This window comes from Pseudomonas sp. LBUM1679 (assembly GCF_059695565.1).
On record NZ_CP166774.1, the window covers coordinates 6,944,115 to 7,000,837 of the forward strand.

Annotated in this window: 54 protein-coding genes, 1 other RNA gene and 2 pseudogenes (2 of these 57 cut by a window edge); 20 read left to right on the forward strand and 37 right to left on the reverse strand. The window is 60.3% G+C overall.

Annotated features, from left to right (window positions below):
* On the forward strand, positions 1-96 hold the 3' portion of the coding sequence (gene serA, locus ACA062_RS31785; protein WP_497454492.1) for a phosphoglycerate dehydrogenase. Its footprint begins 1,134 nt before the window's first position; 96 of the gene's 1,230 nt are visible here — the last part of the coding sequence; its start codon lies off the left edge, out of view; the stop codon is at positions 94-96.
* A gap of 111 nt (positions 97-207) precedes the next feature.
* Here the strand turns inward: serA and ACA062_RS31790 are convergent, their stop codons facing one another.
* Positions 208-633 carry a DUF4399 domain-containing protein gene (locus ACA062_RS31790; protein ID WP_497457521.1) on the reverse strand — a complete coding sequence of 142 codons (426 nt, stop codon included), beginning with the start codon at positions 631-633 and terminating at the stop codon, positions 208-210.
* A gap of 135 nt (positions 634-768) precedes the next feature.
* Between ACA062_RS31790 and ACA062_RS31795 the strand changes: the two genes are divergently transcribed.
* Positions 769-1,356 (forward strand): transporter substrate-binding domain-containing protein, encoded by a 588-nt coding sequence (locus tag ACA062_RS31795; RefSeq protein WP_497454493.1) that lies wholly within the window; start codon positions 769-771, stop codon positions 1,354-1,356.
* A 126-nt stretch (positions 1,357-1,482) separates the two neighbouring features.
* Here ACA062_RS31795 and ACA062_RS31800 read toward each other — a convergent pair whose 3' ends face one another.
* Together ACA062_RS31800 and ACA062_RS31805 are read right to left on the reverse strand one after the other, a co-directional pair.
* A complete protein-coding gene (locus ACA062_RS31800; RefSeq protein ID WP_497454494.1) occupies positions 1,483-1,965 on the reverse strand; it encodes a 2-thiouracil desulfurase family protein in 483 nt (160 codons plus the stop codon).
* Between the two features lie 2 nt (positions 1,966-1,967).
* Positions 1,968-2,600 (reverse strand): 2OG-Fe(II) oxygenase, encoded by a 633-nt coding sequence (locus ACA062_RS31805; protein ID WP_497454495.1) that lies wholly within the window; start codon positions 2,598-2,600, stop codon positions 1,968-1,970.
* A 108-nt stretch (positions 2,601-2,708) separates the two neighbouring features.
* Here ACA062_RS31805 and ACA062_RS31810 point away from each other — a divergent pair, with 108 nt between their 5' ends.
* Positions 2,709-3,461 carry a DUF2059 domain-containing protein gene (locus tag ACA062_RS31810; RefSeq protein ID WP_497454496.1) on the forward strand — a complete coding sequence of 251 codons (753 nt, stop codon included), beginning with the start codon at positions 2,709-2,711 and terminating at the stop codon, positions 3,459-3,461.
* A 130-nt stretch (positions 3,462-3,591) separates the two neighbouring features.
* On the opposite strand, the gene bipL is transcribed toward ACA062_RS31810, so the two are convergent.
* Positions 3,592-4,539: a phospholipase BipL gene (gene bipL, locus ACA062_RS31815; RefSeq protein ID WP_497454497.1), complete on the reverse strand. Its 948-nt coding sequence runs from the start codon at positions 4,537-4,539 to the stop codon at positions 3,592-3,594.
* Between the two features lie 97 nt (positions 4,540-4,636).
* Between bipL and ACA062_RS31820 the strand changes: the two genes are divergently transcribed.
* Both ACA062_RS31820 and ACA062_RS31825 read left to right on the forward strand, forming a co-directional pair.
* Positions 4,637-5,218 (forward strand): DUF6436 domain-containing protein, encoded by a 582-nt coding sequence (locus ACA062_RS31820; protein WP_497454498.1) that lies wholly within the window; start codon positions 4,637-4,639, stop codon positions 5,216-5,218.
* Positions 5,219-5,326: 108 nt separating this feature from the next.
* Entirely contained in the window at positions 5,327-7,738 is a 2,412-nt protein-coding gene (locus ACA062_RS31825; RefSeq protein ID WP_497454499.1) for a penicillin acylase family protein, read from the forward strand.
* 143 nt (positions 7,739-7,881) lie between these two features.
* Here ACA062_RS31825 and ACA062_RS31830 read toward each other — a convergent pair whose 3' ends face one another.
* Positions 7,882-8,847 (reverse strand): GlxA family transcriptional regulator, encoded by a 966-nt coding sequence (locus ACA062_RS31830; RefSeq protein ID WP_497454500.1) that lies wholly within the window; start codon positions 8,845-8,847, stop codon positions 7,882-7,884.
* 326 nt (positions 8,848-9,173) lie between these two features.
* Here ACA062_RS31830 and ACA062_RS31835 point away from each other — a divergent pair, with 326 nt between their 5' ends.
* On the forward strand, positions 9,174-9,815 hold the full coding sequence (locus ACA062_RS31835) for an HD domain-containing protein (protein ID WP_497454501.1): 642 nt from the start codon (positions 9,174-9,176) through the stop codon (positions 9,813-9,815).
* Positions 9,816-9,967: 152 nt separating this feature from the next.
* Here the strand turns inward: ACA062_RS31835 and ACA062_RS31840 are convergent, their stop codons facing one another.
* From ACA062_RS31840 to ACA062_RS31875, 8 genes and pseudogenes are all read right to left on the reverse strand, one after another.
* Positions 9,968-10,861 (reverse strand): ABC transporter permease subunit, encoded by an 894-nt coding sequence (locus ACA062_RS31840; protein WP_128870578.1) that lies wholly within the window; start codon positions 10,859-10,861, stop codon positions 9,968-9,970.
* Positions 10,858-11,739 (reverse strand): ABC transporter permease subunit, encoded by an 882-nt coding sequence (locus ACA062_RS31845; protein WP_497457522.1) that lies wholly within the window; start codon positions 11,737-11,739, stop codon positions 10,858-10,860. The genes ACA062_RS31840 and ACA062_RS31845 overlap by 4 nt, the downstream gene beginning before the upstream one ends.
* A gap of 35 nt (positions 11,740-11,774) precedes the next feature.
* Complete coding sequence (locus tag ACA062_RS31850; protein WP_128870576.1) at positions 11,775-12,917, reverse strand: ABC transporter ATP-binding protein; 1,143 nt, start codon at positions 12,915-12,917, stop codon at positions 11,775-11,777.
* A 73-nt stretch (positions 12,918-12,990) separates the two neighbouring features.
* Positions 12,991-14,088, reverse strand: a complete 1,098-nt coding sequence (locus tag ACA062_RS31855) for a polyamine ABC transporter substrate-binding protein (RefSeq protein ID WP_497454502.1) — start codon at positions 14,086-14,088, stop codon at positions 12,991-12,993.
* A gap of 245 nt (positions 14,089-14,333) precedes the next feature.
* A complete protein-coding gene (locus ACA062_RS31860; protein ID WP_497457523.1) occupies positions 14,334-15,431 on the reverse strand; it encodes a polyamine ABC transporter substrate-binding protein in 1,098 nt (365 codons plus the stop codon).
* Positions 15,432-15,626: 195 nt separating this feature from the next.
* Positions 15,627-16,991: an aspartate aminotransferase family protein gene (locus ACA062_RS31865; protein WP_497454503.1), complete on the reverse strand. Its 1,365-nt coding sequence runs from the start codon at positions 16,989-16,991 to the stop codon at positions 15,627-15,629.
* A gap of 59 nt (positions 16,992-17,050) precedes the next feature.
* Positions 17,051-18,409: a glutamine synthetase family protein gene (locus tag ACA062_RS31870; RefSeq protein ID WP_497454504.1), complete on the reverse strand. Its 1,359-nt coding sequence runs from the start codon at positions 18,407-18,409 to the stop codon at positions 17,051-17,053.
* A 100-nt stretch (positions 18,410-18,509) separates the two neighbouring features.
* A pseudogene (locus ACA062_RS31875) lies at positions 18,510-18,827 on the reverse strand (gamma-glutamyl-gamma-aminobutyrate hydrolase family protein); the annotation flags it as partial.
* Between the two features lie 278 nt (positions 18,828-19,105).
* On the opposite strand from ACA062_RS31875, the gene ACA062_RS31880 reads away from it, so the two are divergent.
* Together ACA062_RS31880 and ACA062_RS31885 are read left to right on the forward strand one after the other, a co-directional pair.
* Positions 19,106-20,482: a glutamine synthetase family protein gene (locus ACA062_RS31880; protein ID WP_054616983.1), complete on the forward strand. Its 1,377-nt coding sequence runs from the start codon at positions 19,106-19,108 to the stop codon at positions 20,480-20,482.
* A 228-nt stretch (positions 20,483-20,710) separates the two neighbouring features.
* The gene (locus tag ACA062_RS31885) at positions 20,711-21,349 is read left to right on the forward strand and encodes a TetR/AcrR family transcriptional regulator (protein WP_497454505.1); all 639 of its coding nucleotides are present in this window, start codon (positions 20,711-20,713) and stop codon (positions 21,347-21,349) included.
* Between the two features lie 200 nt (positions 21,350-21,549).
* Here ACA062_RS31885 and ACA062_RS31890 read toward each other — a convergent pair whose 3' ends face one another.
* From ACA062_RS31890 to argE, 11 genes are all read right to left on the reverse strand, one after another.
* Entirely contained in the window at positions 21,550-21,765 is a 216-nt protein-coding gene (locus ACA062_RS31890; protein ID WP_003229256.1) for a TOBE domain-containing protein, read from the reverse strand.
* Between the two features lie 107 nt (positions 21,766-21,872).
* Positions 21,873-22,679 carry an aliphatic sulfonates ABC transporter ATP-binding protein gene (gene ssuB / locus ACA062_RS31895; protein WP_497454506.1) on the reverse strand — a complete coding sequence of 269 codons (807 nt, stop codon included), beginning with the start codon at positions 22,677-22,679 and terminating at the stop codon, positions 21,873-21,875.
* Positions 22,676-23,458, reverse strand: coding sequence for an aliphatic sulfonate ABC transporter permease SsuC (gene ssuC / locus ACA062_RS31900; RefSeq protein WP_497454507.1), 783 nt, complete (start codon positions 23,456-23,458; stop codon positions 22,676-22,678). The genes ssuB and ssuC overlap by 4 nt, the downstream gene beginning before the upstream one ends.
* An 8-nt stretch (positions 23,459-23,466) precedes the next feature.
* Entirely contained in the window at positions 23,467-24,615 is a 1,149-nt protein-coding gene (ssuD, locus tag ACA062_RS31905; RefSeq protein WP_497454508.1) for an FMNH2-dependent alkanesulfonate monooxygenase, read from the reverse strand.
* Between the two features lie 25 nt (positions 24,616-24,640).
* Positions 24,641-25,618: a sulfonate ABC transporter substrate-binding protein gene (locus ACA062_RS31910; protein WP_497454509.1), complete on the reverse strand. Its 978-nt coding sequence runs from the start codon at positions 25,616-25,618 to the stop codon at positions 24,641-24,643.
* Positions 25,619-25,719: 101 nt separating this feature from the next.
* Entirely contained in the window at positions 25,720-26,313 is a 594-nt protein-coding gene (gene ssuE, locus ACA062_RS31915) for an NADPH-dependent FMN reductase (RefSeq protein WP_128870565.1), read from the reverse strand.
* 340 nt (positions 26,314-26,653) lie between these two features.
* Entirely contained in the window at positions 26,654-27,292 is a 639-nt protein-coding gene (locus ACA062_RS31920) for a peroxiredoxin (RefSeq protein ID WP_497454510.1), read from the reverse strand.
* A 293-nt stretch (positions 27,293-27,585) separates the two neighbouring features.
* The gene (locus ACA062_RS31925) at positions 27,586-28,923 is read right to left on the reverse strand and encodes an OprD family porin (protein WP_497454511.1); all 1,338 of its coding nucleotides are present in this window, start codon (positions 28,921-28,923) and stop codon (positions 27,586-27,588) included.
* Positions 28,924-29,337: 414 nt separating this feature from the next.
* On the reverse strand, positions 29,338-30,666 hold the full coding sequence (locus tag ACA062_RS31930; RefSeq protein ID WP_497454512.1) for an OprD family porin: 1,329 nt from the start codon (positions 30,664-30,666) through the stop codon (positions 29,338-29,340).
* A gap of 590 nt (positions 30,667-31,256) precedes the next feature.
* Positions 31,257-32,555 (reverse strand): amino-acid N-acetyltransferase, encoded by a 1,299-nt coding sequence (gene argA / locus ACA062_RS31935; protein ID WP_497454513.1) that lies wholly within the window; start codon positions 32,553-32,555, stop codon positions 31,257-31,259.
* Between the two features lie 268 nt (positions 32,556-32,823).
* Positions 32,824-33,993 carry an acetylornithine deacetylase gene (gene argE, locus ACA062_RS31940; RefSeq protein ID WP_497454514.1) on the reverse strand — a complete coding sequence of 390 codons (1,170 nt, stop codon included), beginning with the start codon at positions 33,991-33,993 and terminating at the stop codon, positions 32,824-32,826.
* Positions 33,994-34,169: 176 nt separating this feature from the next.
* Between argE and ACA062_RS31945 the strand changes: the two genes are divergently transcribed.
* The gene (locus ACA062_RS31945) at positions 34,170-35,537 is read left to right on the forward strand and encodes a CYTH domain-containing protein (protein ID WP_497454515.1); all 1,368 of its coding nucleotides are present in this window, start codon (positions 34,170-34,172) and stop codon (positions 35,535-35,537) included.
* A gap of 122 nt (positions 35,538-35,659) precedes the next feature.
* Here ACA062_RS31945 and ACA062_RS31950 read toward each other — a convergent pair whose 3' ends face one another.
* Complete coding sequence (locus tag ACA062_RS31950; protein ID WP_064680346.1) at positions 35,660-36,124, reverse strand: Lrp/AsnC family transcriptional regulator; 465 nt, start codon at positions 36,122-36,124, stop codon at positions 35,660-35,662.
* 126 nt (positions 36,125-36,250) lie between these two features.
* Here ACA062_RS31950 and ACA062_RS31955 point away from each other — a divergent pair, with 126 nt between their 5' ends.
* From ACA062_RS31955 to ACA062_RS31975, 5 genes are all read left to right on the forward strand, one after another.
* Positions 36,251-36,589 carry an ACT-like domain-containing protein gene (locus tag ACA062_RS31955; protein WP_497454516.1) on the forward strand — a complete coding sequence of 113 codons (339 nt, stop codon included), beginning with the start codon at positions 36,251-36,253 and terminating at the stop codon, positions 36,587-36,589.
* Positions 36,590-36,679: 90 nt separating this feature from the next.
* Positions 36,680-38,464 (forward strand): type IV pilus assembly ATPase TfpB, encoded by a 1,785-nt coding sequence (tfpB, locus tag ACA062_RS31960; protein ID WP_497454517.1) that lies wholly within the window; start codon positions 36,680-36,682, stop codon positions 38,462-38,464.
* 108 nt (positions 38,465-38,572) lie between these two features.
* Positions 38,573-39,493, forward strand: a complete 921-nt coding sequence (locus ACA062_RS31965) for an SPFH domain-containing protein (protein ID WP_497454518.1) — start codon at positions 38,573-38,575, stop codon at positions 39,491-39,493.
* An 8-nt stretch (positions 39,494-39,501) separates the two neighbouring features.
* Entirely contained in the window at positions 39,502-39,951 is a 450-nt protein-coding gene (locus tag ACA062_RS31970; protein WP_497454519.1) for an NfeD family protein, read from the forward strand.
* Between the two features lie 68 nt (positions 39,952-40,019).
* On the forward strand, positions 40,020-40,337 hold the full coding sequence (locus tag ACA062_RS31975) for a DUF2388 domain-containing protein (protein ID WP_497454520.1): 318 nt from the start codon (positions 40,020-40,022) through the stop codon (positions 40,335-40,337).
* A 178-nt stretch (positions 40,338-40,515) separates the two neighbouring features.
* On the opposite strand, the gene gcvP is transcribed toward ACA062_RS31975, so the two are convergent.
* The 10 genes and pseudogenes from gcvP to ACA062_RS32025 form a co-directional block, all read right to left on the reverse strand.
* Complete coding sequence (gene gcvP / locus ACA062_RS31980) at positions 40,516-43,389, reverse strand: aminomethyl-transferring glycine dehydrogenase (RefSeq protein WP_497454521.1); 2,874 nt, start codon at positions 43,387-43,389, stop codon at positions 40,516-40,518.
* A 249-nt stretch (positions 43,390-43,638) separates the two neighbouring features.
* The gene (gcvH, locus tag ACA062_RS31985; RefSeq protein WP_497454522.1) at positions 43,639-44,022 is read right to left on the reverse strand and encodes a glycine cleavage system protein GcvH; all 384 of its coding nucleotides are present in this window, start codon (positions 44,020-44,022) and stop codon (positions 43,639-43,641) included.
* 50 nt (positions 44,023-44,072) lie between these two features.
* A complete protein-coding gene (gcvT, locus tag ACA062_RS31990) occupies positions 44,073-45,155 on the reverse strand; it encodes a glycine cleavage system aminomethyltransferase GcvT (protein ID WP_497454523.1) in 1,083 nt (360 codons plus the stop codon).
* Between the two features lie 148 nt (positions 45,156-45,303).
* Positions 45,304-46,920 carry an ABC transporter permease gene (locus ACA062_RS31995; RefSeq protein WP_497454524.1) on the reverse strand — a complete coding sequence of 539 codons (1,617 nt, stop codon included), beginning with the start codon at positions 46,918-46,920 and terminating at the stop codon, positions 45,304-45,306.
* Positions 46,921-47,075: 155 nt separating this feature from the next.
* Complete coding sequence (locus tag ACA062_RS32000) at positions 47,076-48,080, reverse strand: extracellular solute-binding protein (RefSeq protein WP_150765623.1); 1,005 nt, start codon at positions 48,078-48,080, stop codon at positions 47,076-47,078.
* 262 nt (positions 48,081-48,342) lie between these two features.
* Positions 48,343-49,560, reverse strand: a complete 1,218-nt coding sequence (locus tag ACA062_RS32005) for a 2-octaprenyl-3-methyl-6-methoxy-1,4-benzoquinol hydroxylase (protein ID WP_497457524.1) — start codon at positions 49,558-49,560, stop codon at positions 48,343-48,345.
* 9 nt (positions 49,561-49,569) lie between these two features.
* Positions 49,570-49,668 (reverse strand): annotated as a pseudogene (locus ACA062_RS32010) (tetrameric acyl-CoA thioesterase); the annotation flags it as partial.
* A gap of 1 nt (position 49,669) precedes the next feature.
* Positions 49,670-50,857 (reverse strand): 2-octaprenyl-6-methoxyphenyl hydroxylase, encoded by a 1,188-nt coding sequence (gene ubiH / locus ACA062_RS32015; RefSeq protein WP_497454525.1) that lies wholly within the window; start codon positions 50,855-50,857, stop codon positions 49,670-49,672.
* Positions 50,854-52,188: a Xaa-Pro aminopeptidase gene (gene pepP / locus ACA062_RS32020; protein ID WP_497454526.1), complete on the reverse strand. Its 1,335-nt coding sequence runs from the start codon at positions 52,186-52,188 to the stop codon at positions 50,854-50,856. Before pepP ends, ubiH begins: the two co-directional genes overlap by 4 nt.
* A gap of 27 nt (positions 52,189-52,215) precedes the next feature.
* On the reverse strand, positions 52,216-52,776 hold the full coding sequence (locus ACA062_RS32025) for a YecA/YgfB family protein (RefSeq protein ID WP_497454527.1): 561 nt from the start codon (positions 52,774-52,776) through the stop codon (positions 52,216-52,218).
* Between the two features lie 208 nt (positions 52,777-52,984).
* Here ACA062_RS32025 and ACA062_RS32030 point away from each other — a divergent pair, with 208 nt between their 5' ends.
* The 4 genes from ACA062_RS32030 (at position 52,985) to ACA062_RS32045 (ending at position 54,409) form a co-directional block, all read left to right on the forward strand.
* Positions 52,985-53,194, forward strand: coding sequence for a TIGR02449 family protein (locus ACA062_RS32030; protein ID WP_007942437.1), 210 nt, complete (start codon positions 52,985-52,987; stop codon positions 53,192-53,194).
* On the forward strand, positions 53,191-53,508 hold the full coding sequence (locus ACA062_RS32035; RefSeq protein WP_201190290.1) for a cell division protein ZapA: 318 nt from the start codon (positions 53,191-53,193) through the stop codon (positions 53,506-53,508). The genes ACA062_RS32030 and ACA062_RS32035 overlap by 4 nt, the downstream gene beginning before the upstream one ends.
* A gap of 30 nt (positions 53,509-53,538) precedes the next feature.
* Positions 53,539-53,717: non-coding RNA, 6S RNA (ssrS, locus tag ACA062_RS32040), on the forward strand.
* A gap of 86 nt (positions 53,718-53,803) precedes the next feature.
* Positions 53,804-54,409, forward strand: a complete 606-nt coding sequence (locus tag ACA062_RS32045) for a 5-formyltetrahydrofolate cyclo-ligase (protein WP_497454528.1) — start codon at positions 53,804-53,806, stop codon at positions 54,407-54,409.
* A 35-nt stretch (positions 54,410-54,444) separates the two neighbouring features.
* Here the strand turns inward: ACA062_RS32045 and ACA062_RS32050 are convergent, their stop codons facing one another.
* Complete coding sequence (locus ACA062_RS32050; protein WP_497454529.1) at positions 54,445-54,609, reverse strand: hypothetical protein; 165 nt, start codon at positions 54,607-54,609, stop codon at positions 54,445-54,447.
* A 194-nt stretch (positions 54,610-54,803) separates the two neighbouring features.
* Between ACA062_RS32050 and ACA062_RS32055 the strand changes: the two genes are divergently transcribed.
* Positions 54,804-55,256, forward strand: coding sequence for an EVE domain-containing protein (locus ACA062_RS32055; protein ID WP_497454530.1), 453 nt, complete (start codon positions 54,804-54,806; stop codon positions 55,254-55,256).
* A 156-nt stretch (positions 55,257-55,412) separates the two neighbouring features.
* Here the strand turns inward: ACA062_RS32055 and ACA062_RS32060 are convergent, their stop codons facing one another.
* Positions 55,413-55,820: a flagellar basal body-associated protein FliL gene (locus tag ACA062_RS32060; protein WP_497454531.1), complete on the reverse strand. Its 408-nt coding sequence runs from the start codon at positions 55,818-55,820 to the stop codon at positions 55,413-55,415.
* A gap of 150 nt (positions 55,821-55,970) precedes the next feature.
* On the opposite strand from ACA062_RS32060, the gene ACA062_RS32065 reads away from it, so the two are divergent.
* Positions 55,971-56,723, forward strand: the 5' portion of a protein-coding gene (locus ACA062_RS32065) for an NADPH:quinone oxidoreductase family protein (protein ID WP_497454532.1). 225 nt of this gene lie beyond the right edge of the window; only the first 753 of its 978 coding nucleotides appear in the window; it begins with the start codon at positions 55,971-55,973; the stop codon falls past the right edge of the window.

A 56,723-nucleotide genomic window follows, 5' to 3' on the forward strand; every position in this document is an offset into this window, starting at 1 on the left:
TACGTCGTGATCGACGTCGATGCCGACTACTCGGAAATGGCCCAAGAGAAGCTGCAGCACATCAACGGCACCATTCGTTGCCGTGTATTGTTCTGAGAGCAGCTACAAGCGGCAAGGTTCAAGCGGCAAGTGCGCTTGCCTTGACTTGGCACTTATAGCTTGAAGCTTACAGCTGAAAAAAAGGGAGCCCCTCGGGGCTCCCTTTTTTTATTTGACGTTGACGGTGATCTTCTTCGAAACAATCGGCGGGTCGAATGGCATGTGTCCCGCATCCCCCAACTCAAGTTGCAAGGTATGTTTGCCCGGGGCCAGTTTGACTTCAGCCTGGGTCTGCGCCTTACCGAAGTGCATATGGTTGGCATCCGTCGGAATTGGCGCACCAGCAGCAGGCAATTTATCGACATCGATCAGCAGGTGGTGGTGGCCGGTGTTCTTGGTGACATCACCCGCTGGCGCCAGCGCCACGTTCTCGACGGCGAACTTGACGGTGAAGGTTTCAGGAACCGTGGCACCGTCCGCCGGAGAAACGATGGACACTTCTGCCCCCTTGGGCGCCGGTGTGGCGGCAGTTGCCAGCATCGAAATCCCCATCAGCAGGCTCGCCAATGCTGCACGTGACATAAAGGTTTTCATTCTCTTCTCCAGTTTTTCCATAAAATCGGCGCGGCCATGACAACTTCACGGCCATTCGTTGTCGAAGGCTCTCGACAACCATAGCAAAGCGAGCCTGACCCAGAGCATCGCGATAATGAATTCAAAGGAGTGACCATGCGTTTTTTGCCTGGCCTGATCTGCCTGCTACCCCTTTTGAGCCCCTTGGCTCATGCCGAACTGATTGATGATGTAAACGACCGCGGCGAATTGCGCATTGCCCTTGAGGCTAATACACCGCCCTTCAATTTCAAGGACGACGGCAAACTGACGGGCTTCGAAGTCGAATTGGGTCAGTTGTTGGCCCAGGAACTGGATGTGCGGTCCGACTTCGTCATTACCGATTCCGGCGACATGCTGGCCGGTGTCGAAAGCGGCAAGTACGACGTCGCCATCAACCACATAGCAATGACCCCGGATCTCAAGGATCGTTTCGACTTCAGTGCACCTTACATTCACACAGATGCGCAATTGATCGCGCAGAAAGACGAGCCACCGCGTTCAATGCTGTTGGTGCAGTCGCTGACGGAAGCAAAGCCGAAAGCGGCCCCGGCTGTGGACCTGGCGATTCCATTCCAGAAGGGCAACCCGGCGTTTCACGCCAGCCTGGAGAATGCGCTGCAGCGGATCAAGGCGGATGGGCGATTGGAGGCGTTGTCGCAGAAGTGGTTTGGGGCGGATACGAGCGTGGCGCCCAAGCCCTGAAGCCACTGACGGCCCCCCTGTAGGAGCTGGCTTGCCAGCGAAGGCGGCGTAACAGTCAACATAGATGTTGGATGTGATGGCCTCTTCGCTGGCAAGCCAGCTCCTACAGGGGGTTTGTGTGAGGCGTTAGATCTTCAGGGCGGCCGCAGCAGCTTCAGCCAACTCCAGCTCACTGAAGACTTGAACGCCATGGCGCCTGAGCAACGCCGCAGTCACTCCCTCGCCACTCACCTTCACCCCACTGAACGTCCCGTCATACGTCAGCAAATTCCCGCAAGACGGGCTATTGGCCTTGAGCACGGCAATGCGGATGCCGTGCCGTTGCACCAGCTCCAGCGCCTGATAAGCCCCCGCGAGAAACTCGGCACTGACATCCGCGCCCTCGGTGGTGATCACCGACGCCTGCCCATCCAGCACCTCACCACCCTGCCCGCCCGGAATTTCCGCCGCCGCCCTGGGCGTCGGCAACCCGCCGGCCACCTCCGGGCACAACGGCACGACCCGACCTTCGTCGATCCATTGCTGGAGCTGATCGAACGGCCCACTGGCCCCGCCGTCGTAACGTACGCGGTGCCCCAGCAGGCAACGGCTTACCAGAATTTTCTGCATGATCAGAACGGCTCATTGCCGCGACGCCGGAACCAGCCGGTCAATGACAGGCGCTCTCGCATCGCGGGCAGGACTTCGTGTGGCACCTCGCCCGACAGGAACACCACCAGGCATCCGCCGACAGGCACCACATCGTATTCGACCCCCTCATCCAGGTACATGCGCAACTGACCGCCGTGCTCGGGCAGCCAGGCATCATTGAGATAAACCACCGCCGAGACCATGCGCCGGTCGTCGTCGCGGAAGCGGTCGAGGTGCTTGAGGTAGAAAGCACCGGGCGGGTACAGGGCGAAATGACTTTCGAAATCTTCCAGGCCCAGGTACAAACCGCGATTCATCGCCTCGCGCAGGCTGTCCATCAGCATCAGATAACTGTCGCAAGCCAGCGCCTGCCCTGGCTCGATCCACTGGATATGGTCGCCGCGAATGCCCTCGCGAACTTCCGATGTCGGCCCGCGCCCCACGGCGGCCGGGGCCAGTTCACCCTCGGCAGCACGTTTATGGCACTCGGCCGCCAGTTCCCGGGTCAGACCCAGAGGCAGGAAAATATTCTGCTGCGACCAGCCGTGTTCAGCCAGGTCGTCGACGATACGTAACAGCAGCGGGTGATCAGAGGGTATTTGCATGGCGCGCATAGTATTCCTGTGCCTGAAAATCCGACAGAGCCGCGCAGCGGGTTGATACGAATTCTCGACAAGTACCCATGCCCCACGGAGAATAGTCGCCTGCCGACAGGAGCCCCTATGCGTCGTTTGTTTTTCTCACTGCTGATGTTCTGCGTTATGCCCGCCTGGGCAGACGGCCACGACCAGTTGTACAAGGTCGCCGGCTGGCCAGAACAACGCGCGCATTTCAACGACGCTCTTTCGGCCGCACAACAGCGCTACCAGAACAGCCTGCCGCCGGCGGTGTTCCAGGCGCTGGTCAACAACAGCAATCAACGCTTTGCCCCCAAGGCCGTGGACCAGCGCGCCGAAGCACAACTGCGCAAGACCCTCGCCGATCCGAAACCGGCGCTGACGTTTTTCCAGTCACCCCTGGGCAAAAAAATCGTCGCCGCCGAACTGCTGGCGACCCGGCGCGACCAACTGGCAAAAAACGCCAAGGGTTTACCGAAGATTCAGGCCAGTGACAGCCGCCTGCTGATCATCGGTCACCTGGCCCAGGCCCTGCCCGCTCGCGAGGCCGGCGCCGAAGTCAGCCTGGCGATTGCCGGTGTCGCGGCCGACAGCCTGAGCTCGATGATCCCCGGCCTGCTCGGCGGTGGCCAGGCGCAAGGCATGTTGAATGGCCAGCGCCAGCGCTTGATGGACCAGATCGGCAGCGATCTGAACAATACGCTGTTGTATGTCTATCGCGATCTGTCGGACAACGAGCTGGAGGAGTTCGCCACCTTTGCCGAGTCGGCGGAAGGCCAGGCTTATTACCAGGCGGCGCTGGCGGCGATTCGGGCGGGGTTGGCGGTGGGGCAGGATACTTCCACGCTTCGCCAGTAATCTCTGGTGCCTGAAAGGGCCCCATCGCGGGCAAGCCCGCTCCCACAGGTTTTTGTGTCGATCACATAATGGTGGGCTAACACCAAGCACTGTGGGAGCGGGCTTGCCCGCGATGGGGCCGCCATGGCCGCTACAGATTCCGACCCTTGACCCGCTTGGTCAAAAACCCGAAATACTCCCCCCGCAACGCCAGCGTCTCATTCGCCAGATGATGCCGCGCCTCCGGCAGCATCAACACCTGCGGCCGATCGAACTTGGCCTTCAACACGGCAAGGTTATGCTGCCAATCCACCGTCATATCCGCCTGCCCCTGCACAATCAGCGGCCGCCGCGTGCTGCCCGGTGCAGCTTCGATGCGCTTGATCCATCGCGCCAGCGCACCGACCCAGGCAGTCGGCAAACGTAGCGGCTGTAACGGATCAGCCTGCAAAAACGGCAAGAAATCCGGGTCGTTGGAATTTTCGCTGAAGCGCCGGGCGATGGCTTTGACGAAAGGTCTGAGCAGGTAATAGCTCAGTTGCGACCAGCCCCAGGCCCGGGGCCGCACCAACGGCGACAGCAGGATCACCTGCCCCTGTGCCGGACTGCTCGCCCCCGCGTTGAGCACATGATCGATCACGATCGCACCGCCAGTGCTTTGCCCGCACAGGTGCCACGGCTGCGGCAGATCGAGGGAGCGCGCCTCGGCGAACAACCCTTGCAGCGTGTCCTGATACTCGGCGAAATCCTTGATGCTGGCGCGTTCACCGCTGGACAGGCCATGCCCTGGCAAGTCGCAGGCAATCACGGCAAACCCCTGGTCCAGCGCCCACTCGATCACATGCCGGTAGAGCCCGGTGTGATCATAAAAGCCATGGAACAAAAACAGCGTCGCCCTGGCCTGCTGCGGCCACCAGAACTGGCAGACCACGTCATAACCATCCACCGCGAAACGACCCAGGCCGCTGCGCAGATGTCGCCCCGCAAAATCGAGCCCATAGAAACACTGGTAGGCCAACGCCTCCGCCGACAGCGGCTGCGCCTCAGCCAGTGGCTGCAGACTGGCACGCAGATGATCGGGGTCGAAAGTGGCAGACATGGACGATTCCAGAGCATGAAACGGACTTTATAGGCCTGCGATATTCATCTGTCGCGGCAAGCATGGCAAGCTGGTCGACCTTCGAGGATTGAAACCCATGCGTTCACCCTACCGCACCCCACTGCTTGCCTGCCTGCTCGCCCTGATCTGTGCCGGTGTGCTTTGGGCCGCTTATGACTGGTTTCAAGGACGTTACCTGCGCGCGTTCAGTTCGCACACCGCCGTGTTTTCCGGCGACCCGCTGCGCCTGCCCGACAACCTCGCTGGCCCCGGCGCCATCCGCCTGGTGCACTTCTGGGACCCGGCCTGCCCGTGCAACGTCGGCAATCAACAACACCTGGGCGAACTGGTCGAGCAGTTTGGACCGCAGGGCGTGGAATTTTACGCGGTACAAAAGCCCGGCAGCCACGGCCAGTTGCCGAGCACCTTGAGCAGCCTGAAAGCCATCAGCATCCTGCCAGGCTCCGAACAGATCCCCGCCAGCCCGGCCGTGGCGATCTGGGATCGTAGCGGCAAGCTGGCGTATTTCGGCCCGTACAGCGAAGGCCTGACCTGCAATTCCAGTAACAGTTTTATCGAGCCGATCCTGCAGGCGTTGAACCAAGGCCGGACAGTGAATGCCACGCACACACTGGCGGTGGGGTGTTACTGCCCCTGGCCTGTCGATCCAACGAAATAGGGAAAAACCCCGCAATACGAATCCCTCCTAAGGGCGATGGGCCAATTCGCCGAGCCGTGTTAAACAGTGGCGCCAGGGAACAGCTGCCACTAATAACAAGGAGTCACCATGAAACGTAGCCTGACCGTTCTCGCCCTGCTGATTGTCGCGCTCGCCGCGGGCGCCGGCTGGTACGTCTACAGCAAGCAGCCGACACGCCAGGGCATGGTCGAGCTGCAACATTTGCAAGGTTCGGTCACCGTGCGCTACGACGAGCGCGGCATCCCGCACATCCGCGCGGAAAACGAACCGGACCTGTACCGCGCCCTCGGGTATGTGCACGCCCAGGATCGGCTGTTTCAGATGGAAGTCCTGCGCCGCCTCGCTCGCGGGGAACTGGCCGAGGTGCTGGGCCCGAAACTGCTCGATACCGACAAGCTGATGCGCAGCCTGCGCATCCGTGAACGGGCCGAAACCTACCTGGCGAACCTGGACCAACAGTCGCCGGCGTTCATCGCCATGCAAGCCTACCTGGACGGCATCAACCAGTATCAGGACAGCCATGCAAAACCCGTGGAGTTCGATGTGCTGGGCATTGCCAAGCGCCCGTTCACCGCCCAGGACACCATCAGCATCGCCGGGTACATGGCCTACAGTTTTGCCGCAGCGTTTCGCACCGAACCCTTGCTGACTTACGTGCGCGATCAGTTGGGGGCCAACTACCTCAACGTGTTCGATCTCGACTGGCAGCCCAAAGGCGTGCTGGCGAAGACGCCCGGCGCCGCCGTGCCGTCCCTGGCCAGCGTCGACTGGAAAGATCTCAACGCCCTCGCCCGCCTCAGCGAACAGGCACTGGCCGACAACGGCCTGCCGCAATTCGAGGGCAGCAACGCCTGGGTGGTCTCGGGCAATCGCACCAAAAGCGGCAAGCCGCTGTTGGCCGGTGACCCGCATATCCGCTTTTCCGCGCCGTCGGTGTGGTACGAAGCGCAGCTATCGGCGCCGGGCTTCGAGCTCTATGGTCACTATCAGGCGTTGATGCCGTTCGCCTCCCTCGGGATGAACCGCGACTTCGGCTGGAGCATCACCATGTTCCAGAACGACGACCTGGACTTGATCGCCGAGAAGGTCAATCCGCAGAATTCGAATCAGGTGTGGTATCGCGGCAAGTGGATCGACATGGTGCGCAGCGAACAGCAGATCGCGGTCAAAGGCCAGGCGCCCGTGACGCTGGTGCTGCGTCAGTCGCCCCACGGTCCGATCGTCAACGATGCACTGGGCAACAGCGTCGGCAAAACACCGATCGCCATGTGGTGGGGCTTTCTCGAAAGCCAGAATCCGATCCTCGAGGGCTTCTACCAGCTCAACCGCGCCGACACCCTGGCCAAGGCACGCAGTGCCGCCGCCAAGGTCCAGGCGCCGGGCCTGAACATCGTCTGGGCCAATGCCAAGGGCGATATCGGCTGGTGGGCGGCCGCGCAATTGCCCAAACGACCGGCGGGTGTGCGGCCGTGGTTCATCCTCGACGGCAGTACCGCCGAAGCGGACAAGGAAGGCTTCCACCCATTCAGCGCCAACCCACAGGAAGAGAACCCGGCGCGAGGCTATATCGTCTCGGCCAACTTCCAGCCGCCATCGCCAACCGGGATGGAAATTCCCGGTTACTACAACCTGGCCGATCGCGGTCAGCAGCTCAATCGCCAGCTCAGCGACAAAACCATCAAGTGGGACCTGGCCGCCAGCCAGAAGCTGCAGCTGGGCACCACCACCGCCTACGGCCCGCGCTTGCTCGCGCCGTTGTTGCCGGTACTGCGCGAAGTGGTGAGCGATCCGGCCGAACTCAAACTGGTGGAGCAACTGGCCCAGTGGCCAGGCGATTACCCGCTCGATTCCACCAGCGCGACGCTGTTCAACCAGTTCCTGTTCAACCTGGCTGACGCGTCGATGCACGATGAACTGGGCAATGATTTCTTCGAAACGCTGCTCTCGACCCGGGTGATCGACGCTGCCCTACCGCGCCTGGCTGCGACCGCCGACTCGCCGTGGTGGGACAACCGCAACACCCTCGGCAAGGAAACCCGCGCCGATACGGTCAAGGTCGCCTGGCAAGCAAGCCTCGCGCACCTCAAGACCACCTTGGGTGCGGATTTCGCGCAATGGCAGTGGGGCAAGGCGCACACCCTGACCCATGGCCATCCACTGGGGCAGCAGAAGCCGCTGGATCGGGTCTTCAACGTCGGCCCGTTCGCCGCGCCCGGCGCGCATGAAGTGCCGAACAACCTCTCCTCCAAGATCGGCCCGGCACCGTGGCCGGTGACCTACGGGCCGTCGACCCGTCGCCTGATCGACTTCGCCGACCCCGCCCACAGCCTGACCGTCAACCCGGTCGGCCAGAGTGGTGTGCCGTTTGACAGGCATTTTGATGACCAGGCCGAGGCGTATATCGAAGGGGTCTACTATCAGGCCTATCTCAACGACGAAGAAGTCAGCGCCAATACGCGTAGCACGTTGAAGCTGCTGCCGGCCCGTTCAGGACAATAGATGTCTGTTGGTTGAACTGACGCCATCGCGGGCAAGCCCGCTCCCACAGGTTTTGTATTGATCACGAAATAATGGATTCACACGATCTCTGTGGGAGCGGGCTTGCCCGCGATGAGGCCCGCAAGGACAACCCGAATGCTGGCTCACACCACCGCCGCAAAATTCAACCTGAACTGCTGTGGCGTCACCCCAAGCCGGCGGTTGAACACGCTGCGCATGTGCTGGGCATCGCGAAATCCGCACTGATAGGCCACGGTCTTGAGCGGCGAATGGGTGCTCTCTAGCAGCACCCGCGCCGCATCCACCCGCGCCCGTTCGACGAATTCCGCCGGGGTGATCTTCGCCTCCCGAGCAAACACCCGGGAAAAGTTGCGGGCGCTCATGTTGGCGGCATGGGCCAGGTCGGCAATCGTCAGGTCGCCGGTGAGGTTGGCCAGCACATAATGCTGAACCAGGGCCACCGCCGAGGTCGGTTCGGCATGAGGCGTGAGGAATGGGCTGAACTGCGACTGCCCACCCGAGCGCTGGGTGAATACCACCAGCCGCTTGGCCACGCTCAGGGCCACTTCCGGCCCGTGGTCCCGACCCAGCAGGTACAACGACAAATCGATCCCCGCCGTGACCCCCGCCGAGGTGTACAGCTTGCCATCCTGCACATAAAGGCGATCGGCCTCGACCCGGGTCGAAGGGCATAACGCAGCCAGTGCCGCCGCATCGCCCCAGTGGGTGGTCACCGTTCTTCCATCCAGCAAGCCGGCCCGGGCGAGGATGAAGGCGCCGTTGCAGATCGAGCCAAAACGCTGCGCCGACGCACTGGCATCGCGCAGCCAGGCATCGAATGCCGCGCCGAAACTCATGAACGGCAGCTGCGGCCCACCGGCCACCAACAGCAAGTCATAGGCCTGCAGTACCTCGCTGAAATGCCGATGAGCATTGAGCGACAAACCGTTGGAGCAGGCCAGCACCCCGCGCTCGACGCCGATCACTTCCAGGCGATAGTGATCTTGCGGCGCCAGGAAACGATTGGCTTCGCAGAACACATCCATGGGACCGGTGACGTCCAGGGACTGGACACCGGCGAAGACCACGATGGCAATGGTTTTGGTCATGGTTCAAACCGCCCTCAATGGGTTGATCACGTAGCTGAGGCAAACACAAAACCTTGTGGGAGCGAGCTTGCTCGCGATGACGGTAGTGCATTCAACAGCAGTATTGACTGACACACCGCTATCGCGAGCAAGCTCGCTCCCACAGGGATTGCGCCTGACCGACCGACTCCGCCAACCCTAGCCAATCCACGCGCAACAAGCGAGGTTGGCGCGATATGCCTGTTCATTGGCAAGGATCGCAGCCATGGATCGATTGTCCGGTTCGGGGTGCCGGAACAGACTGGATTCCTCAGCGCCGCCACGGCGTTCTCCACGAGGAAAGCAGCATGAGCAACACCATCGCCGGCATCAAAATCCCCGACAGCGCCATGGCCCGGGCCACCACTGAATACATTCGCGACGTCGAGTCAGACCTGCTGTATCACCATTCGCGCCGGGTGTTCCTGTTCGGTGCCCTGAGCGGTGAGCGCAAGCAACTGGCCTACAACCCCGAGTTGTTGTACGTCGGCGCGATGTTCCATGACCTGGGGCTGGTGGAAGGTCATCGCACGCAGGAGGAGCGCTTTGAAGTCGACAGTGCCAACGCCGCTACAGCGTTTCTGCAGCCTTACGGTTTATCGGACGACGATATCGAGCAGGTGTGGTTGTCGATTGCCTTGCACACCACACCGGGCGTGCCGCACCACCTGCGTCCCAACGTGGCGCTGGTCACGGCCGGGGTTGAAATGGATGTGCTGGGTATCGACTATGCCGCGTTCCCGACGGCGCAGCGTGAAGCGGTGGTGCATGCGCATCCACGGGGTGACGGGTTCAAGGCGTGCATCCTGTGTGCCTTCGCCAATGGCTTCAAGCATCGGCCGGACACCACCTTTGGCACAGTGAACGCGGATGTGCTGGTGGACAGCGAGCCGGGATTCAAGCCGATGAATTTTGTCGAGATCATCCGCAAATCTCCCTGGGTTGCCTAGGCCCCCTGTAGGAGCGAGCTTGCTCGCGATGGACGTTAACGATGACGAGAACTTCCTGGATGAACGCGGCGCCCTGACGTCCATCGCGAGCAAGCTCGCTCCTACAGGGGGATCGGGTTGGCCACGCGGTTGTGGTCAACCCGACATCAGGCTCAAACCGCTTCCGGCGCCTGCTGTGCGCGACGTGCGTCCGGTTGTCTCCAGGAGTCGGCAGCGCCTTCCTCGATCGCCTGCTGGATCGCACGCTTGCGACTTTCTTCGGCACGGCGGCTGAAGAACCAGACCAGGAACGTCATCAACGATACCGCCAGCAGAATCAGGCTGGCCACGGCGTTGATCTCCGGTTTGACCCCCAGGCGCACCGCCGAGAACACTTCCATCGGCAGGGTGGTCGAACCGGGGCCCGAGACGAAACTGGCCAACACCAGGTCATCCAGGGACAGGGCGAAGGACATCATGCCGCCCGCCCCCAGGGATGGCGCGATCATCGGGATGGTGATCAGGAAGAACACCTTCCACGGCCGCGCACCGAGATCCATCGCCGCCTCTTCGATGGACAGGTCCAGCTCACGCAAGCGCGCCGACACCACCACCGCCACATACGCCGCACAGAACGTGGTGTGGGCGATCCAGATGGTGACGATGCCACGCTCCTGTGGCCAACCGATCATCTGCGCCATCGCCACGAACAGCAGCAACAGCGACAGACCGGTGATCACTTCCGGCATCACCAAAGGCGCGGTGACCAGGCCACCGAACAGCGTACGCCCCTTGAAATGGGTGATACGGGTCAGCACGAACGCCGCCAACGTACCCAGCGCCACCGCCGCCACCGCCGTGTAGCAGGCGATTTCCAGCGAGCGCACCACCGAGCCCATCAGTTGGGTGTTGTCCATCAACCCGACGTACCACTTGATCGACCAGCCGCCCCAGACCGTCACCAGTTTGGAGGCGTTGAACGAGTAGATCACCAGGATCAGCATCGGCGCGTAGATGAACAGCAAACCCGCTATCAGCATGAAACTTGAGAAACGGAAGCGCTTCATTCCTTGCCCTCCATTTCTTTGGCCTGGCTACGGTTGAACAGGATGATGGGCACAATCAGGATCGCCAGCATGACCACCGCCAGGGCAGACGCTACCGGCCAGTCACGGTTGTTGAAGAACTCTTGCCACAGCACTTTACCGATCATCAGGGTTTCCGGGCCACCGAGCAGTTCCGGGATCACGAACTCGCCCACGACCGGGATGAACACCAGCATGCAGCCGGCAACGATGCCGTTCTTGGACAGCGGAATAGTGATCTTCCAGAAGCTGTTGAAGGTACTCGAACCCAGGTCGGACGCAGCCTCCAACAGGCTGTTGTCGTGTTTCACCAGGTTGGCGTAGAGCGGCAGGATCATGAACGGCAGGTACGAATACACCACCCCGATATACACAGCGAGGTTGGTATTGAGGATCTGCAGCGGTTCATCGATCCAGCCCATGGTCATCAGGAAGCCGTTCAGCAGACCGTTGTTGCTGAGGATGCCCATCCACGCATAAACGCGGATCAGGATCGCGGTCCAGGTCGGCATCATGATCAACAGCACCAGCACCGTTTGCATCTCTTTGCGGGCACTGGCAATGGCGTAGGCCATCGGGTAACCGATCAGCAAACAGAGGACGGTACTGATCAGCGCCATCTTCAACGAGCCGAGGTAAGCGGCGATGTACAACTCGTCGTCGGCCAGCATCGCGTAGTTGCCCAGGTTAAGCAGCAACTGCACCTTTTGATCGAGGTAGCTGTAGATCTCGGTGTACGGCGGAATAGCCACGTCGGCTTCGGCAAAGCTGATCTTCAACACGATGAAGAACGGCAGCATGAAGAACAGGAACAGCCAGATGAATGGAACCCCGATGACCAACTGGCGGCCACCGGGAATTATTCGATTGAGGCGGCGTTTGAATTTGCGCATGTTCATGAGCGAAGTACCACGCCGCTGTCGTCTTCCCAATACACGTAAACCTGGTCACCCCAGGTCGGGCGCTGACCGCGGCGCTCGGCGTTGGCGACGAAAGACTGGACGATCTTGCCGCTCGGCAATTCGACGTGGAACACCGAGTGACCGCCCAGGTAGGCGATGTCGTGCACCTTGCCGCTGGACCAGTTGTATTCGCAGGTCGGCATGGTCGGGGTCACCAGCAGTTTTTCCGGACGGATCGCGTAGGTGACCGACTTGTCCTGCACCGAGGTGCTGATGCCGTGACCGACGTAGATGTTGCGGTCCAGATCCTTGCAGGTGATCAGCGCATGGCCTTCGGCGTCGTCCACCACTTCACCGTCGAAGATATTGACGTTGCCGATGAATTCGCAGACCAGGCGGCTGGTCGGGGTTTCGTAAATGTCGATCGGACTGCCGATCTGGGCGATCCAGCCCAGGTGCATGATCGCGATGCGCTCGGCCATGGTCATGGCCTCTTCCTGATCGTGGGTCACCATGACGCAGGTCACGCCGACCCGCTCGATGATCTCGACCAGTTCAAGCTGCATTTGCGAGCGCAGCTTCTTGTCCAGCGCCCCCATCGGTTCGTCGAGCAGCAACAGCTTCGGTCGCTTGGCCAGGGAACGCGCCAGGGCCACACGCTGACGCTGACCACCGGACAACTGATGCGGCTTGCGCTTGGCGTACTGCGTCATCTGAACCAGCTTGAGCATGTCCGCGACACGGGCATCGACTTCAGCTGCGGGGATTTTGTCCTGCTTGAGGCCGAAGGCGATGTTCTGCGCCACGGTCATGTGCGGGAACAAGGCGTAGGACTGGAACATCATGTTGATCGGCCGCTCGTACGGCGGCATGTCGGTGATGTCTACGCCATCGAGGAAAATGCGCCCCTCCGTGGGCCGTTCAAAGCCTGCGAGCATGCGCAGCAAGGTGGATTTGCCCGATCCCGAACCGCCGAGCAGGGCGAAAATTTCGCCTTTCTTGATTTCCAGGGACACATCGTCCACGGCAATCGTCTCGTCGAACTTCTTCGTGACCCGGTCGATTTTGACCAGCACCTGTTTAGGTGACTGGTCGCCCTCGAGGGCTTTCTTATAGGCGCCGGAGGCAACTGCCATTTACGAAACTCCCAGAAAAAAAGAGTGCAGTTCGCTCAAGGTGAGCCAACCTTGGATAGTTTGAGCCTTGCAGCTATTTACCCGACTTGACCTTGGTCCAGCTGCGGGTCATCAAACGTTGAATCTTCGGTGGTAACTCGATGGACACGTACGTCTTGTCGAGGACTGCCTGCGGTGGATAAACCGACTCATCGGTGCGAATGGACTGCTCCATCAATGTGTCCGACCCGGGGTTCGGGTTGGCGTAGCCGACATAATCACTGACCTGGGCGATCACTTCCGGTTTCAGCAAATAGTTGATGAACGCGTGGGCTTCCTTCACGTTGGCCGCATCCTTGGGGATTGCCAACATGTCGAACCACAGTGCGCCGCCTTCCTTGGGAATCGAGTAGGCGATGTTCATGCCTTTGCCGGCTTCAGCCGCGCGGGCCTTGGCCTGGATCATGTCGCCGGAAAAACCGATCGCGACGCAAATATCGCCGTTAGCCAGGTCCGCGATGTATTTGGAAGAGTGGAAATAGGTCACGTAAGGTCGCACCGCCAGCAATTTGGCTTCGGCCTTTTTGTAGTCTTCGGGGTTGGTGCTGTTGGGGTTGAGGCCCATGTAGTTGAGGACGGTGGGCATCATTTCATCGGCAGAGTCGAGAAACGCCACGCCGCAGCTGTGCAGCTTCTTGATGTTCTCCGGCTCGAACACCACGTCCCAGGAGTCGATCTTGTCCAGGCCCAGCACGGCCTTGACCTTGTCGACGTTGTAGCCGATGCCGTTGGTGCCCCATAGATACGGCACGGCGTACTGGTTGCCAGGATCGTTCTCCTCCAGACGCTTGAGCAGCACCGGGTCGAGGTTGGAATAGTTGGTCAGCTGCTTCTTGTCGAGCTTCTGGAACGCGCCGGCCTTGATCTGCTTGCCAAGGAAGTGGTTGGACGGCACCACCACGTCATACCCGGTGCGCCCGGCCAGCAACTTGCCTTCCAGGGTTTCGTTGGAGTCGAACACGTCGTAGACCGGCTTGATCCCGGTCTCTTTCTCGAAGTCGACCAGGGTGGTCTCGCCGATGTAGTCAGACCAGTTATAAATATGCACGGTGCCGGCCGCCTGGGCACCGACGGCAATCGTCAGTCCGGCGCCGATCAGCAGAGCATTGCGCAGCAAAGAAAAAATAGGCAAGTGGAGGTCCTCTAAAATTAGTGGGGCCCAAGTTGCCCCGCGTTACATGACAGCCATGGCTGCCCGGCAACAAAACCGGCGCGCAACTTACCCTCGAAAAACCGTTCCAGCAAAACTTTTATACAGATACGACCTTGTAGGAGCGAGCTTGCTCGCGATGGTCGTCAACGATAACGCGTGGTGCCTGACACCCCGTGGCGTTGCAGTTTTTTTCGCGAGCAAGCTCGCTCCTACAAGGGGTTTACTTATTTACCCGATTTGATCTTGGTCCAGCTGCGAGTCAGGATCCGCTGGGTGGCGGCCGGCAAGTCGGCAATCGCGTACAGCTTGGCCAGCACGTCGGCCGGCGGGTAGATGCCCGGGTCGGCGGTGATGTCTTTATCGACCAATGGGGTGGCCGCCGCGTTACCGTTCGGGAAGCGCACCGCGTTGGTGATTTCAGCCATGATTTCCGGCTTCTGCAGGAAGGTCATGAACTTGTAGGCGCCTTCGACGTTTTCGGCATCTTTAGGGATGGCGACCATGTCGTAGAAGCTGCCCGCACCTTCTTTCGGAATGTTGTAGCTGACCTTCACCTTGTCGCCGGCTTCAGCCGCGCGGGACTTGGCCTGGTAGATGTCACCCGAGTAGCCGATCGCTACGCAGATGTTGCCGTTGGCCAGGTCGGAGATGTACTTGGACGAGTGGAAGTAGCCGATCGAAGGGCGGACTTTCAGGAACAGCGCTTCGGCTTCAGCCAGTTGTTTTTTGTCCTGGCTGTCGGTTGGATAGCCCAGGTAGTGCAACGCCACCGGAATCATCTCGGTTGGCGAGTCAAGGACGCTGATACCGCACGACTTCAACTTCGCGGCGTTTTCAGGTTTGAAGATCAGGTCCCAGGAATTGGTGGGTGCGTCGGCGCCCAGTGCAGCCTTGACCTTCTCGGCGTTGAAACCGATGCCGATCGAACCCCACATGTAAGGGAAGGCGTGTTCGTTGCCCGGGTCGCTCACCGAGACTGCTTTAAGCAGGTCAGTGTTCAGGTTCTTCCAGTTGGGCAGCTTGGACTTGTCCAGCTTCTGGTAAACGCCGGCCTTGATCTGCTTGGCCAGGAAGTTGTTCGACGGTACGACGATGTCGTAGCCGGACTTGCCTGCCAGCAACTTGGCTTCGAGGGTTTCGTTACTGTCGAATACGTCGTAGACCACCTTGATCCCCGACTCGGCTTCGAACTTCTTGACGGTATCCGGTGCGATGTAATCGGACCAGTTGTATACGTGAAGAACCTTGTCGTCCGCCTGGACTGCGCCCGCCATCACGCCCATCAGGGACATGGCGAGGAGGGTCTTGCCAGCGATCTTCATACCTAATGCCTTCATGGGTAATGCTCCAATTTTTCTTTTTAGCCACGTTCTTGTTAACCAAGAGCGGGCGGCCTTTCCCGTGCATCCGCACGAGCGGTAGTCTGGCAAGATCCAAGGCAGGCTTTCAAGGAAAGACCCATCCTTTGTTTGCACTGAGCGAAGTGCACACGTCACACCCCGCCCAGAGCCTAGCACTTAGCCCTGCAACGCACTCAGGGTCAGGTCCAGACACTTGCGTGCCTTTGTGACCAACTCATCGATTTCAGCCGGTGTAATCACCAGGGGCGGAGCGATGATCATGGTGTCGCCGACGGCGCGCATGATCAGGCCGTTTTCGAAGCAGAACGTGCGGCAGATCATGCCGGCGCCCTTGCCCTCGTAACGTTTGCGAGTGGCCTTGTCCTGAACCAGTTCGATGGCCCCCAACAGACCGACTCCCCGCACTTCCCCCACCAGCGGGTGATCGTTCAGCTCCCGCAGACGTTTCTGCAAATAGGGTGCCGTTTCGGCATGAACGCGTTCGACAATTTTTTCTTCGCGCAGAATGCGGATGTTTTCCAGCGCTACCGCAGCGGCCACCGGGTGCCCGGAATAGGTGAAACCGTGGTTGAAATCGCCCCCTTCGTTGAGCACCGCGACCACTTCGTCACGCACGATCAGGCCACCCATCGGGATGTAGCCGGAGGTCAGGCCTTTGGCGATGGTCATCATGTCGGGCTTGAGGCCGTAGAAATCGGTACCGAACCATTCACCGGTGCGACCGAAACCGCAGATCACTTCGTCGGCCACGAACAGGATGTCGTACTTGGCGAGGATTGCCTTGATGCGCGGCCAGTAGGTGTCTGGCGGAATGATCACGCCGCCGGCACCCTGGATCGGCTCGGCAATGAAGGCCCCGACGTTGTCGACGCCCACTTCCAGGATCTTCTCTTCCAGCTGATTGGCGGCCCAGATACCGAACTCATCCGGCGTCATGTCGCCACCTTCACTGAACCAGTAAGGCTGGGCGATGTGCACGATGCCCGGGATCGGCAAGTCGCCCTGTTCGTGCATGTACGTCATGCCACCCAGGCTCGCGCCGGCCACGGTGGAACCGTGATAGCCGTTCTTGCGGCTGATGATGACTTTCTTCTTCGGTTGGCCCTTGATCGCCCAATAGTGCCGAACCATACGCAACATGGTGTCGTTGCCTTCGGAACCGGAACCGGTGAAGAACACATGATTCATGCCTTCAGGCGCGATGTCGGCGATGGCCTTGGCCAGTTCCAGCACCGGCGGGTGAGCGGTCTGGAAGAACAGGTTGTAATAAGGCAGTTCGCGCATTTGTTTGCTGGCGGCATCGGCCAGTTCATCGCGACCGTAGCCGATGGCTACGCACCACAGGCCGGCCATGCCGTCGAGGATCTTGTTGCCTTCGCTGTCCCAGAGGTAAACGCCCCTGGCGCTGGTGATGATCCGCGGGCCTTTCTCTTTCAGCTGCTTGAAATCGCTGAACGGGGCCAGGTGGTGATCGTTGCTCAGGGTTTGCCATTCACGGGTTTGCGGGTTGTTGCTGGTCATGCGAACTCTCCTAAGATTTGCAGTGAAGGGCGCGGCAATTTCCCGCCGCGCCCGGCGCATCAGACGGCAAAGAGCAGGAATTCCCGCTCCCACGAACTGATCACGCGCTTGAAGTTTTCATGCTCGGCCCGCTTGACCGCGACGTAGCCAGTGATGAATTTCTTGCCCAGGTATTTCTCGACGGTCGCGCTGTTTTCCATACGCTCCAGCGCGTCTTCGATGGTCAGCGGCAGGCGCAGGTTGCGGCGTTCATAGCCTCGCCCCACGACCGGCGCACTCGGGTTCAGGCCTTCGACCATGCCGATGAAACCGCACAGCAGGCTCGCGGCGATGGCCAGATACGGGTTGGCGTCGGCACCCGGCAGGCGGTTTTCCACCCGACGGTTTTGCGGCCCCGCATCCGGAACCCGCAGGCCTACGGTGCGGTTCTCTTCGCCCCACTCCACGTTCACCGGCGCCGAAGTGTCCGGCAGGAAGCGGCGGAACGAGTTGACGTTCGGGGCGAACAGCGGCAACAGCTCGGGGATCAGTTTCTGCAAGCCACCGATGTGGTGCAGGAACAGCTGGCTCATGGTCCCGTCTTCGTTGGAGAAGACGTTCTTGCCGGTTTCGATGTCGATGATGCTCTGGTGCAAGTGCATCGCGCTGCCCGGCTCGCCGGTCATCGGCTTGGCCATGAAGGTGGCCGCCACGTCGTGCTTGAGTGCGGCTTCGCGCATGGTGCGCTTGAACACCAGGATCTGATCGGCCAGGGACAGGGCATCGCCGTGACGGAAGTTGATTTCCATCTGTGCGGTGCCGTCCTCGTGGATCAGCGTGTCGAGGTCCAGTTCCTGCAGTTCACACCAGTCGTAGACGTCTTCGAACAGCGGATCGAACTCGTTCGCCGCCTCGATTGAAAAAGACTGGCGACCGGTTTCCGGGCGGCCGGAACGGCCAATTGGCGGTTGCAGCGGATAGTCCGGGTCCTCGCTGCGCTTGGTCAGGTAGAACTCCATTTCCGGCGCCACGATCGGCTGCCAACCGTGGTCGGCATAGAGTTTCAGGACCTTCTTGAGCACGTTGCGCGGCGACAGCTCGATCGGGTTGCCTTGCTTGTCGTAGGTGTCGTGGATCACCTGGGCGGTCGGCTCGATGGCCCAGGGCACCAGGAACACCGCATTCGCGTCCGGCCGGCAGATCATGTCGATGTCGGCCGGGTCGAGCAGTTCGTAATAGATGTCGTCTTCGACATAGTCGCCGGTCACGGTCTGCAACAGAACGCTCTCGGGCAGGCGCATGCCTTTTTCGGCAATGAACTTGTTGGTCGGCGAAATCTTGCCCCGGGTGATCCCGGTCAAGTCGGCGATCATGCATTCGACTTCTGTGATCTTGTGGTCTTTCAACCAATCGGTGAGCTGGTCGAGGTTGTGACTCATAAATGCCTCTTAGGCTGAGTTTCCTGACTCTTATAAGTCAGGCGTTGTTTGACGCATCGGCGTCGCTTGGTACAGATTGCCACTGCAATGGCCGCGCACAAAGGCCCACCTCGACAATGTCGTGGGTCAACCAGAGCGTAGAGGGGCGTGCAGAATCGTGAGCAAGTCTCGACACATTGACCGGGCCGCTAGCGTGAAACGGTTCTATATTAGAAACAGAGCCGGTAAAGAGAATGGCGTCCGGGCCGTCCAGAATATCGGACAGGGACGGCACATCCGGCAGGGATGGAACAATCACCGGCACACCCTTGGCCGCTGAGGCTGCGGCGTGGACATACGTGTCGCCACTGATGTGATATGCATGCAGACCGATCTGCCCGGAGCAGAGGGTGACGCCGATTAACGGCAGGCGAGACATGAAGCACCCCGGTATTATTGCTGTTATGGGTTTGAATCGAGCTTAGCCTTGTTCATTTTTTTACACAACACCCCCGTAAAAAATACAACACGGCCCGCTCAAGCCCGCGGACCGCAAAGCGCTCAAAGGCATAAAAACGCCCCAAATTGCCCCAAAAAAGCCCTACGAGCGCTTTTTCAGGGCAAAAAAGGCCTCACTTGACTTCGGCATGCCGTTCGGGTTGACTGGAAACCGAAGAGATCAATGATTGATATTTTTAACAACAAAGGTGTTGCATCATGTCGGTACCCCCGCGTGCCGTTCAGCTTAACGAAGCGAACGCGTTCCTTAAGGAACATCCTGAGGTTCTGTACGTTGACCTTCTGATTGCGGATATGAATGGTGTGGTGCGCGGCAAGCGCATTGAACGCACCAGTCTCCACAAGGTTTACGAGAAAGGCATCAACCTGCCGGCCTCTCTATTTGCTCTGGATATCAATGGCTCGACGGTGGAAAGCACCGGCCTGGGCCTGGACATCGGCGATGCTGACCGAATCTGCTATCCAATCCCTGACACCCTGTGCAACGAGCCTTGGCAGAAGCGCCCTACCGCGCAACTGTTAATGACCATGCACGAACTCGAAGGTGAACCTTTCTTCGCGGATCCCCGTGAAGTCCTGCGTCAAGTTGTTACCAAGTTTGACGAGATGGGCCTGACCATCTGCGCCGCGTTCGAACTGGAGTTCTACCTGATCGACCAGGAAAACGTGAACGGCCGTCCACAGCCACCACGCTCGCCGATCTCCGGCAAACGGCCGCATTCGACTCAGGTGTACCTGATCGACGACCTCGACGAATACGTCGACTGCCTCCAGGACATTCTGGAAGGTGCGAAGGAGCAAGGCATCCCGGCCGATGCAATCGTCAAGGAAAGTGCCCCGGCGCAGTTCGAAGTGAACCTGCACCACGTGGCCGACCCGATCAAGGCCTGCGACTACGCGGTCTTGCTCAAGCGCCTGATCAAGAACATCGCCTACGACCATGAAATGGACACCACCTTCATGGCCAAGCCTTATCCGGGCCAGGCGGGCAACGGTCTGCACGTCCACATCTCGATTCTCGACAGAGACGGCAAGAATATTTTTGCCAGCGAGGATCCCGAGCAGAACGCCGCACTGCGTCACGCGATCGGCGGTGTGCTCGAGACCCTACCGGCGCAGATGGCTTTCCTCTGCCCGAACGTCAACTCCTACCGTCGTTTCGGCGCACAGTTCTACGTGCCTAACTCGCCGTGCTGGGGCCTGGACAACCGCACCGTGGCGATCCGCGTCCCGACCGGCTCCTCCGATGCCGTGCGCATCGAACACCGTGTGGCCGGCGCCGATGCCAACCCGTACCTGTTGATGGCTTCGGTTTTGGCTGGCGTGCATCACGGCCTGACCAACAAGATCGAGCCGGGCGCACCCGTGGAAGGCAACTCCTACGAGCAGAACGAGCAGAGCCTGCCGAACAACCTGCGCGATGCACTGCGCGAGCTGGACGACAGCGAAGTCATGGCCAAGTACATCGATCCGAAATACATCGATATCTTTGTCGCGTGTAAAGAGAGCGAGCTGGAAGAGTTCGAACACTCCATCTCCGATCTTGAGTACAACTGGTACCTGCATACCGTTTAAGCGGTTGCAGTAAACGAGAACGCCGCAGGCTGATAAGGCTTGCGGCGTTTTTTTATGGCCGCCTTCGGCGGATCGCGGGCAAGCCCGCTCCCACAGGATCATCTGTCGTACACGGATATTGCGTCCGCAACAGATCCCTGTGGGAGCGGGCTTGCCCGCGATGGCGGCCGACAAGACAACACACAAGCCTGCCTCGTACAATGCCCCCTGCCCCCGCAGGAGACTTCAATGACCCGACTCGCCACCCCACGCAAGCCCCGCGCCCGCAGCCAGGCCCGGATCGATTCGATACTCGATGCCGCCCGCACGCTGCTGGCTGCCGAGGGCGTGGCCAGTCTGTCGATCTACAGCGTCGCTGAACGCGCGCAGATCCCGCCCTCCTCCGTCTACCACTTCTTCGCCAGCGTCCCGGCCCTGCTCGAAGCCCTGACCGCCGACATCCACGCCGCCTTCCGCGCTTGCCTGCAAGCGCCCATCGACCACGGCGCCCTCAGTGACTGGCGCGACCTGTCGCGACTGGTGGAACAGCGCATGCTCGAGATCTACAGCGAAGACGCCGCAGCCCGCCAACTGATCCTTGCCCAGCACGGTCTGACCGAAGTCACCCAGGCCGACCGCCAGCATGACATCGAGCTCGGAGACCTGATGCACAAGCTGTTCGATCATCATTTTGAACTGCCGAGGCTGCCGAACGATGTCGATGTGTTTGCGCTGGCCATGGAGTTGGGGGATCGGGTTTATGCGCGTTCGGTGCAGCAGCACGGGCAGATTACGCCGCGTATGGCGGAGGAAGGGATGCGGGTGTTTGATGCGTATCTGGGGTTGTACTTGCCGCCGTACTTGCCCAAGCGAGCTCACTCAACCTGATTCCAGCGGCGGTCATTCTGGCCTCATCGCGGGCAAGCCCGCTCCCACAGGTTTATTTGTCGTTCACAAACTTTTGTTCGCCAGAGATCCCTGTGGGAGCGGGCTTGCCCGCGATGGGCGCACCGCCGAACCGACTGATTCACACGCATAAAAAACCCCGAAGGGTTCACACCCCCCGGGGTTGTGCGCAATGCACGTCCTTACAACTTGGCGATCGACACCTCGGTGGATTTCACAAAGGCGATCACTTCGCTGCCAACCACCAGCTCCAGCTCTTTCACCGAGCGCGTGGTGATCACCGAAGTCACGATGCCGGAAGCGGTCTGCACGTCGATTTCCGAAAGGACATCGCCCAGTACGATTTCCTTGATCGAGCCCTTGAACTGATTGCGAACGTTGATGGCTTTGATAGTCATATGATTTCTCCTGAGGTCGAAATGAGCTGCAAGTGGCTAGCTACAAGCTGCAAGTAAAAGCGCTCTGCCTCTTCTTGCCGCTTGAAGCTCGCAGCTTGCCGCTGCTCTTATTGCGCCCAGCGCAATTGCGTAGGCAACGGTGAAACAGGTTCCGGCTCCGGCGGCTGTCCGGGCAGCGCCAGTACGCGGTTGAGGACTTCGGTTTCCAGTGCCGCCAGCCGATGGGAGCCGCGAACCCGAGGACGTGGCAGTTCCACGTGCAGATCGAGACCGACTTCACCGTCTTCGATCAGGATCACCCGATCGGCAATCGCCACCGCTTCACTGACGTCGTGGGTCACCAGCAACACGGTAAAGCCGTGCTTCTGCCAGAGGCGTTCGATCAGCTGCTGCATTTCAATGCGGGTCAAGGCATCCAGGGCGCCCAGGGGCTCGTCCAGCAACAGCAAGCGCGGTTGGTGGATCAGCGCGCGGGCCAGGGCCACACGTTGCTTCTGCCCACCGGACAAGGCCGCCGGCCACTCGTTGGCGCGATCCGCCAGGCCCACCGCCTCCAACGCTTCCAGGGCTTGCGGCCGCCAGTTGCCCTTGAGCCCGAGACCGACGTTGTCGATCACCTTCTTCCAAGGCAATAGACGCGCTTCCTGGAACATCAGCCGGGTGTCTTCCCGCGCCTCGCTCAGCGGCGCGGAGCCGGCCAGCAATTCACCGCCCGTGGGTTTGTCGAGCCCGGCAAGCAAGCGCAGCAAGGTACTTTTGCCACAGCCGCTGCGACCGACGACCGCGACGAATTGACCGGCCGGAATGTGCAGGTCGATCTCGCGCAACACTTGGCGCGAACCAAAGGTTTTTTGCAGCTTGCGCACCGCCAGCGGAATACCGCGCAGCAGGCGTGGAGGTTGTTGAGCGGTCATGCGGCACCTCCCTTGGACACCTGGTAGGCCGGATGCCAGCGCAACCACACTCGTTCAAGCCCACGGGCCGCGAGGTCGGCGAGTTTGCCGAGCACCGCGTACAGCAGAATCGCCAGCACCACCACGTCGGTCTGCAGGAACTCCCGGGCATTCATCGCCAGGTAACCGATGCCGGAGCTGGCGGAGATAGTTTCCGCGACGATCAGGGTCAGCCACATGAAGCCCAGGGCGAAGCGCACACCGACCAGAATCGAAGGCAGTGCACCGGGCAGTATCACCTGACGGAACAGGCTGAAACCGGACAAGCCATAACTGCGGGACATCTCCACCAGCGCCGGGTCGACGTTGCGGATGCCGTGATAGGTGTTGAGGTAGATCGGGAACAAGGTGCCCAGTGCGACCAGGAAAATCTTCGCCGATTCGTCGATGCCGAACCACAGGATCACCAGCGGAATCAACGCCAGGTGCGGCACGTTGCGGATCATTTGCACCGAGCTGTCGAGCAGGCGTTCACCCCATTTCGACAGGCCGGTGATGAAACCCAGGGTCAGGCCGATGCCGCCGCCAATGGCGAAACCCAGCGCCGCACGCCAGCCGCTGATGGCCAGGTGAGTCCAGATTTCACCGCTGCGGACCAGGCTCACGCCGGCTTCGATGACGGCAATGGGTGCAGGCAGGATCCGCGTCGACAACCAGCCCGCCGACACCGACAGTTGCCATACCGCCAGCAGCAATACCGGCAACGCCCAGGGCGCGAGGCTATGGATAAGTTTCTTCATGGCGCGCCTCAGCTCTGGGACGCGGCTTTGGGGAGAATGTCGTTGGCGACCATTTCACCAAACGGGCTGACATACCCGCTGCTTTTCGGCAATTCAGGACGTTCGATGTCCAGGTGCGGGAACAGCAATTCGGCGACGCGGTAGGATTCTTCCAGGTGGGGATAACCGGAGAAGATGAAGGTGTCGATGCCCAGGTCCGCGTATTCCTTCACGCGGGCGGCCACGGTCGGGCCGTCGCCCACCAGCGCCGTACCGGCACCACCGCGCACCAGGCCGACACCGGCCCACAGGTTGGGGCTGACTTCCAGGTTGTCGCGACTGCCGCCATGCAGCGCCGCCATGCGTTGCTGGCCGACCGAATCGAAGCGTGCCAGGGAAGCCTGGGCACGGGTGATGGTTTCGTCGTCCAGGTGCGAGATCAATCGATCGGCCGCTTGCCACGCCTCGGCGTTGGTTTCACGCACGATCACATGCAGGCGAATGCCGAAGCGCACGGTGCGCCCGAGCTTCGCGGCTTTGGCGCGCACTTGTGCGATCTTCTCGGCCACGGCCGCAGGCGGCTCGCCCCAAGTCAGGACCATTTCGACCTGCTCTGCCGCGAGGTCTTGCGCCGCTTCCGAAGAACCGCCGAAGTACAGCGGCGGACGCGGTTGCTGGATCGGTGGATAGAGCAGCTTGGCGCCCTTGACGCTGATGTGCTGACCGTCGTAATCGACGGTTTCGCCTTCCAGCACCCGGCGCCAGATGCGGGTGAATTCCACCGAAGCCTGATAGCGCTCTTCGTGGCTGAGAAACAGACCGTCGCCGGCCAGTTCTTCCGGGTCGCCACCGGTGACCAGATTGAACAGCGCACGGCCGCCGGACAGGCGATCCAGGGTCGCGGCCTGACGCGCGGCCACCGTCGGGGAAATGATCCCGGGGCGCAGGGCGACAAGGAATTTCAGGCGCTGGGTCACCGGAATCAGCGACGCCGCCACCAGCCATGAGTCTTCGCAGGAGCGCCCGGTGGGGATCAATACCCCGCCGAAGCCCAGGCGATCCGCCGCTTGCGCGACTTGCTGCAGGTAACCGTGGTCGACGGCGCGAGCGCCTTCGGCGGTGCCAAGGTAATGGCCGTCGCCGTGGGTAGGCAGGAACCAGAAAATATTGAGGCTCATGGAGTGGTCTCCTTAGGAAATCGAATTATTGCGTTTTGGCAACGGCCGCCGGCGGCGTCCAGATCACGTCTTTGATGCTCAGCGGCTTGGGAATCAGCTTGAGCTGATGGAAGCTGTCGGCGATTTTCTGTTGGGCGGCGACCACTTCCGGGGTCAGGAACAGCGCGCCGTAACCCTGGCGTTTCACCGAGGTCAGGGTGATGTCCTCCGGCAGGCCGAGCAGTGGCGAGACCTGTTTGGTCACCTCGATGGGGTTGGCCTTGGACCATTCACCGACCGCGCGCACTTCTTCCACCAGGGTCTTGATCACCTCGGGATTTTTCTGCGCGTAGGGTTTGGTCGCCAGGTAGAACTGATGGTTGTCGACGATGCCCTGGCCATCACGCAAGGTGCGGGCTTGCAACTGCTGTTCGGCAGCCGCCTGGTACGGGTCCCAGATCACCCAGGCATCGACGCTGCCACGCTCGAACGCGGCGCGGGCATCGGCCGGTGGCAGGAACACGGTCTGGATGTCGGTGTATTTGAGGCCGGCGTCTTCCAGTGCACGGACCAGCAGGTAGTGCACGTTGGAGCCTTTGTTCAGGACGACTTTCTTGCCCTTGAGCTCCTGCACCGATTTGATCGGCGAGTCCTTCGGCACCAGGATCGCTTCGCTGTGCGGCGCCGGTGGTTCATAGGCGACGTAGAGCAGATCGGCACCGGCCGCCTGGGCGAATACCGGTGGCGTTTCGCCGGTGACGCCGAAATCGATGGAGCCGACGTTCAGGCCTTCGAGCAGCTGCGGGCCGCCGGGGAATTCCGTCCATTGCACGTCCACGCCTTGGGCGGCGAGGCGTTTTTCCAGCGTGCCTTTGGCTTTGAGCAGCACCAAAGTGCCGTACTTCTGATAACCGATCCGAAGAACGCCTTCCTGGGTAGAAAGCGCTTGAGCTTGAGTAATGACGCCGAAGGCGGCCGCAGCAAACAGAGCGACCAGACCACGACGCAAAATGACAGTGCGCATAGCGCTCTCCTTTTTGCAGTAGGGTTTTGGCTGCACCTGCTTGCCCGTTAGCGGGCCAGTAAGGTGAGTACTTCACATTCAGGTGTGGCTTGAGTGCGGGCTTAAATGCTCCAGCGAGCACTCAACAAACGTTCATTCAACAGGTTCGGGTCGATCGGCTTTGGCCGTCGGGCCATGGCGCTGAAAAACAACTCCAGCGACTCGCTCAATCGTTGTTCCAGCTCCGGCGCCAATTGCGCCAGGGCGCTGCCTTCGCCATAAGCGATCTGGCTGTCGACGGCGAAAATCCCATGGAGCATTTCCTGGGCCTTCAACGCCGACAGCACCGGCTTGAGCGCGTAATCCACCGCCAGCATGTGGGCGATGCTGCCGCCGGTGGCCATCGGCAACACCACTTTATGGGCCAGCGCGCGCTCGGGCAGCAGGTCCAACACGGTTTTCAATGCGCCGGAGAACGACGCCTTGTAGACCGGTGTAGCGATCAGCAGCCCATCCGCATTTTCAATCTGTTGCAGCAGGTCGATCACCTTCGGGCTGTCGAACCGTGCGTGCAGCAAGTCTTCGGCCGGGAAGTCCCGTACCTGATAACTCACCACTTCCACACCCTGCTCCTGCAACCAACGTTGAGAGCGTTCCAGCAGCACCCCGGAACGGGAGCGTTGGCTGGGACTGCCACCGAGTGAGACAACCAGCATTCAGACGATTCCTTGGACGGTGTTGGCGATTCGCGGTTTGCGGTCTCGCGTTGATGGAGAGACCTTAACAGGTGATTTATATATCCATAAATCATATTTATTCATTTGGTTATTCGTTAAAGTTCTATGTGAACAATTTTTCCCCAGGCAAAAAAACAGGCCATCGAAATGGCCTGAAATCCCCTGCTTTATGGATAGCTTGAAGTTTGCACAGTCCGGTCTGCCGCAATCGCGGGCAAGCCCGCTCCCACAGGGTTTAGTGAATGTCACAAAATCTGTGATCACCTCCGTCCACTGTGGGAGCGGGCTTGCCCGCGATTGCGATTGCAGCCATAACGCGTTATTTGTTCGGCTGCGGGGTCAGGCGCAGGTACGGCTTCACCGCACGATACCCTTGAGGAAAGCGCTGCCTGATTTCATCTTCATCCTTGAGCGACGGCACGATCACCACGTCATCACCGTCCTGCCAATTGGCCGGGGTCGCTACCTTGTAGTTATCCGTGAGTTGCAGCGAATCGATCACCCGCAGGATTTCATTGAAGTTACGACCGGTGCTCGCCGGATAGGTGATGGTCAACCGGACCTTTTTGTTCGGGTCGATCACAAACAACGAACGTACAGTCAAGGTGTCATTGGCGTTGGGGTGGATCAGGTCATAGAGGTCCGACACCTTGCGATCGGCATCGGCCAGGATCGGGAAGTTGACGATCGTGTTCTGGATTTCGTTGATGTCTTCGATCCATCTGTGGTGCGAATCCACCGGGTCGACGGACAACGCGATGGCCTTGACCCCACGTTGGGCGAACTCGTCTTTCAACTTGGCCGTGAAGCCGAGCTCGGTGGTGCACACTGGCGTGAAGTCCGCCGGGTGGGAAAACAGCACGCCCCAGCTATCGCCCAGCCACTCGTGGAAACGGAGGGTACCGACGCTGGAATCCTGTTCGAAATCGGGGGCGGTATCGCCCAGTCTGAGGCTCATGGTGCTGCTCCTGGTGAGTGCTGGATAAGCCCACTGTGCCTGTATTTCTTATCTGTTAAAAAGAATAAATATCGATTTATCTAGATCATAAATGAATATTAAAAATCTGTTCACTGGACTTGATCCAGCCTCAGGACGACCATCCGCGCCAAGGTTCGAGAAGGCCTTGAGTCGCTGCAAAAAAGAGGGATTTCGACGAAAGTTCACGGGGTGAACCTGACATCGAAAACGTAAAAGCCCCGCCCGGCGTAATGCCGGGCGGGGCTTTTTTTACATCGGTTACGCGAGCGCTATTACAACAGCGGGATCGAGTAGCTGAGGATCAGGCGGTTTTCGTCCTGGTCGCGAACGCCCGGGATGTTGGTGCGCCATGTCGCGTTTTTCCACATGAAACCAACGTTTTTCAACGGCCCCTCAGGTACGACGTAACCCACGGTCAGGTCGCGTTCCCACTCGGAACGGTTGGAGTTGTTTTGCACGCCACCTGCGTTGACGGTATCGATATCGTCGCCACGCAGGTAAACCAGGCCAGCGGTCAAGCCAGGCACACCGACCTTGGCGAAATCGTAGGCGTAGCGAGCCTGCCAGGTGCGCTCACCGGCACGGCCAAACTTCTGGATCTGCATGTCAGTGATGGTGTAGTTCGACGAACCGTCGCCCTGGTTCAACCAAGGGAAGTCGCTGCTACCGTTGCTGACCTGATAACCAGCACCGAAGGTGTGACCGGCAACGGTGTACAGGAACAGACCGCTGTACAGGTTGTTGTCGACCTTGCCCTTGCCGCTAGGCATACCGGTGTAGTTGCCGTTGCTGTAGTAAGCCGGGGTATTGCTGTTGGCACCGTCATCGGAGCTGTTGAAGTAGCGCAAGTCAGACTTCAATATGCCCGGGCCGATAGCCCAGTTATGAATCAGACCCAGGAAGTGCTGCTTGTAGAAATCTTCCAGGTTGCCGTAGTAGTACTGGGCAGTCAGGTCTTTGGTGATTTTGTAATCACCGCCGCCGTAGATGAACTTGTTGCTGTTGGCCACACGTGCGTTTGGACCGCCGATGGACAGTTGCTCATTGTTGCTGGAGTTACGACCTTTCACGTGCTCGATCTGACCGCCGACCAGAGTCAGGTCTTTAATTTCGCCGGAGGTGATCTGGCCACCCTGCCATGTTTGTGGCAACAGACGACCATCGTTGGTCACGATGACCGGCAGTTTTGGCTGCAGAGTACCCAGCTTCAGCTCGGTCTGGGAGACCTTGGCTTTGGCAGTCAGGCCCACGCTGGAGAAGTTATCAACCGCTTCGCCATTGGACTTGCTCGGAAAAACGGTACCACCGTAAGAAGTCGCAGTAGCGCCGTTGGTACCGCCGCCCGAATCCAGACGCACGCCCAACAGGCCGATGGCGTCGACGCCGAGGCCTACGGTGCCTTGGGTATAACCGGAGATGAACCGCAGATCGAAGCCCTGGCCCCATTCTTCGTTTCTGCTTGGATTGGCAGCACCGCTACGGTTATCCGTGTTGATGTAGAAGTTGCGCAGCCCCAATGTTGCCTTGCTGTCTTCGATGAAACCGGCGGCGCCTGCCTGCTGCGCCAAAACCCCTACGGCCACAGCCAGGGCCAAGGTGGACTTGTTCATGTTTCGCTCCTCTCGTTTCTAATTTTTTATGTTCCCGGTCCTGGGTCGAATGCCCGGATCCTGGAGGCGCCATCAGCGCCACACTGCGGTTTGCCCACCGCGATTTGCGGGCGGCATGATAAAGCCAAAAAAAATTATTTCATTCTTTTTCATTCCATTTAGGAATATAGATTCGCAGTCTTCGTCCGGGCCGGGATACGGGGTATCGGCCAGTAAGCCAAATCAAATCGGGTCGCTGCTGCTGTCTGAGGCGGGGGTTTGCCGCGCCTGATGAGTGCCTGTCGGATGCACTTTAAAGGGCGGAAACAAAAACTAAAAAGAATAAAAAATTAGCATCATTGACGATTTTGGAATAACAAAAAAAATCCAAAAAAAAGCCTCACCCCAGCAGGGCAAGGCTTTTCGGAAAATCAGTTACAGGAAGCTATAGGTGTAGTTGAAGATCAGACGGGTCTGGTCCTGGTCGGCGATACCGGTATCGCTGCCACGGTAAGTGCCATGACGCAGCGTCGTGCCGAACCCTTTAAGAGGACCCTGCTGGATGACATAGTCCACTCGCAAGTCGCGTTCCCACTCGGACTGATCGCCACTAGTGCCGTTGGCGGCCTTGATGTTATCGCCGTGCAGGTAGGCAACCGAGGTTTTCAGGCCAGGAACACCCAGAGAAGCGAAGTCGAGGGTGTACTGGCCAAAGGTGGTGTTTTCACCAGCCCGGACGAAGCCGTTGATCATCGCATCGGTAAACGAATAGAAGCTCGCGCCGCCGGCCCCTTCGTTGCGACCGTTGCCATCGACCACGTTGCCCTGGTTCAGATAAACGAAGCCGCCGTCATCACTGACACGCTGATGGCCGACCAGGAAAGCGTTGGCACCCAGGGTATAGGTGAACATGGCGCTCCAGGTCTTGTTATCGACCTCGCCCGGGGTCTTGGCGTAACCGCCGTTGTTATTGAACCGGTAGCCCACGTCGCCGTTCTTGCCGTCGGAGCTGCTGTCGAAATAGCGCAGGTCAGACTTGAAGGATTGGTTGGCGCTGATCGGGAGGACGTGCACCAGGCCGAGGAAGTTCTGCTTGTAGTAGTCTTCCAGGTTCGCATGGTAGTACTGCAGGGTGAGGTCTTTGGTGACCTTCCAGTCCGCACCGGCATAACGGAATTGATTGCTTTCCTCGGTGCCACCAGCCACTGCCAGACCGGTGGTGTTGGACGAGGCACGACCCGCCGCGTGTTCGAGCTGGCCGACGTTGAAGGTCACGTTGTCGATTTCCTTCGAGGTGATGGTGCCACCTTCAAAGGTCTGGGGCAGCAGACGGCTGTCGTTCGCTACCAGAATCGGCATGTTGGGTTGCAGGGCGCCACCATAGTGGGCCTCGGTCTTCGAGAAGCGCGCCTTGACGTTACCGGCCACGCGGCTGTACGTGTCCGATGCCGAACCGTCGGTGTCGCTCGGGAAGAATGAGTTGTTATCCGGGTGATGACCACGGCCACCCTCGAGGTGGATACCGAGGAGCGCCTGGGCGTCAAAACCAAAACCGACAGTACCTTGGGTGAAGCCGGACAGATAATCGAACTTCAGGCCTTCAGCGGTTTCGCGCTGATCTGCGCCGCCATCGCGGTTATCGTTGTTGTAGTACATGGTGCGGGAACTGATGGAAGCCTTGCTGTCTTCGATGAAACCCGCGGCGCCTGCCTGCTGCGCCAAAACCCCTACGGCCACGGCCAGAGCCAAGGTGGACTTGTTCATTGTGTCGCTCCTCTCGTTTCTAATTCTTGTAGTCCTGGTCCCGGGTCATCTGCCCGGGATCCTAAGATGCGCGATTAGCGCCAGACCGTGACCCACAAGTCAATCGTAACTATGTGTGTCTACGACCATAGTCTAATCCCCGGTTTTTTGGTCATTGTGGGTCATGAGTTCGTCATAACCCCAAAAAAATTGTTAAATTCAATTTTTTATACCTTTTGGGAATACCGATCGCCCCCCGAAATAGAGCGGTCGCTCCACGATTCAATTCCTGAAAGGTATTTTTACGATCATTTTTAGATCGATTAGCTTTGACGCAATTCGGAAATATTTCCGTCCCGAAAGGCGACGCCATGCCGACCAAACGCGCACTATCCGGCCCATTTATTACAGTTTGTGTATCGCTCGCATTTCCCCGTATCTCAAGCGAGCATGTGCCGGAACGCGCGTACCCCCGTAGGAGCTGCCGCAGGCTGCGATCTTTTGATCTTCTGGCGATGGAAAGATCGCTGAACGTCAAAAGATCGCAGCCTGCGGCAGCTCCTACAGGGGTACGGTACGGAGGTGAAGACGGGGTGGCCTTCCTATAGGTGTCAGAGGGTTTTTTCGAAGATCTTCGAGTTGCGCTGATAGTTGTACAGCGAAGCCCGGGCCGATGGCAGGCGTTCGACACTGCTTGGCACAAAACCACGCTCGCGAAACCAGTGAGCAGTCCGGGTCGTCAGGACGAACAAGGTATTGAGCCCCTGCGCCCGCGCGCGGGTCTCGATCCGTTCCAACAGCTCATCCCCGCGCCCGCCATGGCGGTACTCCGGGTTCACCGCCAGGCAGGCCAGCTCCCCGGCATCCGAATCGGCAATCTGATACAGCGCCGCACAGGCGATGATCATGCCTTCGCGCTCGACCACGCTGAACTGCTCGATCTCGCGCTCCAGCACTTCGCGGGAACGGCGCACCAGAATCCCCTGCTCTTCCAGCGGGCTGATCAAATCCAGCAAACCACCGACATCTTCGATGGCTGCTTCGCGCACCACTTCGAATTGCTCCTGGGCCACCAGCGTACCGCCACCGTCACGGGTGAACAGTTCGGTCAGCAGTGCGCCATCTTCGACATAGCTGACGATATGACTGCGGGCGACACCACCGCGACAGGCCTCAGCGGCGGCATCCAGTAGTTCGCCCTGATAGTTGCTGCCCAAACGCTGCAAATGCGCCGGCACCTGTTGTGGACGCAACTCGCGAACCAGACGCCCGTTTTCGTCGATAAGGCCGAGGTCGGCGCCGAACAACAGCAGTTTGTCCGCCCCGAGGTCGATGGCCGCGCGGGTGGCGACGTCTTCACAGGCGAGGTTGAAAATTTCGCCGGTCGGCGAGTAGCCCAACGGCGACAGCAGCACGATGGAGCGCTCATCCAACAGGCGATTGATGCCCTTGCGGTCGACCCGACGCACCTCACCGGTGTGGTGATAATCGACGCCTTCCAGCACGCCGATCGGTCGCGCCGTCACCAGGTTGCCGCTGGCCACCCGCAGGCGCGAACCCTGCATCGGTGATGAGGCCATGTCCATCGACAGCCGCGCTTCGATGGCGATGCGCAACTGGCCGACCGCATCGATCACGCACTCAAGGGTCGCGGCATCGGTGATGCGCATGCCGTGGTGGTAATGCGGGGTCAGGCCGCGGGTGGCAAGGCGGGTTTCGATTTGCGGACGGGAACCATGCACCAGCACCAGTCGCACGCCCAGGCTGTGCAACAGCACCAGGTCATGGACGATATTGCCGAAGTTCGGGTGCTCCACGCCGTCGCCGGGGAGCATGACGACAAAGGTGCAATCGCGGTGGGCGTTGATGTAGGGCGAAGCGTGACGAAGCCAATTGACGTATTCGGGCATGAACCTGGGCCTGTTATAAATAGCAGCCAAAAAATGGGCGAAACAGAAAATGCACAGCGGGCTGATGGTTATCGTCGGAACAGGCTTGGCGACACGCGCGCTCTCCTCATGAATACGGGTTGGGACATTGGCAATTTATACCGTTCAACCAGTTAAGTGCGACCCCTGTGGGAGCGAGCTTGCTCGCGATAGCGGTCTCACCTTCAACATCAATGTTGACGGGGCCGGCCTCATCGCGAGCAAGCTCGCTCCCACAGGGTTTTGTGCCTTAACCGACGGGCACTGGGGCTTTGGCCGGTGTCAGGCAGTAATGTTCAATCAGTTGACGTAATAGATGCACCGTAGGCTGCAAACGTGACATTTCGAGGTATTCCCCCGGTTGGTGGGCGCAGGCGATATCGCCAGGGCCGAGCACCAGTGTTTCGCAACCAAGGCGTTGAAGATAAGGCGCTTCGGTGCCGAATGCCACTGCTTCGGCGCGATGGCCGGTGAGCTTCTCCGCGACCCGGACCAATTCCGCATCTTCGGCCTGCTCGAAGGGCGGCACTTCGGGAAACAGCGGCGCGTAATCGATCTTCACCTGATGCCGCTCGGCAATGGGCCGAAGCTTCTGCAGAATCTCCGCACGCAGGACCTTGGGGTCCATGCCCGGCAACGGCCGCAGATCGAACTCCAGCGAGCACTGGCCGCAAATGCGGTTGGGGTTGTCGCCGCCATGAATGCAGCCGAAGTTCATGGTCGGCTGCGGCACACTGAACTGCGGGTTACGGTATTCACGCTGCCACAACAGACGCAGCCCGCGCAGTTCGCCGATGGCATCGTGCATGGCTTCGAGGGCGCTGTGGCCCAGGCGTGGGTCCGAGGAGTGACCGCTCTGGCCGAGGATATCGATGCGCTCCATCATGATGCCTTTGTGCATACGGATCGGTTTCAGCCCGGTCGGCTCGCCGATCACTGCGGCACGGCCCAGCGGTCGCCCGGCTGCGGCCAGGGCTCGCGCCCCGGACATCGAGCTTTCTTCATCACAGGTGGCAAGAATCAGCAGAGGCTGTTTGAACGGTTGCTCGAGCAGCGGAATGACCGCTTCGATGACCAGGGCGAAAAAGCCCTTCATGTCGCAACTGCCCAGCCCGACCCAGCGGCCGTCGACTTCGGTCAGCTTCAGCGGATCGGTCTGCCACAGCGCGGCGTCGTAGGGCACGGTATCACTGTGACCGGCGAGGACGAGACCACCAGGCCCGGAACCGACACTGGCCAGCAGATTGAATTTTCCGGGGCTGACCTGCTGGATATCACAGGCAAAACCCAGATCGCCCAGCCACGTCGCCAGCAAATCGATGACCGGACGGTTGCTTTGATCGAGGCTGGCCTGGGTACAACTGACGGACGGTGCAGCGATCAGCGCAGCGAACTGATCTTTCATGGATGGCAAAGGCATCGCTGACTCCAACTCCCGGATTGAAGTCCATCATAGAACCATCTGGCGACAGGAATAAACCGTCGCGGCCGTCACCCAGCGTCAACAGACCCTATCTTCAATCAGTCCTGTACACTGCACGACCTTGGCAGCCACACATTCCCCCGGCTGCGCTCCCGATCCTGGATTTTCCGGCCATGCAGAAAGAAACCGAAATCAAACTCCGCGTCAGCCGCGAAACCCTCGCCGCGTTGCGCGAGCACCCGCTCCTGAAAAAACGCAACAAAAGTGGCTGGGAACGCCGTGAACTGATGAACCAGTACTTCGACACGCCTGAGCGCGACCTGGCGCGCGCCAAGGTTGCCCTGCGCCTGCGCCGCGATGGCGAAGAAGTGATCCAGACCCTCAAGACCCGTGGCCAGAGCATTGCCGGCCTGTCCGAGCGTAATGAATACGACTGGAACCTGCCCAAAGCCAAGCTCGATGTGAAGAAACTCGACGGCGAATGCTGGCCTGAAGCGCTGGCCGAGCTTGACAAGAAAACCCTGAAGCCGATCTTCACCACCGATTTTGTTCGCGAACGCGCTGAAATCGCCTGGGGCCGCGGCAAGACCAAAGTGGTCATCGAAGCCGCGCTGGACCTGGGCCACGTCATCGTCGGCAAGCAGAAAGAAGAAATCTGCGAACTGGAGCTGGAGCTGCGCGAAGGCGAGCCGTCCGCATTGCTGGAACTGGCCGCCGAACTGGCCGCGACCCTGCCGCTGATGCCATGTGACATCAGCAAGGCCGAGCGCGGTTATCGCCTGTACGACGCCCACAGCTATTCGCTGAGCCTGCCGGCACCGCAGATCAGCGCCGAAACCCCGCTGGACGACGCGTTTGCCGCGCTGAGCTGGCACTTGCTCGGCAGCAGTCAGCGCCTGGCCGAGCAGTATCGCTTCAATGGTCACTGGCGTTTGCTGCAGGACTGGGTCGAGAACCTGGCGGAACTGCGCGCGCTGCTGAGCAGCCTGGGCCAGGCCGCTCCGCGCCAGTCGACGCACGATCTGCGGGTCGCACTGGACGCCTTGCTGGAAGACTGGCGTCCGCTGGTACAGGCCGGCCTGGACGACGAAGACGTACGCAAAGCAGCCCCGGAGCAATTTCTCGAAGAACTGGAAGACCCGCGTTGGGGCCTGTTCTCCCTGAACACCTCGCGCTGGTTGCTGGCCCGCACCTGGACAGCCGATCGCAACGTGCGCGGCAATCGCCAGGGCGCTGCGCAGTTGGGTAGCTGGTTGCCGCGTCTGTTGGGCGAAGAAGCCACCTCGTTGCAATTGCAGCGTTATCAGCAGCAGCCAGAAGATCTGGCCGAACAACTGCCGCGTATCGAGCGCATCCAGGCCTGGCTGCACCATGCCCGTCAAGTGCTGGACATCCCGGAAATGGATCGCCTGTACGGTGAGCTGAAATTACTGGCGCAACTGGCCAACGAGCCGATCACCGATGAATCGCTGGATGCGCGTAAGCAGCAGGCGATTGCGGTGTATCAGAATCGTGCCTGGAAAATGCTTCTGCGCATGTAAGTCCGCCTTCGCGGGCAAGCCCGCTCCCACAGGATCTGTGTCGAGCACTTATCGTGTTTCAATGCAAAATACTGTGGGAGCGGGCTTGCCCGCGATGAGGCCCGCACATTCACCACAAAACACTAGACCGGCAAACTCGTCGTGGACTTGATCTCCGACAACGCCACAATCGAATTGACCTCCTGAATCCCTGGCACCATCGACAACTTCTCGAAGAAGAAGCGCTCATACGCCTCGATATCTGCCGTGACGATCCGCAGCATGAAATCCACCGACCCCATCAGCACATAACACTCCAGCACTTCGGGAAAACCACGAATCGCCTCGGTGAACCCGGTGAAGTTCGAACGCCCGTGGGCGTTGAGTTTGATTTCGGCAAAGATCTGCGTATTGAGACCGATCTTCTTGCGATCGAGCAAGGTGACCTGACCGCGGATGATCCCCTCCTCCTTCATCCGCTGAATCCGCCGCCAGCACGGTGACTGCGAAAGGCCCACCTGTTCGGCGATCTGCGCGCTGGAAAGTGAGGCGTCCTCTTGCAGCAACGCGAGAATCTTGCGGTCGTAGCTGTCCAGCTGGCTGTGCATAGATAAACCCGGAATTGATATTTCTACGAATTGAGTGATTCTGAAATTCGCTTATAAGCCCAATCATAGATAAGAAATACCGGGTAACGCATGTAAAAATTCCTCCAGTGATTTTGGAGTCCGACCATGCCGTATCTTGAAGCTGTATCCACCCCGCCCACCCGTGCCGATGTCTGGAACGTCAGCAACGCTCACTGCCGCGTGCACTATCAATTGCAGGCCGAAGCCGAGCCGGATCTGCTGTGCCGGGCGCTCAACCTGTTCGCCTTGCAGTGCCTGACGCCGCAACAGGTCAACGTGCAGCGCAGGAACGATCTACTGTCGATCGACATCGTCATCGACGGCCTGAGTTGGCACCGGGCCCAGGTGATCGCGGACAAACTGCGTAACCTGATCAGTGTCTGCTCGGTGGATCTGCAAGCGGCTGATTCTGCGTGGGGCCAAGCGGCGCAGGCCGCGGGCTGAAAAATTCTGACACGGCTTCGTCGGGTAGTGGCCCAACGGTCTGCGGGTCCGCGACTATCCTTTGCGAACTGTTGTTCACGAGGAGCCCGCATGTCCGTTCAACTTGTCATTCAGGACCGCTGGCTGGATCTCAATGAGTTACTGCGCGAGTTGGTTGCCCAAGGCTTTATCAGCCAGGATTCGGCCGAGCACGCGCTCAATGCCCGACGCCGTCACGCCACCCATGGCCAGATGCACCCGTTGGAATTCATCGCCAGCCAGCACCTGGAAGACCTCAGCCGTCCCGGCAAACACCTGGATCTGGAAAGCCTGACCCTGTGGCTGTCGCAGCAGGCCGGCCAGCCTTACTTGCGCATCGACCCGCTGAAAATCAACGTCGCGGCCATTACTCCGCTGATGTCCTATGCCTTCGCCCAGCGCCATAAGATTCTCGCCGTCTCCATCGACCGTGACGCGGTGACCGTGGCCAGCGCCCAGCCCTACGTCAACGGCTGGGAAGCGGACCTGACCCACGTGTTGAAACTGCCCATCAAGCGCGTGGTGGCCAACCCGGTGGACATCCAGCGCTTCAGCGTGGAGTTCTTCCGCCTGGCCAAATCGGTCAGCGGCGCGACCAATGCCGATCAGCAAACGAGCACCCTGGGCAACTTCGAACAGTTGCTCAACCTCGGCGCCAGCGACCAGGAACCGGACGCCAACGATGCGCACATCGTCAACATCGTCGACTGGCTGTTCCAGTACGCGTTCCAGCAGCGGGCCAGCGATATCCACATCGAACCCCGGCGCGAGCAAGGCACCGTGCGTTTTCGCATCGATGGCGTGCTGCACAACGTCTATCAGTTCCCGCCGCAGGTGACCATGGCCATCGTCAGCCGCCTGAAGAGCCTGGGGCGAATGAACGTCGCGGAAAAACGCAAACCCCAGGACGGCCGGGTAAAAACCAAGACCCCCGACGGCGGCGAAGTCGAGCTGCGGCTGTCGACGTTGCCGACCGCGTTTGGCGAAAAAATGGTCATGCGAATCTTCGACCCGGAAGTGTTGCTCAAGGATTTCGACCAGCTGGGTTTCTCCGCCGAAGACCTGCGCCGCTGGCAGGACATGACGAGCCAGCCCAACGGCATCATTCTGGTGACCGGGCCGACCGGCTCGGGCAAAACCACTACGCTCTACACCACCCTCAAGAAACTGGCGACGCCGGAGGTCAATCTCTGCACCATTGAAGACCCGATCGAGATGGTCGAGCCGGCGTTCAACCAGATGCAGGTCCAGCACAACATCGACCTGACTTTTGCCGCCGGTGTGCGCGCGCTGATGCGCCAGGATCCGGACATCATCATGATCGGCGAGATCCGCGATCTGGAAACCGCAGAAATGGCGATCCAGGCAGCCCTTACCGGTCACCTGGTGCTCTCGACCTTGCACACCAACGATGCGCCCAGCGCCATCAGCCGTCTGCTGGAACTCGGCGTGCCCCATTACCTGATCAAAGCCACCGTGCTCGGCGTCATGGCCCAGCGGCTGGTCCGCACCTTGTGCCCGCACTGCAAGGCCCCGCTGACATTAAGTGAAGAAGACTGGCAAACCCTGACCAGACCCTGGCAAGCGCCATTACCCGGCAATGCCCAACGCGCCATCGGTTGCCTGGAATGCCGCGACACCGGTTATCGCGGGCGGGCCGGGGTTTACGAAATCATGCAGCTGACGGACGGGGTCAAGGCGCTGATCAACCCCGACACCGATCTGATGGCGGTACGGCGTCAGGCATTCAAGGAAGGCATGCGCAGTTTGCGGCTGTCGGGGGCGCAGAAAGTCGCGGCAGGTTTGACCACGATCGAGGAAGTGCTGCGGGTAACGCCCCAGAGTGAGCAGAAATAAACCCTATTGTGTCTCCTGATGATGCGAGGGCAGACTTGCAGTACTTATCCCCGACCCACGCCGCTACACTCCTGCGATCGCCATTTCATTGATCAACAGGGAATTGTTATGCAGATCGGTAGCGTGCTTTTACTTTTTGTCGGCCTGGTGGTCGCCATTCTGTTCATGGGTTTCAAGGTCGTGCCGCAGGGCTACCAGTGGACGGTCGAACGTTTCGGCCGTTACACCAACACCCTCAAGCCGGGCCTGAACATCATCATTCCGGTCATGGACCGCATCGGTCGCAAGATCAACGTGATGGAAAGCGTGCTGGATATCCCGCCGCAGGAAGTCATCACCGCCGACAATGCCACAGTGCAGATCGACGCGGTGTGCTTCTTCCAGGTGGTCAACACCGCCCAGGCCGCTTACGAGGTGAACAACCTCGAACACGCGATCCGCAACCTGCTGCAAACCAACATCCGTACCGTGCTGGGTTCCATGGAACTGGACGCGATGCTCAGCCAGCGTGACGGAATCAACGAAAAGCTGCTGCGCACCGTCGACGAAGCCACGGCGCCGTGGGGCATCAAGATCACCCGGATCGAGATCAAGGACATCAGCCCGCCGGCCGACCTGATGGCGGCGATGTCGGGGCAGATGAAAGCCGAGCGGATCAAGCGCGCACAAATTCTTGAAGCCGAAGGCCTGCGTGCCGCCGCCATCCTGACCGCCGAAGGCAAGAAGCAGGCGCAGATCCTGGAGGCCGAGGGTGGTCGTCAGGCCGCGTTCCTCGAAGCCGAAGCCCGTGAACGTCAAGCCGAAGCCGAAGCCCAGGCGACCAAAGTGGTGTCCGAAGCCATCGCTGGCGGTAACGTGCAGGCGGTCAACTACTTCGTCGCGCAGAAGTACATCGATGCGCTGGGCAAACTGGCGTCGGCCAACAACAGCAAAGTGATCCTGATGCCGCTTGAGGCCAGCTCGATGATCGGCGCGGTCGGCGGCATCGGTGAAATCGTCAAGGCCACGTTCGATAACAGGAAAGCCTGAGGCGCGCCATGTGGGCATTTCTGCAGCATTTATCGTTCTGGGACTGGCTGGCATTGGGCACCGTGCTGCTGATCCTCGAAGTGTTCGGTGCCGGCGGCTATTTGCTGTGGATCGGCATGGCTGCCGCCGCCGTGGGTGTGTTGACCTTTGTCGCGCCGCCTATGCCCTGGGAGCTTCAGTTTCTGCTGTTCGGCCTGCTCTCCATCGCCACCGCGCTGTACTGGTGGCGACGTCAGCGCAGCGCCGTGCGCGAGAGTGATGAGCCGAACCTGAATCTGCGCGGCCAGGAACTGATCGGCAAAACCTTTGTGGTGCATGAAGCGATTATCGATGGTCGCGGCAAGATCAAGGTCGCCGACGGCGTGTGGATGGCCCGGGGCCCTGATGCAACAACGGGTAGCCGGGTTCGTGTGATCGGGCAGCAAGGGGCGATTTTGCTGGTGGAGCCGGCTGAATGAGCGATGAGGGAACTCGACTGGGGGATTGGCAATCAAACGCCGTAGTTAACCCAGTGGAGTCACCCAATATGCGTCTCAAACTTGCTGTCGCTACCATCGCATTGCTGTCCCTTCCTATAGGTTCGGCGATGGCCGACAGCTTTTGGCGTAACGTCATCTCCTCCGGTGCGACCACCGGCTCGACTTACCTGACCTTCAAGGATCACAAGTTGATCGTTGCCGCCCAGGACGATGCCGGCAGCTTCGTCGCCAGTGACGGCGGCATCCGCGGCCCGTATCTGGAAGCGGCGATGCAGAAGGTCCGTGCCGACAACCCGGGCCTGCAGGCCACGGACATGGAATTGGCCAATGCGATTCTGGCGAAGAATGCTGTCGCGTCCGAATAAGCTTTACCGCTGAACAAAAAATGCCGCTCCCATGAGCGGCATTTTTTATGGACCTACACAAAACCCTGTGGGAGCGGGCTTGCCCGCGATGAGGCCATTAGCCTCAACACTGATGTCGACTGACAGTACGCCATCGCGGGCAAGCCCGCTCCCACAGGGTTTGCGTGTGTCCCGCGGTTTAGCGGTAATCATCCACCGGCACACACGCACAGAACAGATTGCGATCGCCGTAAACATTGTCCACTCGATTCACCACCGGCCAATATTTGTGCGCCTTGGTGTGCGCATCCGGCGTCACCGCCTGCTCGATGCTGTAAGGCCGCTCCCACACCCCGGTGATGTCAGCCAAGGTGTGCGGCGAACGTTTCAGCGGGTTGTCTTCGGCCGACCAGTTGCCGTTCTGCACCTCGGTGATTTCCGCGCGGATGCTCAGCATCGCTCCGATGAAACGATCCAGCTCGGCCTTCGATTCACTCTCGGTCGGTTCGACCATCAGCGTCCCCGGCACCGGAAACGACATGGTCGGCGCGTGGAAGCCGTAGTCCATCAGGCGCTTGGCCACGTCCTCTTCACTGATCCCGGTCAACACTTTGAGCGGTCGCAGGTCGAGGATGCATTCGTGGGCCACCCGTTCGTTACGTCCGGTATAGAGCACCGGAAAAGCGCCGGACAAATGCTGCGCGAGGTAATTCGCGGCGAGGATCGCCACCTCGCTGGCGTCCGCCAGTTGCGGGCCCATCATGGCGATGTACATCCAGCTGATCGGCAGAATGCTCGCGCTGCCCCAGGGCGCCGCGCTGACGGCACCGTTCTCCGGCAGTGGCCCTTCGAGCGGTACCACCGGGTGATTGGCCACGAACGGCGCCAGATGAGCGCGCACGCCAATCGGCCCCATGCCCGGCCCGCCCCCGCCATGAGGAATGCAGAAGGTCTTGTGCAGGTTCATGTGGGACACATCGGCGCCAATGTCCGCCGGCCGGGCGAGCCCGACCTGCGCATTGAGGTTGGCGCCATCCATGTACACCTGGCCGCCGTGACTGTGGATCACTTCACAGATTTCACTGATGCCTTCCTCGTACACGCCGTGGGTCGAAGGATAAGTCGCCATCAGGCAGGCGAGTTTGTCCGAGGCGGCAGCGGCTTTTTGTTTCAGGTCATCCAGATCGACGTTACCCGCCTCGTCGCACTCGACGATCACCACTCGCATCCCGGCCATTTGCGCCGAGGCCGGGTTGGTGCCATGGGCCGAAGACGGGATCAGGCAGATATCCCGCGCCCCCTGCTGGCGGCTCTCATGATATTTGCGGATCGCCAGCAACCCGGCGTACTCGCCCTGGGCGCCGGAGTTGGGTTGCATGCAGATCGCATCGAAACCGGTAATCGCACAGAGCCAGCGTTCCAACTCCTCGATCATCAGCGAATAGCCGACCGCCTGTTCTTTCGGCACAAAAGGGTGCAGGTTGGCGAATTGTGGCCAGGTGATGGGAATCATCTCGCTGGTGGCATTGAGTTTCATGGTGCAGGAGCCGAGCGGGATCATCGATTGATTGAGCGCCAGGTCTTTGTTTTCCAATTGTTTGAGGTAACGCAGCATCTCCGTTTCGCTGTGGTGTGCGCTGAACACCGGGTGACGTAAATAAGGTGAGGTCCGCATCAGCCCGTCAGGAATGCCGCAATCCAGGGTTTCGGCGTCCAGTTCGTCGACGTTGAGCCCATGATCGGCACCGAGAAATACATCGAACAATTTTGCCACGGTGCGCTCGTCAGAGGTTTCGTCGAGGCTCAGACCCAACTGCCCACGCCCGAGAATGCGCAAGTTGATCTGCACGGCCTGGGCGCTTTCGATGATTGCAGTCTGAGTGCCACCGACCTCCAGGGTCAGTGTGTCGAAAAAATGCTGGTTGAGGCGGGTGATGCCATGTCGCGCAAGGCCCTCGGCGAGGATGCAGGTCAGCCGATGAACCCGCTGTGCAATCCGCTTCAGCCCTTCCGGGCCGTGGTAGACCGCGTAGAAGCTGGCGATGTTGGCCAGCAGTACCTGGGCAGTGCAGATGTTCGAATTGGCCTTCTCCCGGCGGATGTGTTGCTCGCGGGTTTGCAGGGCCATGCGCAAAGCGACATTGCCGCGAGCATCTTTCGACACGCCGATGATCCGCCCGGGAATCGCTCGCTTGTACTCATCGCGACTGGCAAAAAACGCCGCGTGGGGCCCGCCGTAGCCCATGGGCACGCCGAAGCGCTGGGATGAGCCGAACACCACATCGGCGCCCAACTCCCCTGGCGGAGTCAGCAACAGCAGGCTCAGCAGATCGGTGGCGACACAGGCCAGGGCCTGCTGGGCATGCAGGTGATCGATCAAGGGTCGCAGATCGCGGATCTCGCCATGGGTATCGGGGTATTGCAGCAGCGCGCCGAACACCTGGTGCTGTTTCAAGTTATCCACAGCGTCGATGACCAGCTCGAAACCGAAGCCTTCGGCACGGGTCTGCACCACGGAAATCGTCTGCGGATGACAGTTTTCGTCAACGAAGAACAGATTGCTCCTGGACTTGGCGACACGCTTGGCCAGTGCCATGGCTTCCGCCGCTGCGGTGGCTTCATCCAGCAGCGAGGCGTTGGCCAGTTCCAGCCCCGTGAGGTCGATGGTCAATTGCTGGAAGTTGAGCAGCGCTTCGAGCCGCCCTTGGGCGATCTCCGGTTGATAGGGTGTGTAGGCGGTGTACCAGCCGGGATTTTCCAGCACGTTGCGCACAATGACAGGCGGGGTGAGGGTGGCGTGGTAGCCCATCCCGATCAGGCTGGTCCAGACCTGGTTCTGCTCGGCGTAACCGCGAAGCTTGGCCAGCGCGGCTTCTTCGTCGAGGGCGGGGGGCAGGTCCAGCGCGCGGTTCAGGCGGATTCCCGGTGGCACCGTCTGCTCGATCAACTCGACCCGGCTGCCGAGGCCGAGGCTGTCGAGCATGGCCTGCTGCTCGGCGGCATCGGGCCCGAGATGGCGGCGAAGAAAGGCATTGGGGTCGCGTAACTGGCTCAAGGACGGCAACTGGGACATGACGGGCTCTCTCTTGACTGGCGCTCAACGTCGATGCAACACGGTCAAACCAGCATAGCAGCCGATGCCGACAGCGAACCCCTGTAGGAGCGAGCGGGCGGCGATCCGACTTGCCCGCGAAGGCGGTGCGTCAACCAATCAGCTATCGACTGGCACACCGCCTTCGCGGGCAAGCCTCGCTCCTACAGGGATTATCGTCAGGCGAAAAAAAGCCCCGACGAGTCGGGGCTTCGGGAGGTCGCTTGAGGCTTACTCGCCAATGGCAGCCTTGTAACCCGCCGCGTCGAGCAGCTTGTCCAGATCACCGGCGTTGCTTGGCTTGAGCTTGAAGATCCAAGCGCCATACGGGTCGGTGTTGAGCGACTCAGGCGAAGCGCCCAGGTCTTCGTTGACCGCGATCACTTCACCGGCAATCGGTGAATAGATATCGGAAGCCGCTTTAACCGACTCCACCACACCGGATTGATCACCGGCAGCGAAGACTTTTCCGACTTCGGTCAGCTCAACGAACACCACATCGCCCAAGGCTTCCTGAGCGTGATCGCTGATGCCCACGGTGACGGTGCCATCGGCTTCCAGGCGGGCCCATTCGTGACTTTCGGCAAAACGCAGGTCGGCAGGGATATCGCTCATATTCTGTGTCCTCAAGAAAAATGTCAGCGGTCGTTGCCCGCCAGAAAAGGTTAGATCAAGGTTTTGCCATGGCGTACGAAGGTCGGTTTGACCACTCGGACCGGGTACCACTTGCCACGGATTTCCACTTCAGCGCGGTCGGCAGTTGCCATCGGCACGCGCGCCAGTGCTATCGACTTGCTTAGCGTAGGAGAGAAACTACCACTGGTGATCTCCCCTTCGCCAACATTGGCGATGCGAACCACCTGATGAGCGCGCAAAACCCCACGCTCCTCAAGGACCAGACCGACCAGTTTATGCTGTACACCACCGGCCCGCTCGGCTTCCAGGGCAGTGCGACCGATGAACTGACGTGTGGCCGGCTCCCAGGCAATGCTCCAGGCCATGTTGGAGGCCAGCGGCGAAACGTCTTGATGAATGTCCTGACCGTAAAGGTTCATGCCTGCTTCGACACGCAAGGTATCCCGCGCGCCGAGGCCGATGGGGGAAATGCCCGCCCCCACCAGGTCGTTGAAGAATCCTGGCGCCTGGTCGGCCGGCAAAATGATTTCCAGACCGTCTTCACCGGTGTAACCGGTGCGCGCGATAAACCAGTCACCGTCGGGCTGGCCTTCAAAAGGCTTGAGCAGCTGGATCAGATTGCCGCGGGACTGAGTCACCAGTTCAGCGATTTTTTGCCGGGCCTGAGGACCTTGAATGGCCAGCATCGCCAACTCCGAGCGCTCATTGAGTTGCACGTCATAGTCACCGAGGTGGGCCTGCATCCAGACCAGGTCCTGATTACGGGTGGAGGCGTTGACCACCAGCCGATAACCGTCGTCGAGGCGATAGACGATCATGTCGTCGACGATGCCCCCGCGCTCATTGAGCATGGTGCTGTACAAGGCACGGCCAGGGCTGTGCAGACGCTCGACGTCATTGGCCAGCAAATGCTGGAGCCAGGCCTTCGCCTGGGGGCCGCTGACATCGATCACGGTCATGTGGGATACATCGAAAACCCCGCAATCGCGGCGCACCTGATGGTGCTCCTCGACCTGCGAGCCGTAATGCAGAGGCATATCCCAACCGCCAAAATCGACCATCTTCGCACCGAGGGCGAGATGAAGGTCATACAGAGGCGTACGCTGTCCCATGGGTTTCTCCTTCCGGGCGTGGCGAAGGTGCGGGCCGGTGCTGCACGGCCTTGAAATAAAAGGCTTTCAGCCGATTTCAGCTACCGGGTCTGTAGGACGGACCGCACCGAATGCCGCGCATTGTAGCCTCAAGGTGTAGGACTGACACCTAGCTGTTTCGATGCGCTGAACGTCTTATCAATCCGATGACCGGTAACAAGCCGACCAGGACCAGCGTCAGTGCCGGCAACGACGCCCTCGCCCACTCTCCTTCGCTGGTCATTTCGAAGATGCGCACCGCCAGCGTGTCCCAGCCAAACGGGCGCATCAGCAGGGTTGCAGGCATTTCCTTGAGCACGTCGACGAACACCAGCAAACCGGCGCTCAGGGTGCCAGGCACCAATAACGGCAGATACACTTTGAAAAACAGTCGTGGCCCGCTCACGCCAAGGCTGCGTGCCGCTTCGGGCAAAGATGGCCGTATTCGCGCCAGGCTACTTTCCAGCGGCCCGTAGGCGACGGCGATGAACCGCACCAGATAGGCCAGCAACAAGGCTGACAGACTGCCGAGCAGCAAGGGTTTACCGGCGCCACCGAGCCAGTTCGAGAACGGGATCACCAGCTCGCGATCCAGGTAACTGAACGCCAGCATGATCGACACGGCCAGCACCGAACCGGGCAAGGCGTAGCCGAGGTTGGCCAGGCTGACACCGGAACGTATCGCCCGGGTCGGTGCCAGCCTGCGGGCAAACGCCAGCACCAGGGCGACACCGACGGTGATCAGCGCCGCCATCCCACCCAGGTACAAGGTATGGACGATCAGCCCGGCGTAACGCTCATCCAGATCGAAGCGCCCGCGCTGCCAGAACCACACCACCAGTTGCAGCATCGGAATCACGAAGGCACAGGCGAAGACCAGGCCGCACCACATCATGGCGGCCAGCGCCTTGAAGCCATGCAGGTGATACAACGCCTTGACCCGAGGTCGCTCGTTGCTCGCCCGATTCGCCCCGCGGGCGCGACGCTCGCCGTACAACACGACCATCACCACCAGCAACAGCAGGCTGGCCAGTTGCGCGGCAGTCGAGAGGCTGAAGAATCCGTACCAGGTTTTGTAGATGGCGGTGGTGAACGTGTCGAAGTTGAACACCGACACGGCGCCGAAATCGGCCAGGGTTTCCATCAACGCCAATGCCACGCCCGCACCGATGGCTGGGCGTGCCATCGGCAAGGCCACCCGCCAGAACGCCTGCCACGGCGATTGCCCCAGAACCCGTGCCGCTTCCATCAAGCCTTTGCCCTGGGCCAGGAACGCGGTTCGCGCCAACAGGTACACATAGGGATAGAAAACCAGCACCAGCACCACAATCACCCCGCCGGTGGAGCGCACTCGCGGCCATCTCATGCCGCTGCCGAACCATTCGCGCAGCAGGGTTTGCACCGGGCCTGCAAAATCCAGCAAACCCACAAAAACGAATGCCAACACATAAGCGGGAATCGCGAACGGCAGCATCAAGGCCCAGTCCAGCCAACGCCGACCGGGGAATTCGCAGAGGCTGGTGAGCCAGGCCAGGCTCACACCCAGGACCGTTACGCCGACACCGACGCCGAGGACCAACGTCAGGGTGTTGCCGAGCAGGCGCGACATCTGGGTATCCCAGAGGTGGGACCAGATCTGTTGGTCGATGGTTTGCCATGACAACAGCAAGACGCTGAGGGGCAGCAGGACCAGCGCAGCGATGGCGAAGACCAGGGGATACCAGCGGCGTTGGGCGGGGTGGGCCAAGGAAGGTCTCTCGCAAGGAAATCGTCAAGTGTAGGGAAAACGCAAAAAGATCGTCCGAACGCGGCCCGAGCCTGCGGCAGCTCCTACATTGGGATGGTGTTCACCCTGTAGGAGCTGCCGAAGGCTGCGATCTTTTGATCTTTAACGGTAAAAACTCAGTTCCAGCCAGCCCGATCCATCATGCGAATCGCTTCAGCCTGACGCTTGCCGGCAATTTCCACCGGCAAGGTATCGGCGACGAACTTGCCCCAGCTCGCCACTTCAGCGGAGGGCTGCACGGCGGGGTTGGCCGGGAATTCCTGGTTCACGTCGGCGAAGATCTTCTGCGCCTCAGGCGTGGTCATCCACTCGACCAGCGCCTTGGCCGCTTCCGGGTGCGGAGCATGTTTGGTCAGGCCGATGCCCGACAGGTTGACGTGCACGCCACGGTCGCCCTGGTTTGGCCAGAACAGCTTCACCGCCAGGTCAGGCTTCTGCTTGTGCAGGCGGCCATAGTAGTAGGTGTTGACGATACCGACGTCGCACTGGCCCGCATTGATCGCTTCCAGCACCGCAACGTCGTCGGAGAACACGTCGGTGGACAGGTTGTTGACCCAGCCCTTGAGGATCTTCTCGGTTTTGTCGGCACCGTGGACTTCGATCATGGTGGCGGTCAGGGACTGGTTGTAGACCTTCTTCGCCGTGCGCAGGCACAGGCGACCTTCCCAATTCTTGTCGGCCAGACCTTCATAGGTGGTCAGTTCACCGGGTTTCACCCGATCGGTGGAGTAGGCGATGGTCCGCGCCCGCAGGCTCAGGCCGGTCCAGGCATGGGCGGAGGAGCGATATTGCAGCGGGATGTTGGCGTCGATGGTTTTCGAGGTGAAGGGTTGCAGGATGCCCATCTGCTCGGCCTGCCAGAGATTGCCGGCATCGACGGTCAGCAGCAGGTCGGCGGTGGCATTCTCGCCCTCGGCCTTGATCCGCTGCATCAACGGCGCTTCCTTGTCGGTGATGAACTTCACCTGTACCCCGGTTTTCGCGGTATAGGCATCGAACACCGGCTTGATCAGCTCATCGATACGCGAGGAGTAGACCACCACCTCGTCGGCGGCCTGGGCAAGGGTGCTGCCGATCAGGGTCAGGGCCAGTGCGGTCAGTAGACGCTTGGGTGCCAACATGGGCGCGGTCTCTCGATTGAAAAAGTGAGAACAAATGATAAGGACTCACATTTGCCTTCTCAATCGAACAGTGGGTGGAGGAGTTACCAGATGTTGCACAGTTTGAAATTTGTGGTGGATTTAACGACGCCATCGCGGGCAAGCCCGCTCCCACAGGTATTTGGGTGTTAATGCTTTATATGTGAGCGCTAAAGACCCTTGTGGGAGCGGGCTTGCCCCGGGCGGCGTTCCGACGAAGGGGCCATCAGCCTCAGCGAAGATGTCAGGCTTTGGCAAGTGCCGGCAGATCCCCAATCAACCCCAACGCCTCACGCACAAACAACGCCTTCGCCTCTGGCATCTGATCAACCATCTTCAACCCCGCATTACGCAACCAGCGCACCGGCAGCGGGTCAGCCTGGAATAACCGTTCAAAGCCTTCCATCGCCGCCATCAACGCCAGATTATGCGGCATGCGCCGACGCTCATAACGACTGAGCACTTTCACATCCGCCAATCGCTCGCCACGGGCAGCCGCTTGCAACAGCACCTCGGCCAGCACGGCGGCATCGAGGAAACCGAGGTTCACCCCCTGCCCGGCCAATGGGTGAATGGTATGGGCCGCATCGCCGATCAACGCCAGGCCTTCAGCCACGTAGCGCTTGGCATGGCGTTGACGCAGCGGCACGCACAGTCGCGGATCGGCGCTGAGCACGGTGCCCAGCCGACCTTCGAAGGCGCGCTCCAGTTCCTTGCAGAAACCGGCGTCGTCCAGCGTCATCAGGCGTTCGGCTTCGCTCGGCGTGGTCGACCAGACGATCGAACACCAGTCCTGCTGACCGTCACGCTCCAGCGGCAGAAATGCCAATGGACCGTCATCAGTGAAACGCTGCCAGGCGGTCATTCGATGAGGTTCGGTGCTGCGCACGCTGGTCACGATCGCGTGGTGCAGGTAATCCCACTCGCGGGTCGCTACGCCAGCCAGGCGCCGCACTGCCGAGTTGGCACCATCGGCGGCGATGACCAACGGCGCGCGCAAGGTGCGGCCATCGGCCAACGTCAGCAGCCAGTCGTCGCCGGAGCGGCGCATCTGCTCCAGACGCGCATTGGCCAGCATCCCCAGGTCGCAGTCGTGCAGGCGGTCGAGCAAGGCATCCTGCACCACGCGGTTCTCGACGATATGCCCGAGCACTTGCGCATGCACGCTGGTCGCCGAGAAATGGATCTGCCCGGTACCGCTGCCGTCCCAGACATGCATGTCGGTGTAAGGACTGCTGCGCCGATCGACGATGCCATCCCAGACGCCCAGGCGATCGAGAATCCGCTGGCTGGCGATCGACAATGCGCTCACCCGAGGTTCGAATGGAGCCTGTGCGTCAAAGGGTTTGACGGTCATCGGGCTGCCGTCGAGCAGCAAGACTTCCAGCCCGCTGTCCTGCAATGCCAGCGCCAGGGCGCTACCCACCATTCCGGCCCCGACAATCAGCAGATCTGCGCGCATTTCCATGCTTTAAGCCTGTCTCGCTTGCGGCTTGAGCCGCACGTAAAGGGTTTTCTCGGCCCGCGCCACCAGAGTGCCGGAGCCGTCGTGAATATCGAGCTGCAACTGCTTAACCATCAGGACGCGTACCCAGCCCCATGGCCTGTCGCGCGAACCAGCGCTTGGCCGGTGGCAGCAGATCGAGACCGAGCAGGCCGATATTGCGGCCCAGGGAAACCAGCGGCTGGGTGCTGCCGAACAAGCGGGTGACCTGATCGGAGAAGCCCACGGTCAGGCTCTGATCCAGACGCTGGCGTTCGCGGTAGGCCTGCAGGGTGGCGAAGTCGCCGGGCGGGTTTTCGCTGCCCAGCAGCGCTTCGGCCAATGCCTGGGCATCGCGCAGGGACAAATTGAAACCTTGCCCTGCAATCGGGTGCAGGCTGTGAGCGGCATTGCCCAGTATTGCCAGATGCGGACGCACCTGCTCTTCGGCCTCGATCAAAGACAGCGGATACAGATGCCGTACACCCACCTGCTTCAAAGTCCCGAGACGATAACCGAACACGCCCTGCAACTCGCTGAGGAAACTTCGCTCATCAAGCGCCGCCAGCCGTTGCGCGTCCATGCCCAGACGGGTCCAGATCAACGCACAGCGGTTGTCCGGCAATGGCAACAACGCCATCGGCCCCTCATCCGTGAAGCGCTCGAAGGCCATGCCGTTGTGCGCTTCACTCGGCGTGACGTTGGCGATCAGCGCGCTCTGGTGATAGGGACGGGTCTTGATGCCGATGCCCAATTGCTCGCGCAGGCCGGAACGGCCGCCATCAGCGAGCACCGCAAGGTCGCATTCCAGGGTGGTTTCATCGTTGAGGACCAGGCGATAGCCATCGGTCAACGGCTCCATGCGCGTGACCTCCGCCGGACAACGCCAGCTGATCACATCCTTGTCCAGGCCTTGCCAGAGGCATTGGCCGAGCCAGGCGTTTTCCACCACATAGCCCAGCGCCGGTACGCCCTCTTCCATCGCCGACAGGCGCGCGGTGGAGAAACGTCCGCGGTCGGAGACATGAATCTGCTTGATCGGCTCGGCGCGGCGGGAAATTTCCTGCCACACGCCCAGCCTTTGATAAATCTGCCGAGCGCCGTACGACAGCGCCGAAGAGCGGGCATCGTAGCTCGGCTGGTAGGTGTCGCCCGGAGCAAAGGGTTCGATCAGCACGATCTTCCAGCCACGGGCCTTGGCCCCGGCCTGCAAGGCCAATGCCAGGCTGGCACCGACCAGACCGCCACCGATGATTGCCAGATTGACTCGACTCATGCCGCTTGTGTCCGTGCGGCGGCCATCAAGGCCTCGATCTCGGCGACCGTTTTCGGCACGCCATGGGTCAGGATTTCACAGCCGGTTTTGGTGACCACTACGTCGTCCTCGATGCGCACGCCAATGCCGCGCCATTTCTTCGCTACGTTCTGGTTGTCCGGGGCAATGTAGATGCCCGGTTCCACGGTCAGCGCCATGCCGACTTCCAGCACGCGCCATTCACCGCCGACCTTGTACTCGCCGACGTCGTGCACATCCATGCCCAACCAGTGACCGGCGCGGTGCATGTAAAACGCTTTATGGGCTTCGCGGGCGATCAATTCATCAACGTCACCTTGTAACAGGCCCAGCTTCACCAGACCCGCGGTTATCACCCGGACCGTGGCTTCGTGGGCCTGGTTCCAGTGTTTGTCCGGGGCGATCTCGGCAAAGGCGGCTTCCTGAGCCGCCAGCACCAACTCGTAGATCGCCTTCTGCTCGGGTGAATACTTGCCGTTGACCGGCCAGGTGCGGGTGATGTCGCTGGCGTAGCAATCGATCTCGCAGCCGGCATCGATCAGCACCAGATCACCGTCCTTGAGCACCGCATCATTCTGCTGGTAATGCAGGATGCAGCTGTTGCGCCCTGAGGCGACGATCGAGCCATAGGCCGGCATTTTCGCCCCGCCCTTGCGGAATTCGTAGTCGAGTTCGGCTTCGAGACTGAACTCATGCAGCCCGGCCCGGCTGGCCTGCATCGCGCGGATGTGTGCCTGGGCGGAAATTCGAGCGGCCTCGCGCATCACCTTCACTTCTGCCGCCGATTTATACAGGCGCATGTCGTGAAGCAGATGATCCAGGGCAACGAATTCGTTCGGCGGCTGGGCGCCGAGGTGTGCTTTAGAGCGGATTACGTTGATCCAGTCCATCAGGTGCCGATCGAATTCCGGGTTGCTGCCCATGGCCGAATACACCCGGTCGCGCCCTTCGATCAGGCCCGGCAGGATGTCGTCGATGTCGGTGATGGGAAAGGCGTCGTCGGCGCCGAAGTCGCGGATCGCGCCTTCCTGGCCGGCACGCAGGCCGTCCCACAGCTCTCGTTCGGCATTGCGTTCACGGCAGAACAACACGTATTCGCCATGTTCGCGACCGGGCATCAGCACAATGACGGCCTGCGGCTCGGGGAAACCGCTGAGGTACTGGAAATCGCTGTCCTGCCGGTAGACGTGCTCTACGTCGCGGTTGCGGATGGCTACCGCGGAGGCAGGCAGTATGGCGATGCTGTTGGGTACCATCTGCGCCATCAGGGCCTTGCGGCGACGGCTGTATTCCGATTTCGGGATATGAATCATGGGCAGATGGCTATTCCTGGCTCGCGATTAGTGCAACGACGGTTTGGCGGCAGCCGGCGCATCCGGCTTTTTGGTCTCGGTAAACAGCAGCAGCGGCGCGACGCGCAGGTATTCCATGACTTCCATGTAATCGCTCTCGCCATCGTCGGATTCTTCCAGGGCGTCTTGCACCTGTGAAATAGCCGCCAGATCCTGAAGTACTTCGGTGGCCTCGGTGCTCAGCATGCTGCTGTCACGGCAGTTCAGGCCGAAACCGCTGAGGAAGCCCTGGCACCATTGGCCCAGTGCGGCGGCGCGGTCGGCCAGTGGCTCGTCATCGGTCGGCAGCAGCAAAACGACGGTCACGTCGTCGCCGGTGAGCTCGCCCTTGACCATCTCCTGCAAGCCGATCAAGGCGTTGCGGACATTATCTTGCGGCTCGCTTTCGAGCAGCTCGGCGGCATCGACCAGCCAGCCTTCGGCATCGAAACCGGCACCGGCGCAACTGCGACCGAGCAGCAGGCCATGCAGTTCGGCAGGCGAGACAGGATGGCCGCTGGTTTTCAGCAGCGTGGCGAAGGCTTGGTACGGAGAATTCTGAATGGGCATGGGCAGCTAGGCGCCAGACGGCGCTATGTCTAGAATGAAGGCCTTGTATCCTACATCGACTACCCCTGTAGGAGCGAGCTTGTTCCGGGCGGCGTTCCGACGATGGTCGCCAACGATAACGCTGGGAACCTGAAACCCCGCGGCGTTCTCGGGCTCATCACGAGCAAGCTCGCTCCTACAGTCCAACCCCCATCAGACAGTGAAGACAATGGAAGACACCGACCTGCAAGCACTGATGGCCAGGCTCGAGCTGCTAATTAGCCGAGTCGAGCAACTAAAGAGTCAAAACGGACTCCTATTAGCTCAGGAAAAGACCTGGCGCGAGGAACGCGCTCACCTCATTGAAAAGAACGAAATCGCCCGGCGTAAGGTCGAATCAATGATTTCGCGCCTCAAGGCCCTGGAGCAAGACTCATGAGTTCAAGCAATAGCGTTACCGTGCAGATCCTCGACAAAGAATATTCGATCATCTGCCCCCAGGAAGAGCGCAGCAATCTGGTGAGCGCGGCCCGTTACCTGGACGGCAAGATGCGCGAAATCCGCAGCAGCGGCAAAGTCATCGGCGCCGATCGCATCGCCGTGATGGCCGCGCTGAACATCACCCACGATCTCCTGCACAAGGAAGAACGACCGGATGTGCAGGCCAATGGCTCGACCCGGGAGCAGGTTCGCGACCTGCTGGATCGCGTCGATCTGGTGCTCGCCACCGATCCGGACGTCACCAAGGGCTGATTCGTCTCACCGCATGAGGTATACTCGCATCACTCCCTGGGGTGCTTGCCAGTTGACCACGTCCCTGAGCCGATTCGCACTACCCTGGAGGTTGCACGTTGGGCTGGTGTGCATGTCCGCTAGACGGAAAGCCTTAAAGCCTACTGCATCTTCCACCTTGAACTTTCGGGTTCAAGGGCTAAGTCAGCAGCGGTACATCCGGGGAGCCTGATTCCAGCCCGATGCCGGTTTAAATACCGGCATCGGCTTTTTTACGGGTACGCTTTACGTACTCGCCCTGCCGAAGCCGGAATACATGACCGAACCTGCGCTGCTGCCCCGCCCGCAACTTCGACGCATGCTGCGCAAGGCCCGCCGCGCATTGACCCCCAGTCAACAGCGCCAGGCTGCTCGCGGGCTGTACAAGCAACTGGCCCAACAGCCTTTGTTCCGGCGCGCCAAACACATCTCGCTGTACCTGCCTACCGACGGTGAAATCGATCCGCGTGTGCTGCTGCGTGCCGCGCAACGCCGAGGCAAGGCCACCTATCTGCCGGTGCTCAGTGCCTGGCCGCGAACCAAAATGGTGTTCCAGCGAATTCGTCCTGGCGAAAAGCTCAAACTCAATCGTTTCCGCATTCTCGAACCCCGGCATAACCTCGCCCGACAACGCAAAGTCTGGGCGCTGGACCTGGTGCTGCTGCCACTGGTCGGGTTTGACGATGTCGGCGGACGCCTGGGCATGGGCGGCGGCTTCTACGATCGCAGCCTGGCGTACCTGGCGCGGCGCAAAAACTGGCGCAAGCCGACGTTATTGGGCCTGGCCCATGAGTGTCAGAAGGTAGAACGATTGGCTCAGGCCAGCTGGGATGTGCCGTTACAGGGAACGGTGACGGACAAGGCCTGGTATTACGCAGGCTAGACGCCACTGCGATCAGCGGCGTCGGCAAGACAGCTTCAGCGCTTGAAGGCCAACGGCTGTTGTAGCTGTTGCGTTTGCTGCGCGATCTCGATCGGTGCATCGGGGGTGTTGTTCCACAGGCTTTGGGCATAGCCGGTGGTCACCACGCCGAGGCCGAACAAAATCACCAAAATCCATAGTAAATCCGGTTTGCGTTTCATCGATTGCCCCCCAAAGGCACATCAACACGATGACAGCAGCGGTTTCCGTTGTAGGCCGTGCAGCAGCGTCTAGCTGAGAAGGGCGGCATTCTGCGACAACGTGAACCGACACGCAAACGCTGGCGTCAACCGACCGTCGGTTTGTCATAAAATTGCCGGACAACTTGCCCACTTACCTCGCAAGGAGCAAAACCATGGCCTATTGGCTGATGAAATCCGAGCCCGATGAACTCTCGATCAAGGATCTGGAGAAGCTCGGCAAAGCGCGCTGGGACGGGGTTCGCAACTACCAGGCACGCAATTTCCTGCGGGCCATGGCGGTGGGCGACGCGTTTTTCTTTTACCACTCCAGCTGCCCCGAACCGGGCATTGCCGGAATCGGCAAGATTGTCGAAGCCGCGTACCCGGACCCGACGGCGCTCGAGCCGGAGAGTCATTACTTCGACCCGAAGGCAACGGCAGAGAAAAACGCCTGGAGCGCGATTGAGGTCGCGCATGTCGAGACGTTTTCCAACGTGTTGAAGCTGGATTATCTGAAGCAGCAGACGGCACTGGCGCAGATGCCGTTGGTCCAGAAAGGGTCGAGGCTGTCGGTGATGCCGGTTACCCCTGAGCAATGGGCGGCGGTGATTGCGCTCAAGCCGTAAAACTCTCCAGCGCTACTCCAAATGTCATCGCGGGCAAGCCCGCTCCCACAAGTATTTGTGTGGGAGCACGATTATGTGTTCACCACAGAAACCTGTGGGAGCGAGCTTGCTCCGGGCGGCGTTCCGACGATGAGGCCACCCCGGACAACGAAGTTCTTACTGGATAATGAGGTTGTTGAACAACAAATCCTCAACCACCGGCTTGCCGGTCTCGTCGCTCATCACTTGCCGGGTCTGCTTCAAAGCCTCCTGACGCAGCTTCTCCTTGGCCTCGACATTGTTCATCGCCTCGGTGGTCTGCTGCGCAAACAACCCCACCAACTGATTACGAATCAGCGGCTCATTGGCCTTCACCAGCTTGGTCGCCTCGTCCCCGGTCACCCGCAATGCCACATCAGCCTTGTAGACCTTGAGCTTCGGCGTACCGTCCAGGCCATAGTTACCCACGAACGGCGGGCTCAAGGTGATGTAATTGACCTTCGGCGCTGCACCTTCTTCAGCTTCTTCAGCCACCGCTGCCACGGGCAGAGACAGGGCCAGCAACAACATGATCCACGCTTTCACACTTCGCTCCTTATCCGGTTTGCGGCCTAGCATATCGACCCGCCGCGCCAGCACAAGCTTATGGCGGCCTATCAGGGCGGGGCATGCTCGTTGACCCTTCAATTCACACACCTACACTTATCGGCCATCACTCCCAAAGGAATAGCCCTGATGAAAGCCGTGCTGTGCAAAGCCTTCGGCCCTGCCGAATCGCTGGTGCTGGAAGACGTCGCCAGCCCTGTCGCGAAGAAGAATGAAATCCTGCTGAAGGTGCACGCCGCCGGGGTGAATTTCCCCGACACGCTGATCATCGAGGGCAAATACCAGTTCAAGCCGCCCTTCCCCTTTTCCCCCGGTGGCGAAGCGGCGGGCGTGATCAGTGCGGTGGGCGAAAAGGTCAGTCATCTGAAGGTCGGCGACCGGGTCATGGCCCTGACCGGCTGGGGCAGCTTTGCCGAAGAAGTGGCGGTGCCGGGCTATAACGTACTGCCGATCCCGTCGCCCATGGACTTCAACACCGCCGCCGCCTTCAGCATGACTTATGGCACCTCGATGCACGCGCTCAAGCAACGGGGCCATCTGCAACCGGGTGAAACCCTGCTGGTGCTCGGCGCTTCCGGCGGTGTCGGCCTGGCAGCGGTGGAAATCGGCAAAGCCATGGGTGCCCGGGTGATCGCGGCCGCCAGCAGCGCGGAAAAACTCGCCGTGGCCAAGGCGGCCGGCGCCGACGAGCTGATCAACTACAGCGAAACCAGCCTCAAGGACGAAATCAAACGCCTGACCGACGGCCAGGGCGCCGACGTGATCTACGACCCGGTGGGCGGCGACCTGTTCGACCAGGCCATCCGTGCCATCGCCTGGAACGGGCGCCTGTTGGTGGTCGGTTTCGCCAGCGGACGCATCCCGGAACTGCCGGTTAACCTG

Coding starts and splice junctions, on each gene's coding strand:
- ACA062_RS31790 (WP_497457521.1), bottom strand. CDS start 633: ATGAAAACCTTTATGTCACGTGCAGCATTGGCGAGCCTGCTGATGGGG.
- ACA062_RS31795 (WP_497454493.1), top strand. CDS start 769: ATGCGTTTTTTGCCTGGCCTGATCTGCCTGCTACCCCTTTTGAGCCCC.
- ACA062_RS31800 (WP_497454494.1), bottom strand. CDS start 1,965: ATGCAGAAAATTCTGGTAAGCCGTTGCCTGCTGGGGCACCGCGTACGT.
- ACA062_RS31805 (WP_497454495.1), bottom strand. CDS start 2,600: ATGCGCGCCATGCAAATACCCTCTGATCACCCGCTGCTGTTACGTATC.
- ACA062_RS31810 (WP_497454496.1), top strand. CDS start 2,709: ATGCGTCGTTTGTTTTTCTCACTGCTGATGTTCTGCGTTATGCCCGCC.
- bipL (WP_497454497.1), bottom strand. CDS start 4,539: ATGTCTGCCACTTTCGACCCCGATCATCTGCGTGCCAGTCTGCAGCCA.
- ACA062_RS31820 (WP_497454498.1), top strand. CDS start 4,637: ATGCGTTCACCCTACCGCACCCCACTGCTTGCCTGCCTGCTCGCCCTG.
- ACA062_RS31825 (WP_497454499.1), top strand. CDS start 5,327: ATGAAACGTAGCCTGACCGTTCTCGCCCTGCTGATTGTCGCGCTCGCC.
- ACA062_RS31830 (WP_497454500.1), bottom strand. CDS start 8,847: ATGACCAAAACCATTGCCATCGTGGTCTTCGCCGGTGTCCAGTCCCTG.
- ACA062_RS31835 (WP_497454501.1), top strand. CDS start 9,174: ATGAGCAACACCATCGCCGGCATCAAAATCCCCGACAGCGCCATGGCC.
- ACA062_RS31840 (WP_128870578.1), bottom strand. CDS start 10,861: ATGAAGCGCTTCCGTTTCTCAAGTTTCATGCTGATAGCGGGTTTGCTG.
- ACA062_RS31850 (WP_128870576.1), bottom strand. CDS start 12,917: ATGGCAGTTGCCTCCGGCGCCTATAAGAAAGCCCTCGAGGGCGACCAG.
- ACA062_RS31860 (WP_497457523.1), bottom strand. CDS start 15,431: ATGAAGATCGCTGGCAAGACCCTCCTCGCCATGTCCCTGATGGGCGTG.
- ACA062_RS31865 (WP_497454503.1), bottom strand. CDS start 16,991: ATGACCAGCAACAACCCGCAAACCCGTGAATGGCAAACCCTGAGCAAC.
- ACA062_RS31870 (WP_497454504.1), bottom strand. CDS start 18,409: ATGAGTCACAACCTCGACCAGCTCACCGATTGGTTGAAAGACCACAAG.
- ACA062_RS31880 (WP_054616983.1), top strand. CDS start 19,106: ATGTCGGTACCCCCGCGTGCCGTTCAGCTTAACGAAGCGAACGCGTTC.
- ACA062_RS31885 (WP_497454505.1), top strand. CDS start 20,711: ATGACCCGACTCGCCACCCCACGCAAGCCCCGCGCCCGCAGCCAGGCC.
- ACA062_RS31890 (WP_003229256.1), bottom strand. CDS start 21,765: ATGACTATCAAAGCCATCAACGTTCGCAATCAGTTCAAGGGCTCGATC.
- ssuB (WP_497454506.1), bottom strand. CDS start 22,679: ATGACCGCTCAACAACCTCCACGCCTGCTGCGCGGTATTCCGCTGGCG.
- ssuC (WP_497454507.1), bottom strand. CDS start 23,458: ATGAAGAAACTTATCCATAGCCTCGCGCCCTGGGCGTTGCCGGTATTG.
- ssuD (WP_497454508.1), bottom strand. CDS start 24,615: ATGAGCCTCAATATTTTCTGGTTCCTGCCTACCCACGGCGACGGCCAT.
- ACA062_RS31910 (WP_497454509.1), bottom strand. CDS start 25,618: ATGCGCACTGTCATTTTGCGTCGTGGTCTGGTCGCTCTGTTTGCTGCG.
- ssuE (WP_128870565.1), bottom strand. CDS start 26,313: ATGCTGGTTGTCTCACTCGGTGGCAGTCCCAGCCAACGCTCCCGTTCC.
- ACA062_RS31920 (WP_497454510.1), bottom strand. CDS start 27,292: ATGAGCCTCAGACTGGGCGATACCGCCCCCGATTTCGAACAGGATTCC.
- ACA062_RS31925 (WP_497454511.1), bottom strand. CDS start 28,923: ATGAACAAGTCCACCTTGGCCCTGGCTGTGGCCGTAGGGGTTTTGGCG.
- ACA062_RS31930 (WP_497454512.1), bottom strand. CDS start 30,666: ATGAACAAGTCCACCTTGGCTCTGGCCGTGGCCGTAGGGGTTTTGGCG.
- argA (WP_497454513.1), bottom strand. CDS start 32,555: ATGCCCGAATACGTCAATTGGCTTCGTCACGCTTCGCCCTACATCAAC.
- argE (WP_497454514.1), bottom strand. CDS start 33,993: ATGCCTTTGCCATCCATGAAAGATCAGTTCGCTGCGCTGATCGCTGCA.
- ACA062_RS31945 (WP_497454515.1), top strand. CDS start 34,170: ATGCAGAAAGAAACCGAAATCAAACTCCGCGTCAGCCGCGAAACCCTC.
- ACA062_RS31950 (WP_064680346.1), bottom strand. CDS start 36,124: ATGCACAGCCAGCTGGACAGCTACGACCGCAAGATTCTCGCGTTGCTG.
- ACA062_RS31955 (WP_497454516.1), top strand. CDS start 36,251: ATGCCGTATCTTGAAGCTGTATCCACCCCGCCCACCCGTGCCGATGTC.
- tfpB (WP_497454517.1), top strand. CDS start 36,680: ATGTCCGTTCAACTTGTCATTCAGGACCGCTGGCTGGATCTCAATGAG.
- ACA062_RS31965 (WP_497454518.1), top strand. CDS start 38,573: ATGCAGATCGGTAGCGTGCTTTTACTTTTTGTCGGCCTGGTGGTCGCC.
- ACA062_RS31970 (WP_497454519.1), top strand. CDS start 39,502: ATGTGGGCATTTCTGCAGCATTTATCGTTCTGGGACTGGCTGGCATTG.
- ACA062_RS31975 (WP_497454520.1), top strand. CDS start 40,020: ATGCGTCTCAAACTTGCTGTCGCTACCATCGCATTGCTGTCCCTTCCT.
- gcvP (WP_497454521.1), bottom strand. CDS start 43,389: ATGTCCCAGTTGCCGTCCTTGAGCCAGTTACGCGACCCCAATGCCTTT.
- gcvH (WP_497454522.1), bottom strand. CDS start 44,022: ATGAGCGATATCCCTGCCGACCTGCGTTTTGCCGAAAGTCACGAATGG.
- gcvT (WP_497454523.1), bottom strand. CDS start 45,155: ATGGGACAGCGTACGCCTCTGTATGACCTTCATCTCGCCCTCGGTGCG.
- ACA062_RS32000 (WP_150765623.1), bottom strand. CDS start 48,080: ATGTTGGCACCCAAGCGTCTACTGACCGCACTGGCCCTGACCCTGATC.
- ACA062_RS32005 (WP_497457524.1), bottom strand. CDS start 49,560: ATGCGCGCAGATCTGCTGATTGTCGGGGCCGGAATGGTGGGTAGCGCC.
- ubiH (WP_497454525.1), bottom strand. CDS start 50,857: ATGAGTCGAGTCAATCTGGCAATCATCGGTGGCGGTCTGGTCGGTGCC.
- pepP (WP_497454526.1), bottom strand. CDS start 52,188: ATGATTCATATCCCGAAATCGGAATACAGCCGTCGCCGCAAGGCCCTG.
- ACA062_RS32025 (WP_497454527.1), bottom strand. CDS start 52,776: ATGCCCATTCAGAATTCTCCGTACCAAGCCTTCGCCACGCTGCTGAAA.
- ACA062_RS32030 (WP_007942437.1), top strand. CDS start 52,985: ATGGAAGACACCGACCTGCAAGCACTGATGGCCAGGCTCGAGCTGCTA.
- ACA062_RS32035 (WP_201190290.1), top strand. CDS start 53,191: ATGAGTTCAAGCAATAGCGTTACCGTGCAGATCCTCGACAAAGAATAT.
- ACA062_RS32045 (WP_497454528.1), top strand. CDS start 53,804: ATGACCGAACCTGCGCTGCTGCCCCGCCCGCAACTTCGACGCATGCTG.
- ACA062_RS32050 (WP_497454529.1), bottom strand. CDS start 54,609: ATGAAACGCAAACCGGATTTACTATGGATTTTGGTGATTTTGTTCGGC.
- ACA062_RS32055 (WP_497454530.1), top strand. CDS start 54,804: ATGGCCTATTGGCTGATGAAATCCGAGCCCGATGAACTCTCGATCAAG.